Source organism: Sporosarcina sp. P32b (assembly GCF_002743335.1).
Classification (GTDB): domain Bacteria; phylum Bacillota; class Bacilli; order Bacillales_A; family Planococcaceae; genus Sporosarcina.
On record NZ_PDZB01000010.1, the window covers coordinates 57672 to 101228 of the forward strand.

At 42.1% G+C, this 43557-nt stretch carries 52 protein-coding genes and 1 other annotated feature (1 of these 53 cut by a window edge); of the genes, 8 read left to right on the forward strand and 44 right to left on the reverse strand.

Annotated elements, in window-relative coordinates; genetic code table 11:
• Positions 1 to 241, reverse strand: partial view of a DNA polymerase III subunit delta gene (gene holA / locus CSV64_RS08860; RefSeq protein ID WP_099634180.1) — the beginning only. Its footprint begins 767 nt before the window's first position; 241 of the gene's 1008 nt are visible here — the first part of the coding sequence; it begins with the start codon at positions 239 to 241; its stop codon lies beyond the left edge, outside the window.
• A 104-nt stretch (positions 242 to 345) separates the two neighbouring features.
• On the opposite strand from holA, the gene CSV64_RS16650 reads away from it, so the two are divergent.
• The gene (locus CSV64_RS16650; protein WP_158233022.1) at positions 346 to 510 is read left to right on the forward strand and encodes a hypothetical protein; all 165 of its coding nucleotides are present in this window, start codon (positions 346 to 348) and stop codon (positions 508 to 510) included.
• 173 nt (positions 511 to 683) lie between these two features.
• Positions 684 to 818, forward strand: a complete 135-nt coding sequence (locus CSV64_RS08865; RefSeq protein ID WP_029054667.1) for a YqzM family protein — start codon at positions 684 to 686, stop codon at positions 816 to 818.
• A gap of 59 nt (positions 819 to 877) precedes the next feature.
• Here CSV64_RS08865 and CSV64_RS08870 read toward each other — a convergent pair whose 3' ends face one another.
• From CSV64_RS08870 to CSV64_RS08920, 11 genes are all read right to left on the reverse strand, one after another.
• Positions 878 to 3139, reverse strand: a complete 2262-nt coding sequence (locus tag CSV64_RS08870; protein WP_099634181.1) for a DNA internalization-related competence protein ComEC/Rec2 — start codon at positions 3137 to 3139, stop codon at positions 878 to 880.
• Positions 3140 to 3156: 17 nt separating this feature from the next.
• On the reverse strand, positions 3157 to 3720 hold the full coding sequence (locus CSV64_RS08875; protein WP_099634182.1) for a ComE operon protein 2: 564 nt from the start codon (positions 3718 to 3720) through the stop codon (positions 3157 to 3159).
• 13 nt (positions 3721 to 3733) lie between these two features.
• Positions 3734 to 4387, reverse strand: coding sequence for a helix-hairpin-helix domain-containing protein (locus tag CSV64_RS08880; protein WP_233190427.1), 654 nt, complete (start codon positions 4385 to 4387; stop codon positions 3734 to 3736).
• 68 nt (positions 4388 to 4455) lie between these two features.
• Complete coding sequence (locus CSV64_RS08885; protein WP_099634183.1) at positions 4456 to 5196, reverse strand: class I SAM-dependent methyltransferase; 741 nt, start codon at positions 5194 to 5196, stop codon at positions 4456 to 4458.
• Entirely contained in the window at positions 5193 to 5537 is a 345-nt protein-coding gene (gene rsfS, locus CSV64_RS08890) for a ribosome silencing factor (RefSeq protein WP_099634184.1), read from the reverse strand. The genes CSV64_RS08885 and rsfS overlap by 4 nt, the downstream gene beginning before the upstream one ends.
• Before the next feature lie 3 nt (positions 5538 to 5540).
• Complete coding sequence (gene yqeK / locus CSV64_RS08895) at positions 5541 to 6113, reverse strand: bis(5'-nucleosyl)-tetraphosphatase (symmetrical) YqeK (RefSeq protein WP_099634185.1); 573 nt, start codon at positions 6111 to 6113, stop codon at positions 5541 to 5543.
• Positions 6088 to 6672 carry a nicotinate-nucleotide adenylyltransferase gene (locus CSV64_RS08900; RefSeq protein ID WP_099634186.1) on the reverse strand — a complete coding sequence of 195 codons (585 nt, stop codon included), beginning with the start codon at positions 6670 to 6672 and terminating at the stop codon, positions 6088 to 6090. Before CSV64_RS08900 ends, yqeK begins: the two co-directional genes overlap by 26 nt.
• Positions 6673 to 6682: 10 nt before the next feature.
• Positions 6683 to 6973: a ribosome assembly RNA-binding protein YhbY gene (yhbY, locus tag CSV64_RS08905; protein WP_099634187.1), complete on the reverse strand. Its 291-nt coding sequence runs from the start codon at positions 6971 to 6973 to the stop codon at positions 6683 to 6685.
• Positions 6974 to 6975: 2 nt separating this feature from the next.
• Positions 6976 to 7797, reverse strand: a complete 822-nt coding sequence (gene aroE / locus CSV64_RS08910; RefSeq protein ID WP_099634188.1) for a shikimate dehydrogenase — start codon at positions 7795 to 7797, stop codon at positions 6976 to 6978.
• A gap of 22 nt (positions 7798 to 7819) precedes the next feature.
• Complete coding sequence (yqeH, locus tag CSV64_RS08915; protein ID WP_199168478.1) at positions 7820 to 8920, reverse strand: ribosome biogenesis GTPase YqeH; 1101 nt, start codon at positions 8918 to 8920, stop codon at positions 7820 to 7822.
• A 2-nt stretch (positions 8921 to 8922) separates the two neighbouring features.
• Positions 8923 to 9438, reverse strand: a complete 516-nt coding sequence (locus CSV64_RS08920; RefSeq protein WP_099634190.1) for a YqeG family HAD IIIA-type phosphatase — start codon at positions 9436 to 9438, stop codon at positions 8923 to 8925.
• 155 nt (positions 9439 to 9593) lie between these two features.
• Between CSV64_RS08920 and sigK the strand changes: the two genes are divergently transcribed.
• Positions 9594 to 10292 (forward strand): RNA polymerase sporulation sigma factor SigK, encoded by a 699-nt coding sequence (gene sigK / locus CSV64_RS08925; RefSeq protein WP_099634191.1) that lies wholly within the window; start codon positions 9594 to 9596, stop codon positions 10290 to 10292.
• A 220-nt stretch (positions 10293 to 10512) separates the two neighbouring features.
• Here the strand turns inward: sigK and mtnN are convergent, their stop codons facing one another.
• The 15 genes from mtnN to cymR form a co-directional block, all read right to left on the reverse strand.
• Positions 10513 to 11205 carry a 5'-methylthioadenosine/S-adenosylhomocysteine nucleosidase gene (gene mtnN, locus CSV64_RS08930; protein WP_099634192.1) on the reverse strand — a complete coding sequence of 231 codons (693 nt, stop codon included), beginning with the start codon at positions 11203 to 11205 and terminating at the stop codon, positions 10513 to 10515.
• A gap of 71 nt (positions 11206 to 11276) precedes the next feature.
• Complete coding sequence (locus CSV64_RS08935) at positions 11277 to 12050, reverse strand: DUF1510 family protein (RefSeq protein WP_158233023.1); 774 nt, start codon at positions 12048 to 12050, stop codon at positions 11277 to 11279.
• Between the two features lie 100 nt (positions 12051 to 12150).
• Positions 12151 to 12627, reverse strand: a complete 477-nt coding sequence (greA, locus tag CSV64_RS08940) for a transcription elongation factor GreA (protein ID WP_099634194.1) — start codon at positions 12625 to 12627, stop codon at positions 12151 to 12153.
• 219 nt (positions 12628 to 12846) lie between these two features.
• Positions 12847 to 13488, reverse strand: a complete 642-nt coding sequence (gene udk, locus CSV64_RS08945; RefSeq protein WP_158233024.1) for a uridine kinase — start codon at positions 13486 to 13488, stop codon at positions 12847 to 12849.
• Between the two features lie 20 nt (positions 13489 to 13508).
• On the reverse strand, positions 13509 to 14147 hold the full coding sequence (locus tag CSV64_RS08950) for an O-methyltransferase (protein WP_099634196.1): 639 nt from the start codon (positions 14145 to 14147) through the stop codon (positions 13509 to 13511).
• 23 nt (positions 14148 to 14170) lie between these two features.
• Entirely contained in the window at positions 14171 to 15349 is a 1179-nt protein-coding gene (mltG, locus tag CSV64_RS08955; protein ID WP_099634230.1) for an endolytic transglycosylase MltG, read from the reverse strand.
• A gap of 52 nt (positions 15350 to 15401) precedes the next feature.
• Positions 15402 to 15692, reverse strand: coding sequence for a DUF1292 domain-containing protein (locus tag CSV64_RS08960; RefSeq protein WP_099634197.1), 291 nt, complete (start codon positions 15690 to 15692; stop codon positions 15402 to 15404).
• Positions 15693 to 15705: 13 nt separating this feature from the next.
• On the reverse strand, positions 15706 to 16125 hold the full coding sequence (gene ruvX / locus CSV64_RS08965) for a Holliday junction resolvase RuvX (protein WP_099634198.1): 420 nt from the start codon (positions 16123 to 16125) through the stop codon (positions 15706 to 15708).
• Positions 16122 to 16394: an IreB family regulatory phosphoprotein gene (locus tag CSV64_RS08970; RefSeq protein ID WP_029054646.1), complete on the reverse strand. Its 273-nt coding sequence runs from the start codon at positions 16392 to 16394 to the stop codon at positions 16122 to 16124. Before CSV64_RS08970 ends, ruvX begins: the two co-directional genes overlap by 4 nt.
• Before the next feature lie 204 nt (positions 16395 to 16598).
• Positions 16599 to 19232, reverse strand: coding sequence for an alanine--tRNA ligase (gene alaS, locus CSV64_RS08975; RefSeq protein ID WP_099634199.1), 2634 nt, complete (start codon positions 19230 to 19232; stop codon positions 16599 to 16601).
• A gap of 42 nt (positions 19233 to 19274) precedes the next feature.
• Positions 19275 to 19481 (reverse strand) — a binding site (T-box leader).
• 39 nt (positions 19482 to 19520) lie between these two features.
• A complete protein-coding gene (recD2, locus tag CSV64_RS08980; protein ID WP_099634200.1) occupies positions 19521 to 21947 on the reverse strand; it encodes an SF1B family DNA helicase RecD2 in 2427 nt (808 codons plus the stop codon).
• A 31-nt stretch (positions 21948 to 21978) separates the two neighbouring features.
• Positions 21979 to 22644 (reverse strand): tetratricopeptide repeat protein, encoded by a 666-nt coding sequence (locus tag CSV64_RS08985; RefSeq protein WP_099634201.1) that lies wholly within the window; start codon positions 22642 to 22644, stop codon positions 21979 to 21981.
• 12 nt (positions 22645 to 22656) lie between these two features.
• Complete coding sequence (gene mnmA, locus CSV64_RS08990; RefSeq protein WP_099634202.1) at positions 22657 to 23775, reverse strand: tRNA 2-thiouridine(34) synthase MnmA; 1119 nt, start codon at positions 23773 to 23775, stop codon at positions 22657 to 22659.
• A gap of 21 nt (positions 23776 to 23796) precedes the next feature.
• On the reverse strand, positions 23797 to 24945 hold the full coding sequence (locus tag CSV64_RS08995) for a cysteine desulfurase family protein (protein ID WP_099634203.1): 1149 nt from the start codon (positions 24943 to 24945) through the stop codon (positions 23797 to 23799).
• A 12-nt stretch (positions 24946 to 24957) separates the two neighbouring features.
• A complete protein-coding gene (cymR, locus tag CSV64_RS09000; RefSeq protein ID WP_029054640.1) occupies positions 24958 to 25377 on the reverse strand; it encodes a cysteine metabolism transcriptional regulator CymR in 420 nt (139 codons plus the stop codon).
• Between the two features lie 126 nt (positions 25378 to 25503).
• Between cymR and CSV64_RS09005 the strand changes: the two genes are divergently transcribed.
• Positions 25504 to 26799, forward strand: a complete 1296-nt coding sequence (locus CSV64_RS09005) for a replication-associated recombination protein A (protein WP_099634204.1) — start codon at positions 25504 to 25506, stop codon at positions 26797 to 26799.
• Positions 26800 to 26864: 65 nt separating this feature from the next.
• Here the strand turns inward: CSV64_RS09005 and CSV64_RS09010 are convergent, their stop codons facing one another.
• The 6 genes from CSV64_RS09010 to nadC all read right to left on the reverse strand — a co-directional run bounded on the left by CSV64_RS09010 (position 26865) and on the right by nadC (position 33507).
• On the reverse strand, positions 26865 to 27665 hold the full coding sequence (locus CSV64_RS09010) for a DUF6612 family protein (protein ID WP_099662679.1): 801 nt from the start codon (positions 27663 to 27665) through the stop codon (positions 26865 to 26867).
• A 90-nt stretch (positions 27666 to 27755) separates the two neighbouring features.
• Entirely contained in the window at positions 27756 to 28835 is a 1080-nt protein-coding gene (locus tag CSV64_RS09015) for a branched-chain amino acid aminotransferase (protein ID WP_099634206.1), read from the reverse strand.
• Positions 28836 to 28854: 19 nt separating this feature from the next.
• Complete coding sequence (locus CSV64_RS09020) at positions 28855 to 30099, reverse strand: glutamate-5-semialdehyde dehydrogenase (RefSeq protein ID WP_099634207.1); 1245 nt, start codon at positions 30097 to 30099, stop codon at positions 28855 to 28857.
• A gap of 19 nt (positions 30100 to 30118) precedes the next feature.
• Complete coding sequence (gene proB / locus CSV64_RS09025; RefSeq protein WP_099634208.1) at positions 30119 to 31210, reverse strand: glutamate 5-kinase; 1092 nt, start codon at positions 31208 to 31210, stop codon at positions 30119 to 30121.
• A 333-nt stretch (positions 31211 to 31543) separates the two neighbouring features.
• Positions 31544 to 32653, reverse strand: coding sequence for a quinolinate synthase NadA (nadA, locus tag CSV64_RS09030; protein ID WP_099634209.1), 1110 nt, complete (start codon positions 32651 to 32653; stop codon positions 31544 to 31546).
• Between the two features lie 5 nt (positions 32654 to 32658).
• Entirely contained in the window at positions 32659 to 33507 is an 849-nt protein-coding gene (gene nadC, locus CSV64_RS09035) for a carboxylating nicotinate-nucleotide diphosphorylase (protein ID WP_099634210.1), read from the reverse strand.
• Positions 33508 to 33615: 108 nt separating this feature from the next.
• Between nadC and CSV64_RS09040 the strand changes: the two genes are divergently transcribed.
• Positions 33616 to 34746 (forward strand): IscS subfamily cysteine desulfurase, encoded by a 1131-nt coding sequence (locus CSV64_RS09040; protein WP_099634211.1) that lies wholly within the window; start codon positions 33616 to 33618, stop codon positions 34744 to 34746.
• Positions 34747 to 34783: 37 nt separating this feature from the next.
• Positions 34784 to 35323 carry a transcription repressor NadR gene (locus tag CSV64_RS09045; RefSeq protein WP_099634212.1) on the forward strand — a complete coding sequence of 180 codons (540 nt, stop codon included), beginning with the start codon at positions 34784 to 34786 and terminating at the stop codon, positions 35321 to 35323.
• A 13-nt stretch (positions 35324 to 35336) separates the two neighbouring features.
• Here CSV64_RS09045 and CSV64_RS09050 read toward each other — a convergent pair whose 3' ends face one another.
• Together CSV64_RS09050 and CSV64_RS09055 are read right to left on the reverse strand one after the other, a co-directional pair.
• Complete coding sequence (locus CSV64_RS09050) at positions 35337 to 36029, reverse strand: LrgB family protein (protein WP_099634213.1); 693 nt, start codon at positions 36027 to 36029, stop codon at positions 35337 to 35339.
• A complete protein-coding gene (locus tag CSV64_RS09055) occupies positions 36026 to 36403 on the reverse strand; it encodes a CidA/LrgA family holin-like protein (RefSeq protein WP_099634214.1) in 378 nt (125 codons plus the stop codon). The genes CSV64_RS09050 and CSV64_RS09055 overlap by 4 nt, the downstream gene beginning before the upstream one ends.
• Positions 36404 to 36645: 242 nt before the next feature.
• Between CSV64_RS09055 and CSV64_RS09060 the strand changes: the two genes are divergently transcribed.
• On the forward strand, positions 36646 to 36858 hold the full coding sequence (locus CSV64_RS09060) for a cold-shock protein (protein ID WP_083035681.1): 213 nt from the start codon (positions 36646 to 36648) through the stop codon (positions 36856 to 36858).
• A gap of 76 nt (positions 36859 to 36934) precedes the next feature.
• On the opposite strand, the gene CSV64_RS09065 is transcribed toward CSV64_RS09060, so the two are convergent.
• The gene (locus CSV64_RS09065; RefSeq protein WP_099634215.1) at positions 36935 to 37132 is read right to left on the reverse strand and encodes a zinc-finger domain-containing protein; all 198 of its coding nucleotides are present in this window, start codon (positions 37130 to 37132) and stop codon (positions 36935 to 36937) included.
• A 109-nt stretch (positions 37133 to 37241) separates the two neighbouring features.
• Between CSV64_RS09065 and CSV64_RS09070 the strand changes: the two genes are divergently transcribed.
• Positions 37242 to 37643: a ribonuclease HI family protein gene (locus tag CSV64_RS09070; protein WP_099634231.1), complete on the forward strand. Its 402-nt coding sequence runs from the start codon at positions 37242 to 37244 to the stop codon at positions 37641 to 37643.
• A gap of 629 nt (positions 37644 to 38272) precedes the next feature.
• Here the strand turns inward: CSV64_RS09070 and CSV64_RS09080 are convergent.
• The 8 genes from CSV64_RS09080 to CSV64_RS16855 all read right to left on the reverse strand — a co-directional run.
• A complete protein-coding gene (locus CSV64_RS09080; protein ID WP_099634217.1) occupies positions 38273 to 39610 on the reverse strand; it encodes an MATE family efflux transporter in 1338 nt (445 codons plus the stop codon).
• A 169-nt stretch (positions 39611 to 39779) separates the two neighbouring features.
• Positions 39780 to 40622: an alpha/beta hydrolase gene (locus CSV64_RS09085; RefSeq protein ID WP_099634218.1), complete on the reverse strand. Its 843-nt coding sequence runs from the start codon at positions 40620 to 40622 to the stop codon at positions 39780 to 39782.
• Positions 40623 to 40734: 112 nt separating this feature from the next.
• Positions 40735 to 40962, reverse strand: a complete 228-nt coding sequence (locus tag CSV64_RS09090) for a hypothetical protein (RefSeq protein ID WP_099634219.1) — start codon at positions 40960 to 40962, stop codon at positions 40735 to 40737.
• A 99-nt stretch (positions 40963 to 41061) separates the two neighbouring features.
• Positions 41062 to 41244, reverse strand: coding sequence for a hypothetical protein (locus CSV64_RS09095; RefSeq protein ID WP_099634220.1), 183 nt, complete (start codon positions 41242 to 41244; stop codon positions 41062 to 41064).
• Positions 41245 to 41466: 222 nt separating this feature from the next.
• A complete protein-coding gene (gene yghU, locus CSV64_RS09100) occupies positions 41467 to 42255 on the reverse strand; it encodes a glutathione-dependent disulfide-bond oxidoreductase (RefSeq protein WP_099634221.1) in 789 nt (262 codons plus the stop codon).
• A gap of 144 nt (positions 42256 to 42399) precedes the next feature.
• On the reverse strand, positions 42400 to 42810 hold the full coding sequence (locus tag CSV64_RS09105) for an ABC transporter permease (protein WP_099634222.1): 411 nt from the start codon (positions 42808 to 42810) through the stop codon (positions 42400 to 42402).
• Positions 42811 to 42916: 106 nt separating this feature from the next.
• Entirely contained in the window at positions 42917 to 43159 is a 243-nt protein-coding gene (locus CSV64_RS16555; RefSeq protein ID WP_143565198.1) for a hypothetical protein, read from the reverse strand.
• A gap of 80 nt (positions 43160 to 43239) precedes the next feature.
• Positions 43240 to 43557 (reverse strand): terpene synthase (locus CSV64_RS16855; RefSeq protein ID WP_099634223.1); only part of this gene is annotated, 318 nt, incomplete at its 5' end.

The following is a 43557-nucleotide window of genomic DNA, read 5'->3' on the forward strand; positions in this document are numbered from 1 at the left end:
AATTTTTTGCGACGATTAATTTATGGTCGACTAAAAATGGAAATTCATTCGCCACTTCGAGTACAGCCTGAATTGGAATTTCTTCTAAATCAAAACGATTCACTTCTGATGATGTCATACCAGGGATTGCTTTGATTAATTTTTTGATCGTTTCATCAAGTAAGTGTTGCTCTGTGCCTGTTAGTAGATAAACTGGCTGCACATCACCTTTTTCAATTTGACTCCAAATTTTTGTAACCATTTTCTCCACCTCAATTACCGATTGCTTGCTATTAAAAACCTGTGATAACTATACATGAAAATCAATCATTTCTCCATACTAGCAAGTAAAGGAGGTTTATATTGATGAAAAAATCTAATCGTTTGGACGTAAATTCACGTAAAAAATTGAAATCTGAGGAGAAAGAAGAAATATCACTAGAGTTAACAGAGCTTGATCATTTAGCACCGAAGCAGGAACCGATGACACCGAACCATCGAGAGACGGCGGAAAAGGACAAATACTATTAATTCTACACGACGAGGCGGAATTTGCGATGCGCAACTCCGCTCGTATAACTTATAAGGCACGGACTCTATGAACAAATTGTGTCAACGTATGTGACAACTCCTAAAAACTGCGATTTTAATGGATTTTTCTTTCACTTTCATCTATACTTAGTATGGAATTAGGAGGTGTAGCAATGAATGAATTTGAACATGATGTCCAGTCCAAACGTAATGATGCGATTGACAGCGGCATCGGCTTTATAGTAGCGTTTATCGGTTTTTCTGCAATTTTTGTTGTTGCTACGATCATCGATATCGTCGCTCTCTAATCAACTGTTGTATAAAATAGACACATCCACCACATTGGTGGATGTGTCTATTTGTTTTTCTAACGACTCGAAGTGGCGGTGTACACTCCATCTTTCACACGCAATTCAATCGTTCCTCTTTCGGCTGTCGACCAAAACGGTATACTGTGTTCATCAAAGCGCTCGATGACTTCTGCATGCGGATGCCCGTAGCGACTATTCCTTCCCGCTGATACAATAATAAAATCTGGCTTAAGAAAATTAATAAACGGCTCTGTACTCGATGTTTTGCTTCCATGATGGCCAGCTTTTAGTACAACGCGTTGAAAATCAGCAGTTAGATATCTCTGCAAAAACCGCTGCTCTCCCTCTTTTTCGAGATCTCCAGGAAAGATGAAATGAAGATCTTCTTTCTTCATCACAAGTACCAATGAACTATCATTTCCATCATATTTACGTTCTTCTGGCGCTACATACTGGAATTGATAGTCTGCCACTCTCCAATTCATCCCTTCCTTAACTAGTTGCACTGAAATGTTCTGCTCCTTTGCCAACTGCAACACTTCATCCATCGCCTTCTCCTGTTCACTGCCAGGCGACAAATGAATTTCCTTTACCTTCAACTCGTCTAATACTTCATCGGCACCCTCCATGTGATCCATATCGGCATGAGATATTATCAGCCGGTCTATTTTCGTGATTCCTTTTGCTTTTAAGTACGGCACGACGATATTTCGCCCGATTTCAAAAGGTTGCTCAGGTGTTTTCCAGTCAGTTTCGCCAAAATGGACAACTCCACCTGTATCTATTACATACACTGCTTTCCGATACGGCATTTCGATTATCGTGCTATCCCCTTGCCCAACATCTACATACGAAATGATTACGTCACGATGCAGTATCGGTTTAATTTCTAGATAGAGCGCTGGGAGAAGCAAGCAGATCAGACCGATGAGGATGAACTTCTTTCTTTCCAGACAGACGAGAAAGATGAGGATACCGACAACAGCAAGTGCTGAGCCGACGCCCCCCGGTTGTCCGGGCGTCCACATTTGATAAGGAAAGGAAGCAAACCAAGTCGTTACACTACCAATCCATAGTCTCACTGGCTCATAGATGAGAAAGAGAATGCTTGCTAGCGGTGGCGCGATGTAGGTGCAGATCAATAACAATAAATTGGCAGGTAGGATAAATAATGAATACAACGGAACGTAGAACAAATTCGCGATAAAAGAAGAAATCGATAACTCGAAGAAGTGATAGAGCAAAATAGGATAAAGTGCAACTTGTGTAATGACGGTGACGAGAAATGAAACGACCAATCCATTTTTCGCTTGATTAAGAATAGCTGACGAGTACAACAAAGAAAACGCAGCTAAATAGGATAACTGAAATCCCGGCTGGAACACGATAAAAGGTTGCATTATGATGAAGAATAATGCGCTTAAAGCAAGAGCATCATCAAGGCGCAACTTTAAATTACCTGAAACAGCAAGTAATACAATCATGGTCACCGTGGCTGCACGCCAGACAGACGGTGCTCCACCAGCAATACATGCGTAGATTGGCAAAAAAATGAGTAATCCGTATGTCACCCACTCTTTACGAAAGCCGATACGCAGCAATATTGCTCGAATGAAAAACGTCAATAAACCGACGTGCAAGCCAGAAATCGCAAATAGATGCGTAATACCTAGCGTCTGATACTCATTTTGCAAGATGCGATCCATACCCGAACGGTCACCGATCAATAACGCTTCAGCTTCTGTAACGAGTGAAGGTGGAAATTGATTATGAATATGTTGTTTAATCGCAGAACGATAGTGAGAGAGTCGTGAACGCGGTGTAGTAAGTCGTTCGCTCGATGTGATACGAGTGGCTTCTAGTATGCCTGCGGCTCCATTCATTCGTAAATAACGCAGCATATCGAATGAATACTCATGGGCAGCTGGTTCCATTTCTTTTGGCTCTACTTCCGCCGTGAACTGATACGTCGCTAATCGCGCAGACTGAAATCGGATTTTTTCTTGTTCGGAATGTAACGGATACATCATATAGACAACGGTGCCGTCAGATAAGGTGGCGAAACCTTTTACTTTAGCCCCGTCGATTTTCACTTGATCTTTCCAATGAAAAGTCACGACTGAATCGTCAGGAAGAGTTGTAAAATGGCTAGAGAAATAGAAAAAAGAGAGACTTGCAAGAAGTGTGCAAAGAAGGAGGTGTAGATAATCTTTGCGTAAGAAGTAGAACGGTATGAGGAATAAAGCATTCAAAAATAAAAGCGATCCTGAAAGCTCAGCTGCAAACGCAGAAATCGCAACAGGAATCGCTATATACATCCATCGTATCGATCGGATTAATTGCCAAATAAATGATTCACCCTTTGCAAAAGGGCATCCAGTTCTTCAGGTTCAGCGCCAAGTTCCTGCATTTTCGTCAACATCTCGTTGAATAATGAAAATTTCTCTTCACTGGCGAAGTCAATTGAACGCGCGTCAAACGGTACTTTTTCAATCTTTACGCCTGCTTGCGCAAATAGCTCGAGTGCATACTCACTATTACGATAATCTTCGGCATATTTAATGCGTTCTATCCCTGCCTGAATCAATGCTTTACTACACTGTAAACACGGGAAATGCGTGACATAAATGGTCGCCTTGGCAACCGGTATGCCATATTTGGCACATTGTAGTAATGCATTCATTTCTGAGTGTATCGTTCGAACGCAATGATTGTCCACGACATAACAGCCGTGTTCAATACAATGATCTCCACCCGATATCGAACCATTATAGCCGCCAGCAATAATGCGTTGGTCTCGTACTAAAATGGACCCTACCGAGAGTCGCGTACATGTGCTGCGCATCGCCAGCAAATGACTTTGCGCCATGAAGAACTGATCCCAAGTAATTCGCTCCATACGGTTGCCTCCATCAGTTAAGAATTATATGTGGTTCTAATTTTTCAAATGTTTTGTCACCAATACCTGACACATTTTTAATTTCGTCCAATTGCGAAAAAGCTCCATGCTCTTCACGGTATTGAACAATCGCCAGAGCTTTTGCTGGGCCTATGCCAGGAAGTGTCTGAAAATCATTTTCATTCGCAGTATTGATATTTACTTTTGAAGTCGAACTGTCAGAAGATGATGACGCTGAAGCCGGTTGCTCATATACCGGTGGCTCTTCTCCTGCGACCGGTACATAGACGACAGATTCATCCTGCAGTCTTTGCGCATGATTCAACAACCTGGTGTCAGCGGCATCTGTGTAGCCTCCTGCTTTGTCGATTGCATCAAGTAATCGATCACCATCTTGCATCGAATAAAGTCCAGGATGTTTCACTGCACCTTTAACGTCCACTAGAATTGCAACAGTAATAGCTTCCGCGACCAATTCGACAGGCGCTTCCACTTCTTTATTTTGTTCAGCTGTTTCAATTGGTTCAAATAGGGATTGTCCATGTTCTTCGGAAAGTTGATCCGGTTGTTCTTGGGGAAAGAACAAAACAGTGGAAAGTACAGCGAACGCTGCAATAGGAATGATCAATGTACGCCATTTTTCGGTAAAGAATGAACGGATAAGCAACAATCCTTTCTTTCAGCACCGTATGGAGTCTCATTAACTATACCCGATTCCGAAATACTATGGTAGTCCTATTTTCGAACTTGGAAGAATATTCTCTCACTTTCTTCCTCAGGTGCTTCATCTTCCCAGTCTGCAAAAATTCGTTCAATCTGAAATCCAACTTCTTCAAGCATTTGAACATATTCCGGTACTGCAAACGATCGTTGCATATGTACTTCGTCAAAACGTTGATACGAATTATCTCGTTGTTTTACGAAAAACGCCAACTCGGAATAAATTGAATGATTCTCGTCTCCAGGGCTAGTTTGCCAAATATATGCAATACGTTGATTATCAAAAACAAAAGGTCCTTCAAGGAAGATCTCATCCATTTTGTATAATGAATGCACATCAAAGAGCAACACGCCACCCGTAGCAAGCGCTCCATAAATCCGGCGGAACGTTTCTATGACGTCTTGCTGCTTTATTACATAGTTCAATGAATCGATTGAGATGATCGCAGCATCAAATGTATCTTCTACATCCAGTTGCTGCATAGGTTGCTCGATAAACTGAATATCCAGAGAAAATGACTGTGCACGGTGCGAAGCAACCTCGAGCATATCTGAAGAAAGATCAATACCGGTGACATGTGCCCCTTTTTTCGCAAGCATTGCAGAAAGCAAGCCAGTTCCACAACCTATATCTAATACTTTTTTCCCTGAAACGCCAGCAGACGCCAAATCGAGTAACTCGACATAGGCGTCATACGGGATATCATTCATTAGTTCGTCATAAATAGATGCGAACGCTGAATAGGAAGAACTCATATTTCTTCCTCAACGTTTAGTAACTGTGCGTCTCCCCATAGCTTTTCCAAGTTATAGAATCCGCGTTCGTCTCTGTGGAATACATGGACGACTACGTCTAGAAGATCGACTAAAATCCAACGACCTGCGTCAAACCCTTCCAAACGTTTCACCGTGTATCCTTCTTTAGAAGCCGCATCCGCTACTTCGCGCGCGATGGCTTGCACTTGTCTTTCAGAGTTAGCATGACAAATGATGAATTGATCAGCAATTAGTGAGATGCCCTCCATGTTTAATACTACGATGTCTTCTGCTTTCTTACTATCTACTGCTTCATAAGCTAATTCTAATAATGTTGGCATATTTCACTGTTCCTTTCTTCTACGTACATGTTCATTATAGCAATCAAATGAATGTGGAAAAATGACTGCGTATCGCTGAACTAAAAATTTAAATGTATGTTGAATGCATTCTGTCATTTGATCTTCCAGTGGTTCTCCGTTAATACGTTGGCGCAACTCTTCGATACCCGGAAACTTTCTTCCCGGTTCGATTAAATCAGCGATATAGATTACTTTCTCTAACTCGCTCATTTCTGCACGGCCCGTCGTATGAAAACGGATAGCTTGCAAGATATCTTGATCTTCTACTCCATAACGTTCTTTCGCGAGCATCGCTCCAACTGGCGCATGCCATAATTCGGAGTGATACTGAGCATAGAGCTCATACTCTTCGTCACGTTTTAGTAATTCGAGTAATTCATCTTTATCCATAAACTTGGCGTAATCATGAAATAGGCCAGCAATTTCAGCCTTTTCCACCGACACACCCACTTCCTCAGCTAATTTCTTCGCTGTTTCCGTGACTCTCAGTACGTGTTCATAACGCGCTTTTGGTAAGCGTTGTTCTAGGTCATTTCGAACTTGTTGAAGATCCATATAATCTCTCCTCTCGAATGTAAGCTTCGACAGCCTGGGGAATCAAAAGTTGCACGGTTCCACCTTCTACAAAACGCTGGCGGATCAATGTGGATGACAAATCAAGTTGTGGTGTTTCTACTAATTGTACCGGGATTGCAGAAGCGTTATCAGCACCTGGACGTTTGACACCGATAAACGTAACGATATCGAGTAAATCCTCAATCCGGTACCATGTCGGTAACTGATCGATCATATCTCCGCCAATAATGAAATGAAAATGTACACCTGCTTCATCTTGTATTAATTGCGACATCGTATCATATGTAAAGGATACTCCGCCTCGCTCAATTTCAAACGATGATGCACGTAAGCCATCCACTTCATCTACCGCCAGTTTCACCATTTGCAGGCGTTGCTCTGCTGTCGCGTCACCTGTCGCAATCTTATGCGGAGGGACTGCAGCAGGCATTAACCATACTTCATCTAACTGTAGTGCATAACGCACTTCATTGGCGATCAATAAATGTCCAGTGTGTGGCGGATTGAAAGTTCCGCCCAATATGCCGATTCGTTTCATCTGATTCTCCTTACGGTAATTGTATACGTTTTTTCTCTGTCGATTCTCTGTATAAAACAATTATGTTACCGATGACTTGGACTACGTGAATGCCTTTATACGCGCCAATCTTTTCAGCAATTTCCTTTTTATCTTCGTCGCAATTTTGAAGAACGCTCACTTTAAGTAGTTCACGTGCTTCAAGTGCTTCGTCGATTTGCACGAGGATTGCGTCAGTTAAACCGCTTTTCCCTATTTGGAATAGTGCATCCAAATGATGTGCTTCGCTACGTAAAAACCTTTTTTGTTTACCTGTTAACATGTTTACCCGCCAACTTTCATTGTAATCATATCGATCATCTTTTTTGTGTCAGGATAGACTCCTGTCCACTTTTCAAAAGCAAGAGCTCCTTGATGGACGAACATTCCAACACCATTCATCGTATTGGCCCCTGCTTGTTTTGCTTGCTGTAAAAATTCCGTTTCAAGCGGATTGTAAATTATGTCCGCTACTACTGCACCGTTTGCCACGTTCTTTGGATCGAGCGGTATTCCTTCTTGTGCAAAATTCATACCGACTGACGTGGTTTGTACTACAAGACCAAACTCACCGAGTCGATCTTCAGCGTCTTCAATAGAGAGCGCGTGACCACCATTCATATCTGCCGCCAGTTCTGCGGCTCTAGAAGCAGTTCGATTCGTAAAATAGAGAGGTCCATAGCCAGCTGACTGCAACGCAAAGGCGATGCCTCTAGCCGCGCCACCAGCTCCAATAAGTAATACCGAGCCTTTCACTGAGTCCGAAAACTCTTCTAACGATTTAACGAACCCCGCTCCGTCCGTATTGGCACCGATTAGTTTACCATCATCTGTTTGATAAACTGTGTTAACCGCATCCATGACTGTTGCTGATTCATCCACTTCATCGAGAAAAGGAAGAATCGCCTGCTTGTGGGGTACCGTCACATTGAAGCCACTGCATCCAAGTGAACGCAAGCTTCTTATTGTCTCTTGCAAGCTTCCCGCAGTTGCATGAATCGGTATATACGTTGCGTCCAAAGCATTATCTTTAAACCACTGATCATGCATGACCGGTGACATTGATTGCGCGATTGGATCACCTATTACCGCATACCATTTTTTCATCTGGTCTTTCCTCCTGTCCCTGTTAAATCAATGAAGGTCTGATTTCGACATTGACACCTTTTGGTGCATGTACAGCCACTGTAACATTGGCATGCTGAATCGTAATCCAGCCAAGCCCTGAAATCACTAAATCCGTCTTCGCTTCCTTAATTGAAAACTCATGACGTATAAGTGCCGGCAACTTCTCAAGTGATGCAGGTCCTGGTGGCGATAGCATGTCACCAAGATGGTTTTTGTACAATTCATCGGCATTTTCCAACTTCGTCCGGTGAACTGGCAAACCATTTGCTGCATAAATGTTGAAAGAAGAGCGACCCCCTTGAATAAAATCAAAACGAGCAAGTCCGCCGATGAATAATGTTTGTTCAGCATTCAGCTGATAAACTTTCGGTTTCAGCTCTTTCTTCGGCGTAATCAATTTCAAATCATGAGGATCCAAGTGATGAGCCATTTGATGATCGTTAATAATCCCTGGTGTATCCATTAGCATTTTACCGTCGTCTAATGGAATTTCTACTACATCAAGAGTTGTCCCTGGGAAGTACGATGTCGTAATCACATCTTCCATACCGGTCGCATCTTTAATGATTCGATTAATAAAAGTAGATTTCCCTACATTCGTACAACCGACTACGTAGACGTCCTTACCCTTACGGTATTTCTCAATCGCGTCAAGTGCTTCACTCATACCGTTGCCTTTTACAGCGGAAACTAGTAACACATCGATTGGTTTCAAACCTAGCTTTGCAGCTTCCGTCTTCATCCAATTTTTCACTCGCTGCGGATTAATCGCTTTCGGCAGGATATCTGCCTTGTTTCCGATTAATAAAATATCTTTCTTGCCTACAAAGCGATGCAGACCATTGATCCAACTACCGTTGAAATCAAAAATATCCACGACTTTCACGATCAAGCCTTGTTTTTCACCGATTCCATTTAAAATCGCTAAAAAATCGTCTCCTGATAAGGATACCGGCTGTAATTCGTTATAGTTTCGTAATTTAAAACAGCGTTGGCATATGACATCTTCTTTTTCTAATGAAGCTGGCGGCGCATAGCCTTCCATTGTCTTATCCGTCGTTTGGATCGTAATACCGCATCCAATACACTTGATCAATTCCAAATTTAGTCCTCCCACGTAAGTAATCCTTTTCTTTTAAACCTTGCCATAATCCTTCGTTCAATCGCACGGTTGAACTTCGTAATCGTCGCATCGGAACTTGCTACAGGGACGACTAATATCGTCTGCAGCCCCACACGATTCGCACCCAAGACATCCGTTAACAATTGATCGCCAATCATGACGACATCTTTTTTTGGCAAGCCTAATGTAGCAAGTGCCTGATAAAACGACCTTTTCAGCGGCTTGCGTGCTTCACAAATATACGGGATGCCTAATGGATCACAAAAGTGACTGACGCGTTCTATATGGTTATTGGAAACAACTGTAATTTGCAAACCAGCATCGCGCATGGACTTGAACCACGCCATAATATCTTGCGTAGCATCCGCACGATCCCATTCAACGAGTGTGTTATCTAAATCTGTAATGATACCCTTAATACCATTCTCAAGAAGGTCTTCTGGTTTAATCAAAAACACGGATTTTACATAAGCACTCGGTAAAAAATGATTTAACACATTATCCTCTCCGCCCTACAACAAATTCTTGTCTGATTATAACATAGTTGTGTAGCCTGCACGCACAACTATGTCTGATTTTATCGCTTTTCTTGTCAGTGATAGACCATCCGTCGTTTGCATAGAGTAAACTACTAATAATCGGAGGTGGTCACATGAGCGGTTTTTTCCTAGCCGTCATGCAATTATGGTTAGAGATCCCCGCGCTAATCGGTTATATCCGAGGGCAAGCTTTCCTTCGTCCATTGTCCAAGAAAGAAGAGGCAGAGTGCCTGAGACGATTAGCTGAAGGAGATGTAAGTGCACGTGATGAACTCATTGAACACAATATGCGTTTAGTCGCCCATATCGTCAAGAAGTTCCAGCCAAAGCACGAACTACTTGATGATTATATTTCCATAGGTGCGATTGGTCTGATGAAAGCCGTCAACAGTTTTACGCCAGACCGTAAAACCAAACTCGCGACGTATGCTGCACGCTGTATTGAAAATGAAATACTTATGTATTTACGAACTCAAAAAAAGGTGCAAAAAGATGTCTCCCTCTACGAACCAATCGGCATGGATAAAGATGGCCAATCCCTAGAAATCGCAGACCTCCTTCAAACAAACGACATACCTCCACAAACAACCGTAGAACAAAATGAACAAAAAGAGCGTCTCTACCGTCATTTGGATAAACTTGATTCACGCGAGTTGGAAATCATTCAAAGACGTTACGGCTTGCTGGATGATCAGCCGATGACACAAAAAGAAATTGCTGAGCAACTGAATATTTCCAGGAGTTATGTTTCACGTATCGAGAAACGGGCAATCGTCAAATTATATCAATCGTTTAAGCATGAATACCAATAATACAAAAAGCGTTTCCGATCGTGCAACAGAGGGCCACAGCCCCCGCACACCGGAAACGCTTTGTTTCTTTTCTCAGTCAGCTTTAACCTCGCGTAAAATAATTGCTGCCAATAGTGCTGTGACGATAAATACTCCACCCATTAAGAATTCCATTGAATGTCCCTCCTCTCAACCAAACGAACTGCTAATCTGTCTACTAAGACATTTTATCATAGAACGATCAAAGTTTCGAGATGACGCGCAAAACAATCTGTGACGAGTGTTTGGCTGCCAGTGGTAAAAATTCATCAAAACTGACTGTCGATTCCTTACCGGCTATATCAGATAGTGCGCGGATGACAACGCATCGCGTGTTGAACTGATAACAGACTTGCGCGACGGCCGCCGCTTCCATTTCTACGGCGATGACGCGTGGGAATCTTTTTTTAACTTGTAGGACTTTTTCAGGATCATCCATGAAAGTATCAGCTGATGCGATAGTTCCTACAGCATGTTCATATGTATCTAACTCAATTACTGCTTCTCTAGCAAAATCGATCAGTTTAGAATCTGAAGGAAAGCTTGCAGGAAGTTGAGGAACTTGGCCTAGCTCGTAGCCGAATGCAGTGACATCGACATCATGATGCAGGACATAATCAGATATTACAATCGTTCCCACTTCGAGCTCTGGATTAGTTCCACCTGCAGAACCTGTATTCAAGACTACGTCAGGTTTGTAGTTTTGCAAAAGGATTGTTGTTGCCATGGCAGCGTTTACTTTTCCGATGCCACTTTTCGTTACAATCACTTGATGCTTGCCTACTTTGCCTTCAATAAACTCACAATTTCCCACGGTTGTGATTTTCCCAAGACCAATTTCTCTGCGTAATATTTCGACTTCTTCCTCCATGGCACCTACGATTGCTATTTTCATTTATGCCTTCTCCCCTTTTCACTTACTAGAATGTGCTGCCCAATAGGCAGCACATCGGTAGGTTAATTCACTTACTTCAAAACTTCCATTTTGACAGGTTTCCAACCTTGGCCGTCCACCCACTGAAGATATACTTTGAATTTTTTGGAATTGTCTTTACTTCTCACAATGCCTTCTGATTTTTGAGGACTGCCGCCATTCTGAATCCGATCAAAATACAATTGATCTTCAGACATGCCAGTTGCATAGGATATGGCTTTCTTTTTCTCATGCCAGTCATCGGACTGACCATCATACTTTGAAACGTGCTCGCCTGATTGCTTTGTTCCAACAGGTTTCCAGTCAGGATTCACAACCACTTTCTTACCAGAATCCGATGAAGTTTCTTTCTTTGGCTTGTCCTGTTTTGGTTGTTCCTTTTTAGGTTCCACTTTTTGGGTTTGTTGTTTTTTCGGTTCGTCTACTTTAGGCGCTTCTACTACTGGTGCTTCCGGTTCTTCAACCACTTCATTTACCACTTCGTTATTTTCTTCAGGAGCCTGAACTTCTGGTTCATCTGGTTCATCTGCTTCTTCCGGCTCGGCGTCTTCCGTTTCAGGCTTGTCCTCATCGTTCTCATCGTCTAAAACGATAGGTTCCATTGGGGCTGTATCTGATTGTGTAGATTGTTCAGGCTTGTCAATTGCCACTTCTTTTTCATCGTCACCAGTAAGAAAGATGATAGCAACAACCGCAATAAGGAAAATCACAACACCTATTGAAATATTTAATACTCTATTCACTTTGCTTGCTTTACTGCCTTGTTTTCTTGACGTTCTCGAATACTTCGGACCTTGATCTGCCATTTCAGACATCTCCTTTACTTAAAATGAAACGCGTATACTTCGGCGAATTGAATTAAAAATCACAATACCGTCTTCTACTAGTGAGAAGACGGTACGTGTGTCATTTTATCTCGAGTATCTCTACTGACATTTCACCGCCGGGAGTCTGGATCCTTACTTTGTCATCCTTTTTTCGGCCAATTAACGCTTTCGCAATTGGCGAGTCGTTTGAGATCATACCTTCCAATGGATTGGCTTCAGCAGAACCAACAATTGTGTACGTCTCTTTTTCACCATCAGGAATTTCTTTAAAAGTAACTGTCTTGCCTAATTGCACTTCATCCGTATTCAATTCATCTTCAGTTATAATGACCGCATTACGAATCATTCCTTCAATAGAAGAAATCTTACCTTCTACAAATGCCTGATCTTCTTTCGCTGAATCGTACTCGGAGTTTTCCGATAAATCACCATAGCTACGTGCAATTTTAATGCGTTCTACTACTTCCACACGTTTAACCGTTTTCAATTGTTCTAGTTCGTCTTCTAACTTTGCTTTACCTGCAGCCGTCATTGGAAATTTCTTTTCTGAAACCATGTAATAACACTCCTCATATGTCTGTTCATAAAAAATACTATGTCGCACAAACTTCAATTATGTGACATAGCGGAACTATTTTAGTTTTAACTATACTTTTTTCCGTTCCTCATTCTAAACTGAACGAAAAAAAGCCCTTGCTTGTCTTGCATGCATCCTATTTATACTATACAAACACTGGCAGATGCTGAATTAATTTAAAATTATGTCATCATCATATTATACTTCGTCAACAGAAGCAAGAATTGTTTTTATCTTCGTTACCATCAAATCGATTGCGACCGCATTCTCGCCGCCTTCTGGAATGATTATATTAGCATACTTTTTTGTCGGTTCAATAAATTGATTATGCATCGGACGCACCACCGTAACGTATTGCTCGACGACAGAATCTACTGTACGTCCACGGTCATGAATATCCCGTAAAATCCGACGAATAATACGTATATCAGAATCCGTATCAACAAATAGCTTGATATCCATTAGATCCCGCAATCGTTCATCTTCCAACACTAAGATACCTTCAAGAATGATGACATCTTGTGAATCTACAGTTACTTTTTCAGCTGAACGAGTATGCAATGTGTAATCATATGTCGGCTTTTCGATTGCTTGCCTATTGATCAACTGGTGGATATGCTGAATTAGTAGGTCAGTATCGAATGCTAATGGGTGATCATAGTTCGTTTTTAATCTTTCTTCAAGTGCTAAATGCGATTGGTCTTTATAGTAATCATCTTGTTCAATGACGACGACAGAATGACCTTGAAATACTTCATGTATCTTTTTGGTGACACTAGTCTTACCGGAACCAGAACCACCGGTAATACCAATTACGACAGGTTTTTTCTTCACAGTGATTCCCCTTTGTTTCCTACTGTTTATTCTTTTTTCACAGCTATTAAGATGCCGTCACCTATAGGTACTAGTGACGTTTCATAGTGATTGTTTTGCATTGCCCAGCTCGTGAATTGTTGCAAATTTCGGATCATTGTCCGGTTGCGTTTTGGTATGTCTCCATCTTCCAACAGCACCATACCATGCATAAACATATTATCACAATAGATAACACCTGCGGGACCGACGAGCGGGCTATATTTGTCGAAAAACTTTCGATATTGCCCTTTGGCTGCATCAATGAACAGTGTGTCAAATGGTTCTTGTGGTAACTCGGCCTCATCTAACTCGAGTGCGTCACCCTGAATGATTGTAATACGCTCTTGCAGTCCACTGCGCTCAATATGTTCGACCGCTTTCTCATACCGTTCTGCATCGCGCTCAATCGTATAAATTACAGCATCGGGAAAAGCTTTCGCCAATCGAATAGCCGAATAGCCGATCGCGCTCCCGATTTCAAGAATACGTTTCGGCTGCTGGATTTGCAGCAGCCCAATTAATGTATATAAGCCTGTATCATCCATGATTGGCACACGATTCTCTGCGGCGTAGTGCTCCATTTCTAGGACGAGTGGCTCTTTTACTTCCGCAAAGCGGCTAATATACGCATTGTAGTCCGTCATATCTAGTTCCCCTTTGCGACGTATTATTTATATTGGCTGTCGATATACTTTGCTTTGTTCTTAAGATGTTCTTCATACGTTTTAGCAAAGTAATTCTTGCCATTTTCATCTGCCAAGAAGAACAAGTATCCCGTCTTGGATGGTTCTACTGTTGCCTGGAGCGAAGCAGTTCCGGCATTCGCAATAGGTCCTGGCGGCAATCCTTTATTCTTATACGTATTATAGATATTATCCACTTTCAGGTCCTCATTCATGACGCGGGCTTTGTGTTCTCCTAATGCATATAAAACGGTTGGATCTGTCTGTAACGGCATCCCTTGCTCAATACGATTATTGAAGACGCTCGCAATCGTTTCGCGATCCGTTTGACCAGTTGCTTCTTTTTCTAACAGCGAGGCAAACGTTAGCATTTTATGCACTGAACGGTTTTTGCCTTCCTCCGCCCAATACGCTTTATACGGTATCACGTTCTGTACGGTGGCATCCACCATCGTATCGACCACTTCTTTCACTGTAGGCTTTTCCTCAAAGAACGGATAAGTGGCAGGGAATAGATAACCTTCAAGTGCATAACGTATATTCTCATTCAGAATTTCTTTTGTTATGACTTCTGGATATTTCTCCATATATTCTTGAATGACTTGTTCATTCGTTACATACTCCATAAACTGTTCTTTAGTAATCGTCGTCTTTTTGCTTGTTCTTTCTGCAATTTGATCTATCGTTAACCCTTCCGGAATCGTAAGTGTAAATGCCGGTGTGCGGTAGACCACGCCTGTTTTCAGGCTCTTAATCAATTCATCTGGTGTCATAGACTGTGTTAATCCATACGTGCCAGCCTGAAAATCTGCTTCATTGTTTACTTTTGCATAGTATTTGAAGATCCGAGCATTTTTAATAATCCCGGACTCTTCCAGTTTTTCTGAAATCATATCCAAACCTGAACCTATCGGAATTTCTACTTCAACAATTTTTTCCGAATCCGGATCAACAGGTTCTAACGCACTTTTTATGTATGTATAGACCGAAAAACCTCCAACTATCCCTACAACCAATACGACTGCCACAATCCAAAGTACTATTTTTCTAACGGTTCTCACTTCTTCCTTCTGTTCTAACATACGTTCAAACATGACATCTTTTTTTCTCTGGGGCTCTTTTTCCACAAGCCTCACCTCTTCTTCCGCTATAGATAAATCCATTAAAAAAGACGGAACGGTCAGCACCATTCCGCCCGTCACATGATATTATCGCTTACTCGTCTTCTTCTTCTAGGAATGTGTTCAATACTTCTTCGATCATATCCCATTCTTCATCAGATTCGATTTCAAGAAGTGATCCGCCATCTTGTCCTTCTTCAGTTGGAATGAAAGCAGAAGCATGGATTTCAACTTCCTCGTCATCGTCTCTCTCTTCGCCATCTAAAACATGATAAAGTACATATGATCTTTCATATTCTTTTGAATCAAATGTTAAAATTACCTCACATACGTGTTCTTCGCCGTTCTCATCTACGATTGTCATTGTTTCTTGTCCGTGTTCCATTGTTTAATCACCTCTAGTTTTTTTGTAAATCCAAATAACCTTGTAAAATCATGACAGCTGCCATTTTATCTATGACCGACTTACGTTTTTTACGACTGACATCCGCTTCAATTAAGACGCGTTCAGCAGCCATAGTAGTTAATCGTTCATCCCATAAAACGACAGGTAAACCGAATTTTTCGCGTAATTTCTCCGCATATTGTTCGGATGCTTCTCCACGGGGCCCAATCGTATTATTCATATTCTTAGGATACCCGACGACAAACTCCGTCACTTCGTATTCTTCTGTCAATTGTTTGACACGTTTCATCCCGAAAGAACCTACCGCTTCATCAATTTTGATAGTTTCGATTCCTTGGGCTGTCCAACCGAGGCTATCGCTTATCGCAACACCAACGGTCTTCGTGCCAACATCCAATCCCATAGTTCTCATTCTGTTTTACCTCTATTTTCTCGGATATAGAACTTCACTAATTCTTCTAGAATCTCGTCCCGTTCCAGTTTCCGAATCAGACTACGCGCATCTTCGTGGCGTGGAATGTAGGCTGGATCACCAGATAGTAAGTAACCAACCATCTGGTTAATTGGATTGTAACCTTTTTCTTCTAATGATTTGTAAACGTGGAGCATGACTGTTTTGACTTCTTCCTCCATTGATTCTTCAGGAAAGTTAAACTTCATCGTTTCATCGGACGAATTCATACTCGACACCCCGCTTTCCGATTTCCATTTATGTCTATAACGATCTACCGTCAAAATATACATAGTAAATAGATTTGTGGATCAACCACCGTTCAAATTCGTTCTAGTCTGGCTCTTTCCTATAGGCATGTACTTTATTCACCCGAATGGAAATTAACTAGTTACATGTATCTACATTTTAAGATTCATCGCTCTACATAATGGTTAAACAGATTTTACATAATCATACACGGATTGAAGCGCATCATCAAGTTTTGACGCATCTTTCGCCCCGGCCATCGCCATGTCCGGACGTCCGCCGCCTTTTCCGCCACAAAGTGACGCAACATGATTGACGATTTTACCTGCGTGGTAGTTACCACCTTTTAAATCATCGGTAACGCCAGCTGCCAGCATAACTTTCCCATCCGTTACTGTACCAAGTACAATGACGCCTTTGGAAGTTTTTTGTTTCATTTCATCAATCAATTGACGTAAACCGTTATTGTCTTTCACTTCTACATTTGCAGAAATGACTGTAATATCTTCGATCTGCTGAGCTGTTTCCAGGACACTCGCCAATTGGCTGTTGCCCATCTTCGCTTGCAGTGATTCATTTTCACGTTGAAGTTCTTTAAAGTCAGCAAGAATCGACTCGACTTTCGTGATGACTGTTTTCGGTGTAGCTTTTGCAGTTGCTGCTACTTGATCGATGACCGCTTGACCTTCTTTAAATGAACGGAATGCTTGTCCACCTGTGAAAGCCTCAATACGTCGTGTGCCTGCTCCAATGCCGCCTTCAGAAACGATTTTGAATACGTTGATGTCTGACGTGTTACGAACATGACATCCTCCACATAGCTCAACTGAGTAGTCGCCGACTTTGACAACACGAACAATGTCGCCATACTTTTCACCGAACAATGCCATCGCACCCATTTCTTTTGCTTCTGCTATCGGTGAAATGATGGTATTGACAGGAGTACCTGCCCAAATTTGTTCATTGACCTGGAATTCGATACGCTCGAGTTCTTCTTTTGTGACTTGTCCAAAATGGGAGAAGTCAAAACGAAGACGATCCGGACCAACATATGAACCTGCTTGATTGACATGTTCACCGAGAACATCTTTCAATGCGCGGTGCAATAAGTGTGTAGCCGTATGGTTCTTGACTGTTAGATTGCGTGAGAACTCGTCCACTTTTGCACTAACGGATACGCCTTCATTCAATTCACCTGAACTGATGAAGACCGTATGTAAGTTTTGTCCATTAGGCGCTTTTTTGACGTCGCGAACTTCCGCTGTGAACGATTCGTTTGAGATCATTCCTTTATCAGCCACTTGACCGCCACTTTCTGCATAGAACGGAGTTTGATCCAAAATGATTTGTACTGTTTCTCCTTCAGATGCATGTGCGATACGTTGTCCATCTTGAATAAGGACACTGACGATTGCAGTGGTTTCTAGTTGGCCATAGCCAATGAATTCACTCGCTTCATGTACTTCACCAAGGATACCGGATTGAACATGCATAGAGTCCGATGTTGCGCGCGCAGCACGTGCACGATTTCGTTGTGCAGCCATTTCTTCGTCAAACCCGATACGATCGACTGCCACATCTTCTTCGAGAGCGAATTCCTCTGTCAGTTCAAACGGGAATCCGTATGTGTCATAGAGTTTGAACGCGTCGCTGCCTGAAACGATTGGCAAGCCTGAAGCTTTTGCCTTTTCAATGATCGTTGTAAGAATCGCCATACCGTCATGCAAGGTTTCGTGGAAACGATCTTCTTCGTTTTTCACGACTTTCATAATGAAGGCTTGTTTATCATGAACTTCAGGGTAGAAGTCTTTCATGATATCCCCAACAATTGGCACTAGCATGTACATAAACGGCTTATCAATGCCTAGTTGTTTCGCGAAACGAACTGCTCTTCTTAATAGACGGCGCAGAACATAGCCACGGCCTTCATTGGAAGGTAGTGCTCCGTCTCCAATAGCGAATGCTACTGTGCGAATATGATCCGAAATTACTTTAAACGCTGTGTCTGCTTGAGTCGTTTCTCCGTACTTTCTGCCTGAGACATTTTCTACCGCTTCAATGATCGGTAAGAACAAGTCCGTATCGAAGTTCGTAGGCACGTCTTGGATAACTGATGCCATGCGTTCAAGACCCATTCCTGTATCAATGTTTTTCTTCGGAAGCGGTGTATACGTGTGATCAGGATTGTGATTGAACTCAGAGAATACTAAGTTCCAGATTTCCAAATAGCGTTCGTTTTCTCCACCTGGATATAATTCAGGATCTGAGAAATCGTCACCGTAACTTGGTCCGCGATCGTAGAAGATTTCGGAGTTCGGACCACTTGGACCTTCACCGATATCCCAGAAGTTCCCTTCGAGACGAATAATACGTTCTACCGGAATACCAATCTGATCTTTCCAGATTGCGTACGCTTCTTCATCTTCCGGATGGATGGTAACTGACAAGCGTTCCGGATCAAAACCGATCCATTGTTCATTTGTCAGGAAATCCCACGCACGAATAATGGCTTCTTCTTTGAAATAATCACCAATAGAAAAGTTGCCGAGCATTTCAAAGAACGTATGATGACGTGCTGTATAGCCGACATTTTCAATATCGTTTGTGCGGATCGATTTTTGTGCATTAGCAATCCGCGGGTTTTCAGGAATCACTCGTCCATCAAAGTATTTCTTCAATGTAGCAACTCCACTGTTGATCCATAGCAGTGATGCGTCATCAACTGGCACTAATGCAGCTGATGGTTCTACATTATGCCCGTACTCTTGAAAATAGTCTAAAAACATTTGGCGAATTTCAGATGCCGTAAGTTTTCTCATCGTTTTGCTCCTCCTAAAATTAAAAAAACTCCACCCCTTGTATAAAGGGGCGAAGGTTTCATTGATCGCGGTACCACCCTAATTACCGCATGACGCGGTATCTCGAGTTGCCTTAACGCGGCAAGACGGCAGGGATTAGCCTGCAACTTCGGAATAGCGTTCGCTGTAAATCTGAGAGAGCTTTTTCAGCCAAGAAGCTCTTTTCTATGACACAGAATAAACAGGTACTTGTTCCTTCAACGTTTTTCATTATTTCTAAACGAATTATAGGAAAGTTCTCTCGCTTTGTCAATCAGTCACTTCAAGAAAGTCGAATGGTGACACATTGTTCATGCCAATAAGCGGATCAATTGCAGTAAAATTGTCCATCGTTAGCTTCGCTTGCGACATGTCTTGTGGTTCAACCGTCACTTTTACTGGTGCTGCACCGAGTGAGATAGTTTCCACCGTTTGTAGTGTCTGAGCTTCTTGTGTTTCCCCAGTTATGCGTTCTTGTAACGTCGTCTGCCGCTCGGTTTCGTCGGTGCGCGCAATACCCGCTTTAAATTCTTCTGCTTCACCGCACAGGATTAAGAAGTTCTTCGCACGCGTAATTCCTGTATAAAGCAGATTACGACGCAACATTTTACGCTGACTTCTGACAATTGGCATGACGACAATCGGAAATTCACTACCTTGGGATTTATGGATCGAACAACAATACGCAAGTGTTAACTGATTTAAATCACTTCGCTCGTACTGCACTTCATTGCCGTCATAGGAGACCACCATGATCGCTTTTTTGTCCGTAGTTTCTTTCGCTAACATTATGGCAACGACTTCCCCCATATCCCCGTTAAAGACGTTGCTTTCCGGTTGGTTGACGAGTTGCAGCACTTTATCTCCGATGCGATACGTCGTTTCACCAAAGACCATTTCTTTTCTACCCTCTGCAGGTGGATTCGTCACTTCTTGTATCATTTTATTCAAACCATCTATGCCTGCTGGACCTTTGTACATCGGTGCCAACACTTGAATGTCTTTAATGGAATGCCCTTTGGATGTGGCGTTTTGGATAATTTGTTTGACCGCAGGCAAAATTTGATCACTTGACGCTCTAATAAATGAGCGATCCGACGTCTTCTTCGTGACATCCATCGTCCATTCTTTTTGCTTGATCATATGGGCCATTTCGATGATGGTTGAGCCTTCACTTTGTCGGAAAATATCGGTCAGTTCAACAACCGGAATTTTTCCTGACTGCATGAAATCATGTAACACTTGTCCAGGTCCTACAGAAGGTAGTTGGTCTTGGTCCCCAACGAATAATAACTGTGCATCGTTGCGAACAGCTTTTAACAGCTGATGCATGAGCCACGTATCGACCATGGAAGTTTCATCAATGATGATGAGATTTCCATCTACTTCCCGCTCCGTCTCTTCTTCCGCGTCCTGACCCGTAAATCCGAGTAGACGATGGATCGTCATAGCAGGTAATCCGGTTGATTCGGACATGCGCTTCGCCGCGCGTCCGGTAGGGGCTGCCAAAATGATCGGAAACGGTTCTTTTTTACGTGCATACTCTTCGAGGTCAAGTGAGATGCCATGTAGCTCTGCATACGCCTCAACTAAGCCTCTTATGACGGTTGTTTTCCCTGTTCCTGGTCCACCTGTTAACACGAGCAATGAAGAATGAAGGGCTCGTTCTATGGCCTCGACTTGCGTTTCGGCATACTGCACTTCCAAACGTTCCTCTATTTCACCAATAGCTTTTCTAATTTCAGAAGCAGGAAATTGTTCTGCGACTTCATTTTCAAGAATTTTATTGACCTTAGCGGCAATACCAATTTCTGAAAAATATAGAGAGGGTAAGTAGAGACGCTGCATTTCAGCAGACAGAGTGCCTTCTTCGACAAGTTCAATTACGGCTTGGGTGATCGAGTCGTACGAGATGATATGTGCCTGACTCGATTCAAGTAGCTGCTTCGCTTGAGGTAAGATTAGCTCTGACTCTACGTAGACATGTCCTGCTGACTGTACTTCACTATGTACGCTGTAATAAACAGCTGCCTTAATACGGGCAGGATGATCTCCTACGAGCCCGAGTTGCTTGGCGAGATCGTCTGCACGTTGAAAGCCGATCCCTTCAATTTCTTTAATTAAACGATATGGATTTTCCGTTAGAATCGTGATGGCCTCATCTTGATATGCTTGATATATACGCATAGCTATTTGCGGACCGAAGCCCCATTCATTTAGTTGCACCATTGTACGCTCAAGTCCTAAATTTTCCTGTAGGACGGAAACGAGCGTGTCTTTCCGCTCGTCACTTAAACGCGGGATTTGATCCAGAACACTGCGATCTTCAAGAATTTTCTGGATGACGTTATTGCCGAGTGTCTTGACAATATCACTAGCTGTTTTCTTTCCGATTCCAGGAAATAAATCACCAGATAGATACAGGATTAAACCTGCTTCTGTCGCAGGCAACTCTTTCGAAAACGTCTGGACGTCGAACTGCTGTCCATGCACCGGATGATTGACAAGTCGACCCGTAAATTTATATTCTTCTTCCGCAACTAAAGGAGGGAATGACCCTTTGATCACTATTTCACTGTCGCGGTAATCGGTATTGGTGGAAGTGACTTTTAGCTTGACGATGGAAAATAGATTCGTCGTATTATGGAAAATCGTCACGACCGGCCTGCCGATTAGATATGGTTCTGTTTCATTCATCGAAGGGGCTCCCTCCTTTTCTGCTAATGTATTACTCGCCTTGTTCTCCAAGCTTGATCATATCGAATAAGTAACGCGCCTGTGTATGGTCAGGTTCTGCAGTGAATGCTTGTTCTAAGTGTGACAGTGCACTTGCTTTGTCTTCTGTTGATACTGCATATAAAACACCCAAATTATAATGGCTATCCGCATGTTCTGGAGCTACTGCCAAAATGGATTCAAATACAGGCTTCGCCTCTTTAAATAGCTCGAGCTTAGCTAGTAAAATCCCATAGGACAATGCAATTTCCTGATCATCAGAATTCAATTCAACGGCACGCTGCAAATAGGGCAAAGCCAAACGGTCATTACCTGCTTGTTCCATACTTTTACCGAGCATGAAATACGCATCGGCAGAGTCTAAACCTGTATTGATCGCTTTTTCATATAATTTTGCTGCCTCTTCAAAGCGTTCTTGGTTGTAATATAGATTTGCCAGTCCATAAAAAGCGGTTCCGGCATTTTCGTCAAGCGTTAATGCTTTTTGGAAAAATGGTTCCGCCTGCTCAGCATCTCCAAGTGACGCAAAAATATTTCCGATATTGATATAGCCTGTAGGCTCTTGTGGATTTTCTTCTACTGCTTTCATGAAAAGCTCGATCGCTTTCTCATAATTACCTTCTTGCATTTCTTTTATCGCATCTTGATGAATCGACATGCTATTGCCTCCTTATCCTACGTATGTCAGTTTCTTGCCGTCTTTAAATACTTCGTTGATTGTTCCGCCACCTAGGCACTCATCACCGTCATACAGCACGACAGCTTGTCCAGGCGTGACCGCACGAACAGGTTCATCAAAAGTCACAATCGCTTCGTTACCTGACAACTGCACAGTTACTTTAGTATCCGGCTGACGATAACGGAATTTAGCTGTACAAGTGAATGTCTCCGGTAATTCTTTCGGTGAACAAATATTCATATCCGTTGCTTGTAAACTCGTTGAGAATAGTGTGTCGTGGTAGAAGCCTTGTTCAACTAGCAACACATTGCGCTCCAAGTCTTTACCGACCGCAAACCAAGGTTCTCCAGCTCCGCCAATTCCTAGACCATGACGTTGCCCAATTGTGTGGTACATGAGTCCGTCGTGCTTGCCCATCTTCACTCCGTCCATCGTCTGCATCTCGCCTGGACGTGCAGGTAAGTACTCCCCAAGGAATTCTTTGAAATTGCGCTCACCGATGAAACAGATTCCTGTTGAATCTTTTTTCTTCGCTGTTGCGAGTCCTGCTTGTTCTGCGATTTCACGGACTTCACTTTTCTCCATATGACCTAGAGGGAACATTACTTGCTGAAGTTGTTCCTGTGTCAATTGATTCAAGAAGTATGTTTGGTCTTTATTATTGTCTACACCACGGAGCATCGCTACACCGTTTTCGCGTTCTACGACTTGTGCATAATGTCCAGTTGCCAAATAATCGGCACCTAGACTTTTTGCGTGTTCGAGGAATGCTTTGAATTTGATTTCTTTATTACACATGACGTCGGGATTCGGTGTGCGACCTTTTTTATATTCATCCAAGAAATACGTAAATACTTTATCCCAATATTGCTTTTCAAAATTCACAGAGTAATACGGAATGCCGATCTGATCACAAACACTGCGTACGTCTTCAAAATCTTCTGTCGCGGTACAATGTCCAGATTCGTCGGTATCATCCCAGTTTTTCATAAAGATTCCGATCACTTCATAGCCTTGCTGTTTTAAGAGTAATGCCGCAACCGAAGAGTCCACTCCGCCTGACATTCCAATGACTACACGTGTATCGGCAGGTGCTTTTTTCGTTGTCATATTGTTCATCCTTTACTGAATTCATTTCACTAGTCGTTTGACTACTTTTGCGATTCGATTAGCTGCTTCTTCTATAATAAATTCATCCAAGTCGTAGCCGAAACTGATGCGGATCGAGTTTCTAGCTTTATCTGATTCCGTACCAAACATCGCCGTTACGACATGTGATGGTTCAAATGACCCTGCAGTACAAGCAGAACCACTAGAGACAGCTACCCCTTCTAAATCCAAGCTCATCAAAAATGTCTCCACATCGGTACCTGGAAACGATACATGATAAATATGTGGTAAGGATTCTACTGCGTGGGGAATAGTTGGTCGGAAATCGATTTGATTTTCTTCAAAGACATCCGCCATTTTTTGTTTATACGTAGAATAAGCTGTTTGCTTTTCTAATTTGGTTTGCTCGGCAATCGAGACCGCTTCTGCAAATGCAATTACAGCTGGCACATTTTCAGTACCTGCGCGTCGTTTTTTCTCTTGTGAACCACCGAGTACTTGGCTCGACAGCAACTTGCCATTTCGCTGATAAAGGAAACCGACCCCTTTAGGTCCATTCACTTTATGAGCTGAAACCGATAAGAAATCGACTTGCAGTTCTTCGACGTCCAATTGGCATGTACCGTAAGCTTGCACCGCATCTGTGTGAAAAGCAGACTGATGTGTAGAGAGCAACTGGCCGATTTCTGCAATCGGTTGAATCGTCCCTACTTCATTGTTACCGTACATGATGGACACTAAAATGGTTTCATCTGTTAACGCATTCTGAACTTGTTCTGCGGTAATGACTCCATTATCGTCAGGTGATAGATACGTCACTTTATAGCCTTGTGACTCCAGTTGTTTACACGGGTTTAACACCGCGTGATGTTCAATTTTCGTTGTAATAATATGTTTCCCTTCTACATTCAACGACTGGACGTATCCAAAAATCGCCAAGTTATCCGCTTCCGTTCCTCCAGAAGTAACAATAATTTCATTGGGTGACGCATTGATCGAGGATGCGAGCGTTTTACGCGCATCTTCTAGCTCTTTCTTTGCGTGACGACCAAACTGATGCGTACTCGAAGGATTACCATATGTATCACGTAGCGCAGTGGTGAATCGCTCCAATACGGCTGGATGTATCGGTGTCGTAGCGGCATAGTCTAAATATATAGCTGGTTTCATAACTAAACTCCTTTAAATATAGAACATGTATTCATCAGCAGTAGACGTATCTTCAAATTCAATTAAGTCTTTGATTGTCGTATGATCTAATACCCCTCGGATTGCGTCTCCGATTCGTTTCCATAGTTCTCGTTGCGGAATATCGTCGTCATCAAGTCCTTCGACTAATTGGATCGGTCCTTCAAGCAAACGAATGACGTCTCCTGCCATAATTTCAGAAGGATCTTTTGCGAGTTTATAGCCACCGTAGGCACCGCGAACACTTTTCACCATTCCGCTGTTGCGTAAAGGTGGGATTAGTTGTTCCAGATATGCTTCAGAGAGATTTTGCTCTTCTGCGATTTTACGCAAAGGCACAGGACCCTCTCCATATTTTCGTCCTAGTTCTACTATTACTGTAAGTCCGTATCGTCCTTTAGTGGATATTTTCATTGGGCATCGTCCTTTACTAAAATTGCTGAAATCAGTATAGCATAATTGTATCACTGGTTCTTGCAAATGACTTCACTAATGTTTTACGGTATAATGAAAGAACAAACGTACGCTAGGAGGATGTACATGCATAATGAACCTTTGGCTTTTCGTATGCGGCCTGAGACGATTGATGAAGTGATCGGACAAGACCACGTCATCGGCAAAAATACTCCCTTATATCGGATGATCAAGAACGGGCATGTCCCTTCTCTTTTATTATATGGTGAACCAGGTATCGGAAAAACGTCGTTAGCCTACGCAATTGCGGGTACGTCAAAACTGCCTTTCATTGCGTTGAATGCGACCGTGGCAGGTAAGAAAGATGTAGAAGATGTAGTGAAAGAAGCCCGAATGACAGGTAAAGTATTGTTATTCTTAGATGAAATCCATCGTTTCAATAAATTGCAGCAAGATACACTGCTTCCTCACGTAGAAAGCGGTTCGATCGTCTTGATTGGCGCGACAACGGAAAATCCATTCCACGACGTCAATCCCGCTATTCGTTCACGTTGTGGGGAAATCGTCCAGTTGAAACGATTGCAGCCAAAAGATTTACTGGAATTACTTGAGCGCACGTTGAAGGACGAGAAAAAAGGACTCGGTAAGGAAACGATCGAAATCACTACAGAACAACTCGAGAAAATTTCAGAAGGCGTAAATGGTGATGCACGAAAAGCTTTAACGTTCTTAGAATCATTACTTGCTGCAAGTGACGAAGAAGACGGTAAGATTGTTATAGAAGATGCATTGCTCACTCAACTACTAACTAGGATTAGTTTACTAGGTGATAAAAAGGGATCGCATCATTTTAATTTATTATCCGCTTTACAAAAAAGTGTACGCGGAAGTGATGTCGATGCAGCGCTTTATTATTTAGCACAATTACTCGAAATCGGCGACTTAACTGCTGTTACTAGACGCATGCTTGTCATGAGTTATGAAGATATTGGATTGGCGGCGCCTGATGTTGGAAGCCGAGTTCTCGCGGCTACAGATGCCGCACAGCGTCTCGGCATGCCCGAAGCACGTATTCCACTTGCTACAGCCATTATAGAGATGTGCTTGGCATCCAAATCAAACTCTGCTTACAAAGCGATCGATGCCGCTACAAAAACATTGCATGAAAAACCAACAGGCGAAATCCCGATGCATTTACGTGACACACACTACAGCGGATCCGCTGCACTCGGTCATGGTGGCTACGTCTATCCACACGCAACACCGGTAGGTACATTCGGTGGTTGGACAGACCAGCAATACTTACCAGACAGCCTAGTACACTCTAAGTTTTACACTCCTGTAGAAGCAGGAGAGGAAACAAGAATGGCCGCCATTCACCAACGGCTTCAATCATTCAAAGGAAAAAAGAGTCCACGGTAGAAATATAGTTAGAAACCATAAAAAATCCACGCCCCCTTTAGTAGGTCAGCGTGGATATTTTTATATTACTCGAACATCTCTGCATCTTTTGGTGTGGAAATCGTATCGATATCATTAAAATAACTATACTTTGCATCGAGTTTTTGTTTATAACGGATATAATCCCGCCCAAAATAACTCGTGACATTCGCAGACATCTTCATGCCTGTCACAAACATTGTCTTTTCATTTACCGTCAGCTCTACATCCAGCTTCTCCACTACAGGAAATCCGCCATGCTTATGGACAAATTTCTCTGGTTGTGGACTATTCACCGATACAACCTCCATCAACTGACGATAATCAGCAGGTGATAAAGAAAACTGCACGGCATAGCCGTAATCAATCTTTTCTATTTCTGCATCATGCACAAAAGGTTCTAACAGCGACAAGTCCATTACAGGAGAGGCAAACGGCACCCACACACCGAGCAATTCCGTGCGTTGCTCTTCTGTTAGCTCTTGCCATTCACTCTTGTTTTCTTCCAATGTCTCTTGCATAGCCAATTGATTACCTTGGCGGAATAATTGAATGTTTTTCGCACCTTGTTTTGGAATTTTCCAGACGACTTCCTCTGAACTTTTCAGTGGATTCTGTTCAATATCCGCCTGAACTTGTACATTTTTGCTTGTACGTTTTGCAGGATCGGATGTGACGCTACTTTCGTCATACGCAATATTGGCATGGACCGATTCCAATTCATCCATCGCTTGTTCCGCTTTCTTCAATAAATCTTCCGCGCTCGACGGGGCAGAAGACGTTTTTCCGCATCCTGTCACTGTAAATAGCAGTACTGCCAGGAATAGAACGATCAAACTTTTGTTCATCAGGAAACTCCCCTTCAATCAAAACTATTAACAGTGTACTTCACAGCAACGCAGTTGTCACGGTCCATTCCACCTTAATTGTGAGGAAAATTAGTCTACTGGCACGACCCAGTTAAACGGATCTTCCACTTTACCTGTCTGGATACCTGTAATCGTCTCGTATAACTTCAATGAAAGCTCACCGATTTCATTATGATTGATCTCGCATTTTTCGCCTTCAAAGAACAGTTCACCTATTGGAGAAATAACAGCGGCCGTTCCTGTACCGAATGCTTCTTCCAATGTGCCTGCTCGATTAGCTTCCATAATTTCCTCGATCGACACTTTGCGTTCTGTTACTGGAATATCCCAATCTATCAATAATTCGATAACTGACTTACGCGTGATGCCTTCCAAAATACTACCGTTAAGGCTTGGCGTGATGATTTCTCCATTGATTTTGAAGAATACATTCATCGCTCCTACTTCTTCGATATAGCGATGTTCTTTTGCATCAAGCCATAGAACTTGGGAATATCCTTCAGCTTCCGCCACTTCTTGGGCTTTCATCGCGCCTGCATAGTTACCAGCTGTTTTCGCAGAGCCTGTACCACCCACTGCTGCACGGACATACTGTGACTCCACTGCAATTTTAACAGGGTTGACTCCTTCTTTATAGTACGGACCTACCGGGGATAAAATAATCATGAGACGGTATGTTTTAGACGGTGCTACCCCTAAATAAGGCTGCGTCGCGAAAATGAATGGCCGCACATAAAGTGATGTTCCTGGTCTGTCCGGAATCCAGTCTTTATCAAGAGAAATTAACTCTTTCAGTGCACTTAACACAAATTTCTCATCGAACATCGGCATGCATAATCTATCATTTGAACGATTCAAACGTTTCATATTTTCCTCTGGACGGAATAAAACTACTTCTTTGTCTTCATTCAAATAAGCTTTCAATCCTTCGAAAACAGTTTGTCCATAATGCAAGACGATTGCAGCTGGATCTAGAAGAAACGGCTTGTACGGCTCAATACGGGGATCATGCCACCCCGTTCCATCTGTATAATCCATCACAAACATGTGATCAGTAAAAATCGTTCCGAAAGCAAGTGGATCATCTCCTGCCGGCTTGTCTTTTGGAGCGGTAGTTTCATAGTGTAAAATGTTTTTTTCAGTTGACATAAATAAACCCTCCTACATATTATCTAATTTGTCCGGTTCCTCGAATCACAAATTTGGAAGAAGTCAATGCTTCTAATCCCATGGGACCTCTTGCGTGAAGCTTTTGTGTACTAATACCGATTTCTGCACCATAACCGAATTCAAAACCATCCGTAAAGCGAGTGGAGGCATTGACGTAAACAGCTGCCGCATCTACGCTATTCAAAAACTGCTCAGCATGTGCATCCGTCTGTGTAATAATGCTTTCTGAATGCTTTGTACTGTATGTGGCTATATGATCTAGTGCTTGCTGTACATTTTCCACGCTCTTTACGCGTACTGTCAAGTCCAAGTATTCACTTGACCAATCATTTTGTTCAACAGCTACGACATCTGGATGAAATGCCTGTAGCTGATCATCACCTTGTATTTGAACATCTTGGTCTTGCAATGCGTTGATCAAACTCTTCCCATGTTGCGCTAACCAGTTGGAATCAATCAATACCGTTTCGATCGCGTTACAAACCGAAGGACGTTGCGTTTTAGCATTAACGACTATATCGATGGCCATTTTCGCGTCGGCGGATTTGTCGATGAATACATGGCAATTCCCTGCACCCGTTTCAATTACAGGTACTGTAGATTCACGGATCACAGTTTGAATTAACTTCGCACCACCACGTGGGATTAAAACATCTAAATAGTCATTGAGTGTGAATAATTCTTTCGCCGTTTCTCGGCTTGTATCTTCAATTAATTGAACAGAATCCACTGGCAATGAACTTTTTTCAAGTCCGCGTTGAATGACACGCCATAGTGCTAAATTGGAATGTTTAGCAGAAGAGCTTCCGCGCAAGACGACCGCGTTTCCTGTTTTCAATGCTAGGGACGCTGCATCAATCGTCACATTCGGACGCGCTTCATAAATCATGGCGATGACACCGATCGGCACGCGCTTCTTGATAATATGTAAACCGTTTTCCTTATGGATTTCTTCCAGTGTTTCTCCAATTGGATCTTTAAGATCAACTAGTAAACGAACACCTTCCGCCATCGCTTCAATGCGCTCAGGCGTCAATAAAATACGATCGAGAACCGCATCATCGATTCCTTTTTCACGTCCTTCTTCAATATCTTTTTTATTCTCCGCTAGTAATTGATCTTGTTCTACCAATAGTTGATCGGCAATCAATTGCAATGCTTGGTTTTTCTCTTCGGTTGTAGCCACGTTTAGTATAATACTCGCTTCTTTTGCAGCCTTACCTTTATCTCTAATTTCACTCATCATAAATCCTCCCCTATGATTATACTTGTACCCAGCGGTCACGGTGAATGACTTCTAACATCGGCTTGAATTCTTCCAGCTTATCCTTATCGGAAATCGTTAGTTTTAATTGTTCAGACGAATAAGTGACTTCACCTTTCCCGATCAATCCATTTAAACCGAACACTTCCACTACTTCCCCAACCTCAAAGTTCCCCTGTACTTTAAACACGCCAGCTGGTAATAAACTGCGTCCATTATGCACGATAGCCTCTTCGGCACCTTTATCGACATATAGACGTCCCGTCGATTCGGAATGAAGGGCAATCCATTGGCGGTTTGTATTGATCGTGTGGGCAACAGGACTGGAAATATACGTACCGTCTCCGTGACCTTTTAAAATATCCAGCAATTTTGATGGACCGCGGCCTGTTCCAATGAAGACGGGAACGGCCAATGTGTGAGCAGTTCTTGCCGCCAGTAACTTCGAACGCATACCGCCCGTACCGACTTTTGAGCCCGTATCATCAGCGCCACCAAGCAATTCGTCTGTGACTTCATCCAATTTAGTTAATCGTACAGCGTCCGGATCTGTTCGAGGGTTACTCGTATAGATCCCGTTGACATCCGTTAAAATAATCAACTGATCCGCGTGTAGAAAACCACTGACTAATGCAGATAACATATCATTATCACCGAACGTTAACTCGTCAATGGATACCGTATCGTTTTCGTTAATGATTGGCATAATGCCACGGTCAAGTAGTTCAGACATCGCCGCAAATGCGTTACGGTATCGATCACGATCCGCAAAGTCATGACGCGTCAATAAGATCTGTGCCGGTATGACGTTATGCACGCTAAACCTTTCGATATAGGATTGTATTAATAAGCTCTGTCCTACTGCCGCAGCGGCTTGTTTACCTTTAATCGTCTGCGGACGGGAGGAATAGCCTAGACGCGCAAAGCCTGCCGCCACCGCTCCTGACGAGACGACAATGACTTCATGCCCGATGTTTTTCAGCATCGCCAACGCGTCGACATGATCATTGAATTTCACCTGATCGATTTCTCCATTATCATTTGTTAACGAACTGCTACCGATTTTCACAACGATTCGTTGTCTTTTCATATGGATTCGCCTACCGTTTCTACATATCATTTGCTTTTATACAATAAAAAAGCCCAATCGTCCCGATAAAATCAGGACGAAAGGACGTAACTTCCGCGGTGCCACCATCATTGGATTCATTTTCACAAATCCCGCTTTCCTTCTAACGCCAAGGTGCGCGCCTGTATTTTCACAGGACTCAAAAGGCAGGTTCGACAAGGCATTGCGACGGAAACTTCCAGCCGATGGATTCCGCTCTCTAACACATGCTATTTATCTACTGGTCCTTCTTCAACGTTCCATATCATTTCCCCAATCATACAATATTCAGAGTAATTGTCAAGCACTGCTTCGTTACTTTCGCTGTAGCATACGGTCTAGCGCGTCAATCGCATCTGCAGAAGTAGTTGCATCCACTTTGATGATATTTTGCTCTTTACCTTCCACAATACTTTCAAGACTCCATAATAAATGCGGTAGATCGATACGGTTCATTGTCAAACAAGGACACATTAACGGATTTAGTGAAATAATATCTTGATCAGGATGATTTTCCATCAACCGGTTGACTAAATTCATTTCCGTGCCGATCGCCCATTTCGTTCCAGGAGCCGCGGCTTGAATTTGATCAATAATATACTTTGTGGAACCGTCGTCATCAGATTTCATCACGACTTCATGTGAACACTCGGGATGAACGATAATTCGGCGCTCGGGATCATTTTCACGTAACTGACGAATATTTTCTACCGTGAAGTTTTCATGAACGGAGCAATGTCCTTTCCATAAAATCACTCGACACTCTTCGTTTTCTCCAGCGTATTCTAAAGTATCTGTAATGGGGTTCCATACCCCCATATGGTCGAGTGGCACGCCAAGTCCGTATGCAGTGTTGCGCCCTAGATGTTGGTCAGGTAAGAATAGTATCCGTTTTTTCTGCGTGAAAGCCCATTGGACGATTTCTTTAGCGTTTGACGAAGTCACTGTTGCACCACCATGACGACCAACAAATGCTTTGATCGCTGCCGTCGAATTCACGTATGTCAGTGGAAGAATCGTATCACCAAAACGCGCATGCAAGTCTTGCCATGCTCTTTCCGTCTGGTAGATATCGGCCATATCGGCCATTGAACAACCCGCACGCATATCGGGTAAATAGACTTTTTGATTTTCCATTGTTAAAATATCTGCCGTTTCTGCCATGAAGTGCACGCCACAAAAGACAATATGTTCCGCTTGCTCGTTTGCTGCGCAAATTTGTGCTAATTGCAAAGAATCTCCTGTCGCATCCGCAAATTGAATCACTTCATTTTTCTGGTAGTGATGGCCAGGGATAAACAATTTGTCACCTAGCGTCTGCTTAATCGAGCGAATCTTTTCTTCCATTTCAGTCACCGTGTAGTGTTTATACCGTTCGGGCAACATAGCGTTTGCCTGTTCTTTTACAAGATCCATCATCGACATATTCTTCAGTCCTCCTGCGTAGTAAGTTGTATAGTCGCGCTAATATCCGCCGCCATAACGGAATGCGTTAGCGCGCCAACCGATATGTAATCAATCCCTGTCTTACCATAAGAAGCTATCGTGTCTTCTGTAATCATGCCCGAAGCTTCGGTTACGATATGTGGAGGTACGAGTGGTAACCAGTCCGTAATTTCTTTCGGTGTGCGGTTATCAAACATAATAATATCCACATTGGCTTCAACAGCTTCTTGTAGTTGTGCTAACGATTCGATTTCCACTTCTATTTTTACGGTATGACCTAATCGTGATCTTAATAGTTGCACGGCATGTGTAATAGAACCTGCATACGCCAAATGATTATCCTTAAGCATCACTGCGTCATATAAGCCGTTGCGATGATTAAATCCACCGCCTATTCGAACTGCATATTTATCTAGCATACGAAGTCCTGGCGCTGTCTTTCGTGTATCACAAACTCTTGTCTTCGTTCCGGATAATAATGCCGTTAGGTCCGCGGTTTTCGTCGCAATCGCAGTCATTCGCTGAATACAATTTAGAACTACTCGCTCCGCAGTCAACAGACTTCTAACAGAACCTTTTACAATCGCGAGTATTTGCCTGTCTGTTATTCTTTCGCCATCTTCCACTAGACATGTGACTTCTATTGAAGGATTCATCACGTGAAAACCTGTCGTAATGACATCTACCCCGCAAAACACTCCTGAAGATTTAGAAATGATTTGCATTTCACCTATCGCATCTGCAGGAAATAATGAATTAGCCGACAGATCACCATCTCCCACGTCTTCTATGAAAAACTGTTCGAGCATTGAGACCAATTTGATTTTATTCATCTACGTTCCTACAACCTTTCTCATTGTCGAGTGTCTTTACATCTATCTTTACATATATACAGTTGTATGACAAGATGAATATATTATTTATTGCAGGAGGTCATTCATTTGCATTACTTTGATTACGCTGCCACAACGCCTCTTCGTGAAGAAGCCGCTTCCGTCTATATTTCGGTATCACAACAACAATTTGGCAATACGACGAGCCTGCACGATGCGGGAGGGGCTGCACAAAACGTATTGACCCATAGCCGACAACAGCTATCTACACTTCTTGGCGTGCGTTCTGAAGGGATATACTTCACTTCAGGCGGTACAGAAAGTAACACGCTCGCCTTAGTATCTTTGGCTGAGTCGGCAAAGAACAAAGGACAGCATATTATTCTTTCTGCAGCTGAACACCCGTCCCTCCATTCAGCTGCAGCGTATCTTGAAGGACAAGGCTACCAAATTACAATGATCCCTTTTACATCAAAAGGCATAATCGATTTACAGGCACTAGAAGAGGCTATTACAGAACAAACGACTGTCGTATCAGTGCAGCATTGTAATCCGGAAATTGGGACCATTCAACCCATCCGATTCATATCGGAATTAGTAAAACCGAAGGGCGTTTATTTGCATAGTGACTGTGTACAATCACTAGGTAAACTATCTGTGCGTGACATCTCTCCATATGTAGACAGCTTGTCGATATCTAGCCATAAAGTGCACGGACCAAAAGGTGTTGGCGCAGTCTATATCGATCCACGCATACGCGCTGTCCCACTCTTTCCAAGCGCTACACAAGAGAAAGGATTCAGAGGTGGCACGGTGAACGTACCAGGAATTGCAGCATTCGTTACAGCGGCTGAACTGGCAAATATCAATGAAGCAAAGTATCGCGCATTACGCTCACTCTTCATGAATATACTTTCTATACATCAAGATTTGTTCACTATCTATACTAGTCCCCGATCATCTGAACAACTTCCGCAAATTATTGGTCTATGCGCCAAACACTCGGAAGGACAGCTCATTATGTTAGAATTAAATAGAAGAGGATTTGCGGTGTCGACAGGTAGTGCTTGTCAGGTCGGTCAGCAACAGTCATCTATGACAATGAGCGCGATGAATATACCCGCCCACGCAGCGAAAGGGTTTGTTCGGATTTCATTTGGTGAGACATCGACTAGTGAAAACGTCACTCAATTAGCAAAAGCGTTGCTCGAAGTGGCGGCATTGACACATACTGCATAAACCCCGATAGATATTTTATAGATAGCAGGTGAGAGTTTTGCGAAAGAAAACAAAAGTAGCAGGAGAACAGCGCCGCGATTTGATTCTCCAGACGTTGAAAGATGCAAATCATCCCGTAACGGGTGCAGAACTAGGTGATTTGACAAAAGTCAGCAGGCAAGTAATCGTTAGTGATATTAATTTATTGAAAGCAAAAGACGAACCTATCATGGCGACGAATCAAGGATACTTATACACGCAGTCAACTACAAAAGTAAAAGATGTGGAAAAAATCATCGTCTGCAAACATACGCCTAATCAAACAGAAGAAGAGTTGCATATTTTAGTCGATCACGGAGTAACCGTCAGAGATGTCCGTGTAGAACATCCTGTTTATGGTGATGTGCGCGCATCCATCATGGTATCGAACCGACAAGAAGTGAAGACATTCATCGAACAGATCCAACAGGCACAAGCCCCTTATCTATTGAATTTAGATGAGAGTGGCATTCATTTACACGCTATTTCGGCACCACGAGCAGAACAACTACATGATGCAGAAGAAGCATTAAAAAAAGCGGGATTCCTAATTGAATAGGAATTCCGCTTTTCTATGGAAATAACCAAATGCCGAATAAAGGCCCCGCAAGTGCACCGATAATCGCGGATAATGTCATGGCAACCGAACTCATAGAAGCCGTTTGTTCTCCGTATTCTAGTGCTTTAGAAGTTCCAATTGCGTGCGCACCCACTCCGAGACCAATACCCTGACCAATCGCTGTATCAATCTTGAACCAGCGATTGATCCATGGACCCATCAGGATCCCAGCGAGTCCTGCGATAATGACTAATACCGTCGCTAACGAAGGTATGCCACCAAGTTCTTCTGCTATTTGCATCGCGATAGGGGAAGTAATAGATTTCGGTAAAATACTCGCTAAAAGTTCAGTTGAAAATCCAACAAGTCGCGCCGCTAAGACACCTGTCAACATCCCGACAATTCCGCCCACGACGACTCCACCGAAGATTGGCAACAGATTTTTCTTGATGATATCTCGCTGCTTATAAAGGGGAATACAGAGTGAGACAATGGCAGGGCCAAGTAAGGCATCGATCCACTTGCCTCCTACCATATATGTTTCATAGGACACATGGAATAACGATAACACGACAATCACTACAATAGTCGTTGTCAGAATAGGTACGAGAAATGGCGAACGCAACCTAACGTAGACAGCATTCATCAAAAAGTAAAGCATAACCGTTAACCATATCATCGTGAAGGCAAGTATTATAGTATTCATGAAAGAGTCCCCTCCTCTTTCACATTACGCTTAGCCATAGATTGACTGACCAAACTTGCGACGACCATCGTGATAAATGTGCTGACGATTGTGATCAAGATCAGCAGACTACCTTTGCCAACAAAAACATGCCCATAATCCATGACGCCAACCGTAGCTGGAATCAAATAAAGCGGCAAAGTCGATAGAAATACATACGCACCTTTTTCCACCCAGCGAAGCGGGATAACTTTGATCGATAACAATCCCCATAACAATAGCAAACCGATAATGCTTCCAGGCAAAGGAATGGATAGTTTCGCCTGTAAAAACTCTCCTGCTAGAAATAGTATGTATAAAAACCCGACCTGCAAAAGTGCGATAACAATTTTCACTCCAACACTTCCTTACCTAATCTTATATGTAAAAAATGAATACTACTTCATTATAGGGATTAGTCAGATAAAAACCAATACTTTCCTAGCTATTATTGAATAGTAATCAGAATATTCATCCTAGCATTGACACTTTCGTCCCACCCATGTATAGTGTAAGAAGCCGTATTGGGCAAGTTTTTAATAATAGACTTGCACGTTACGTGTGGAGATGGATTTCTAATTGCCGAGGAGGAATTATTATGCACCAAGGTAAAGTGAAGTGGTTCAGCAGTGACAAAGGATATGGGTTTATCGAAGCAGATGATGGTGAAGACGTATTTGTACATTTCACTGGAATTGCTACCGATGGATTTAAGACACTGGCTGAAGGTCAAACAGTTTCTTTTGAAGTAATTGAAGGAAATCGTGGTCCACAGGCGGCTAACGTATCGACTCTTGAGGATGAAGTGTAACCTCATCTCGGCGCAAACAGCTGAATTTATAACATAAACAAAGCATCCACGCAGTTGCGGGATGCTTTTTCATTATTTATTTGGAGGCCGTACTGATCTTGTTGATTTCTCTTCCAAGGAATTGTAGCTGGTCTCCTACAGTACAGTCGGAAATACAAAATTGATGTGCGCCTGTTTTACCTCGTTCGCTTGTTAGTTGTTTTTTAACGTAACAACCTTCACAATATATATCGAGCAATTGATTAATTTCTTTCATGACAACTACTTTATCCATTAGAAAAGAACTCCCACCTTTCTTCCTTCTATTTTAGGTTGGCTGACAGGATGTTGCAAGTGTTTCTATGTTTTTTACAATTCATTACCAGATTGGAGCGAGAAATCTTATGTTGGAAGTGTACATAGATGGTGCTAGCGCAGGGAATCCTGGGTTAAGCGGAATTGGTGTGTATATTAAAGGTGAAGGTCAGGACGTTCGGATTAGCGAGACGATTGAGCCAACGAATAATCACCACGCGGAGTTTCAAGCGCTTGTGAGAGGTCTTGAGGAGGCGTCTAATCTGACAACAGGTATGGTGTCGGTAAGGTCGGATTCGAAGGTGGTCGTGCAGTCGATGGAGAAGGAGTTTGTAAAGAACGAACAGTATGCACCTCATTTGAAGGAAGCATTGAGACTGGCAGCGACGTTTGACTTTTTCTTTATTAAGTGGATTGCGGACAGCACAAACAAGACGGCAGATACACTTGCACGGCAGGCGATTTTGATGCAGAAGAAGCAAAAGGAATAGCCTGAGCGAACTGTTTTATTGTCTATTATAACCGTCACTAAAAGAGTGTACTGCTACTGTTCCATTTTTATTCGGAAAAGGTCGTGCTTCATGACGACCTTTTTGCACGAGGTTAAGTGGTTGCGATTTGTCGCTTTAGCTGGACGTGTATCTTATAAGCGGTGAACAACACCCTTTGTTTCGATCAACTAAGTGAGTGTGTTATGGTGTATGCCAAAATAAATACATCACTACGAAGAACAATAAGTAGATAACTATAATTATTGGAAAAACGTAAAGTGACACTCTCCCGAATTTGTCTTTTCTGCTAAACAAGGCTAAAACGAATGAGAATACAAGAAGGATAAATCCAAGTGGCATTGCAATGAATAGTCTACCTGAAAAAATAAACAGGCAAAGGAAAACCAATCCTATAAGTAGACTAATAAAAGACATCATGCCTACTCTCTGTGTATTTTGCAAGTGTATGACCTCCTAATTCTCGACAAGAGGATAGCCCGTTACATGTTTTTTTATTCCACATATCCACCATATTACACGCGATATTTCATTGCCGAGAATTTGATTAGCTTCAATAAAACGATCTTCATACTTTTCGTATCCATTACTTCGCACTCTAGTCGTTTGATTCATTCCCCGATAGCTTCGACTTCTCGCCATTTTCCATATCGGTAATACATAAATGCAGCGATACTACTAATAACAAAACTGACGCCCATCCCGAGTGCAATTCCTTTCTCACCCATCATGCCTGACAATATGTACGTAATTGGAAAACGAAGAATCCAAAAAGAAATGATGTTTAGCACAAGCACTTGGAACATGGCTCCCGCTGCACGGACAGCCCCATTTAAAACAAAATTAATGCCTAAGAATGGATAAAATAATGCAATCGCCTTTAAATAGTTTATACCAAAATCAGCAGCTTCCGGTTCTGTTATGAACAGCTTAATCCCATAATCTGCAAATAGGATGATCAGAATGGCGATCGCAAACATGACAATCAAATTATATATAAACCCGTACAACGTAATTTTATGAACCCGGTCCCATCTGCCTGCCCCGATATTTTGACCCGCCATACTATTGACCGCAGTTCCGAGTGCTTGGGCTGGCAGCATAATCAAACTATCCAATCGTTGTGCCGCCCCGTATCCCGCGACAACTGCTGGGCCGAATGATGCGACTACACTCATGATTGCCATCACACCTGCCGAAATGACACTCATCTGTAAACCCGCAGGAATTCCCAACTTTAATATATCGAGTACTTCTCGGCGCGCTGGAATATGTGGTTTTGAGAATGGAACCAAGCTTTTACGCACTGAATAAATAGCACCAGCGGCAAATGCGATTCCCTGTGATAATATCGTTGCATAAGCAGCGCCTTGAACTCCCCATCCAAAAACGTAAATAAATAAAGGATCCAGTACTGTGTTCAAAATAACTGCAGCTAGCACAAAATAAAGCGGTGTCTTCGAGTCGCCTACCGACCTAAATACGGTACCAATAAAATTATAGCCGAATAAGAAAAGGATGCCGATAAAATTAATTCGCAAATACGAAACGCCCATCGCCAACATCTCGTCAGGGGTCCCAAGTAAAAGCAAGAGTGGTTCCGCAAATATAAATCCTGCAATACCGAGTACGACGGACATGCAGGAAAGCAGAACGACAAATGCATTTAAATAACGCCGAAGTCCTGACTCGCTACCTCTGCCTTTTTGCTGGGATAAAATCGTTAGTGCAGCGTTGTTCAAGCCGATGACGAATGACAAAACCGTAAAGACGACCGTCCCGGAAATAGCCACAGCACCAAGTGCATCCGCGCCAATTAAATTCCCAACCCACAAACTATCGATAAATTGATAGGATGCTTGTAGTAAATTTGTTATCATAATGGGTCCTGAAAAAAGCATGAGTTGTTTGATTATACTTCCTTCTGTGAAATCCTGTTGCCTTGCCATTCTTTTCCTCCCTGCTTTTAATAAAAACTTACCATTTTATCTTTTTTAATATCTTAGCGATCTATTTTGGGAAAGCTGTTTAATGTATTATTTAAAAATTATGCCTGATTAAAACAGTGGCATCCTATACGGTATTGGTTAATTAATAAGAATAAATTGGGACAATTCATCAAAATTTACTTACATTCCCCTGTAACAGCGCCAGGGTTTCTTCTAATACAATGGACCAGGCATCAGATTTTGGATCAATTAATTTAAAGTGTTCAGCAGAAGATACTTCCACAAACTTCACATTGTCGTTCATACTATCAGCCATTTTTTTATAACCTTGGCTAATCCCAATCGGAATGATATTATCCAATGCACCATGAATCAGTACTTGTGGTACACCAAGTGGAAGCAATCGAATTGGGGAGGCTTGCTCATAACGTTCCGGAACCTCAAGTGGTGTACCACCGAGTAAATCCCGCACAGGATTAAATTTGTTCTTCAGAATTTTTTCACCGGCGCTAAGCACATCTTCCATAAGGGAAAGATCGGCAACACCTGCTAAACTGATCGCCCCTTGCACAGCAAATGGCGAGTTACTTGTGTTAATCGCACTTTTTTCAGGAAGGCGATGGCGGCCAGCTAACCATAATGCCAAGTGTCCCCCTGCCGAATGCCCAATTGTCACGACACGACTTAAATCTAAGTTGACGTTCTTTGCCAATTCGGCTAAATAGTCAATAGCTAGAGCTGCATCTGTTAACGTCCCTGGCCATCCGCCACCAGCTTGTCCCACCCTGCGATATTCAATACTCCATGTAGCTATTCCGTGTTTTGTTAAACTTTTAGCAAGGTCAGCAATGGTATCCAACGCAACATCTGACTTCCAATAACCTCCGTGGATAACTACCGCTACGGGATGGGGACCTTCGCTGTTAGGAATCCGCAAGTCGCCGAATTGATAATCGAGATCGCCGTAATAATATCTTTTTATTGCCAATTGATTTTCGTTGTTACCTTCCATAAGATCACCTCTATTTTTAAGTTAATTAAACAAAAACTTTCAAATAATTATGGCCCTATCGTAGACCGAGTGCAAATACTTATTCCAGAATTACGCTCGTTAGTTACGTATTTTAAACTCTCCTTGAATCTGTTTCGTTTTTGCTTAATTTAAAGATGAGAACATAAACAACAGATAATAAATTCAAGATGAACATAATCCAATAATAGAGACTTGTAGAACCTTCTAAAAGGTAAGTTCCATACCTCGAAGTATTAAGTCCTAAAACAGCTAATAACGCTACAAAGATTTTAGTGCTTAAATTTGTCGCACTATTTTTTGAAACCTCGTAATTATTCATCTTAACCCTCCACTATATTCCGTTAAATGGCTCAATTCTAACTTAAATCTTATACGATAACTGCGCCCTTTTGATGAGAATTGTGATAAGAGTTACAATTCACTTCCGAAATTTACCTGGATTCTCAATCCTTGTAGATACAACCTCTCCACAATTCAGACAGAAGGTAAATATTTTATTCGATCCAACTGATAACTTTTTGTTCAGTGGTTTAACGGCCATAAAATCCGTACCTTCACCAAACTCAGTACCGTTACACTTCGGGCATTCATTTTTATTCATTCATAACATCTCCCTTATTTTTCTATACGACCGACCGAACTGATCCAATCTAGAGTACAATTCCCGTTCAAGAATTTGGCCTATAACTAAATAGGGTGCAAAACTCTTATACAAGAATCGCACCCTTTTGTTAAATAAACCACTATTTCGTTGTCTTTGATATGTCTATATAAGGTTTCAATTCTATTGTAAAAAAACTTCAATACATTGTTTTTTTAAAAATTACTCCCCCAGCGACTGATACTCTGCTGCAAGGCCTTTTTGAACGCCTGGTCGTTTCGCAATGCGATGAGACCATTCCAATAGATGAGTATATTCATCCATGTTTAAAAATTCATAAGAGCCTTCATACAATTTTCCTAAAGCTAACCGTCCGTACCAAGACCAGATCGCAATATCTGCAATAGTATAAGTATCGCCAGCGATATAAGAACGCTGAGCTAATATTTTATCTAGTAAGTCTAATTGACGTTTCGTTTCCATAGTAAAACGATCAATTGGGTATTTCATTGGCTCTGGCGCATAAGCGAAAAAGTGACCAAACCCTCCACCAACATAAGGACCCGCTCCAATTTGCCAGAACAGCCAATTGAGGGTTTCTGTCCGTCCATGAATATCTGTAGGGATCAGTTTATTGAATTTCTCAGCCAAGTAAAGCAAAATCGATCCTGATTCAAAAATTTCCAAACGCGGACTTTGACTTTGATCGACTAGGGCCGGGATCTTTGAATTAGGATTGACCTTGACGAAATCTGAACCAAATTGTTCCTCGGCTCCAATATTGATTTCATACAAATCATAATCTGCACCATCGAGATCCAACTCTTTTAATTCTTCCAGCATAATCGTCACTTTAATTCCGTTCGGTGTTCCGAGTGAATAGAGTTGGAACGGTGCCTCTCCGACCGGTAGTTTTTGTTCAAAACGTTCACCAGCTGTCGGGCGGTTCCCCCATCTATTTGAATTCTCTTCTTCCCACTTCCACACGTTTGATAATTCATATTTTGTCATCTGAACATTCCTCCTACTATATATTTGGTAACTCCATCATACTAACAGTAGAAAAATATTCCTAATATTTAGTTTATCAGCTTATCGTTATGAATCTTAAACTTTGCTTAGAAATAGGTAACTAAGTAAACTTCTTCAACAATCTTAATGAAAAGCTGACTGTTTTCTAGCTATAGAATGGCTACTAATATAAAATATTGTCAGGATGATCGCACTAATACTTGGATACCCTATATAAACTGCCAGACTCGTATGTTCAACTAAAGTAACTTCTCCCCATTCAAGCCATAAACGCCACCCCATTCCAAAACTGATTAAAATTATACAAATCGTAAAAACAAACCACATTCTATCTTTAAATAAACCCACGAATATGTTTGCTACAATGAAATACATTAATATTGTCAAAACCACAAAAAACAAACTAAAACCTCTCAGACCTGGAATTACAAACGTAAACGATATTCCTGATATGAAGAGAAGGTTTAAAGCCGCGAATAGTAGAAATGTATTTCGTGATTTTCCTACTTGGTTATAGAACTGTTCTACTAACAAGGGCTTACCTCCAGTCTCTTCATTTTTTTATTGTAGTGAACACTATGTTTGCAGACTGTTTAACAAACGCGCCCTTTTCTGGAATAATCACGATATGGCCTTATCCCTAAGCATCTTTATCTTTAGTGTCCTTTTCAAAAAACAGATTGAAAATAGATAATGCAAAAATAATCCATACAGTAACAAGTAAAATAATATTCTGAATGAAAAATGATGAAATAATAGCAAGTACTACAATAAAGAGCGACAACAACCCTTTTTCCACCAACAAAAACACCTCCGTTTCCAATTTAGGCTTATATATCCGTAAACAAAATGGCCCTATTGTGGTACCAGCACGATTACTCAAGATACAATCGCACCCTCTCGTATCGGTGATCGAAGGACTTGGCAGTTTTAGTGGAATTCGTTCATCTTGTCTTCCATGGATTAGTCTTGAGATACATGCAACCAACTTCCAGTATGGATATTTCGGATTTTGTATGAAGATCCCACGACCTCCAACATCCTTTGGTAAGTTTCAGTATCGCATATGTCATCTGCATACTCGTATAATTTTTCATCTACATATTCTTGTGTAATGTAATTTGTAAAAGAACTATTATTAACAAATTCCCCGAAAAACTCTCTTAACATGACAGAATCATCTCTTGTTAACAGTTCATAACTTAAAAAGTAAATTTTAAACACATTCACTATTTCATTTAAGTCTTCTTCGTCTAAGAAACAAAGAGGATCTAGCTTTTT

What these genes read in the sequence shown, in the direction of transcription:
- nadC (WP_099634210.1), bottom strand. Translation starts at nt 33,507, where the DNA reads ATGAATAAAATCAAATTGGTCTCAATGCTCGAACAGTTTTTCATAGAA.
- mnmA (WP_099634202.1), bottom strand. Translation starts at nt 23,775, where the DNA reads ATGACAACGAAAAAAGCACCTGCCGATACACGTGTAGTCATTGGAATG.
- mltG (WP_099634230.1), bottom strand. Translation starts at nt 15,349, where the DNA reads ATGGATTTATCTATAGCGGAAGAAGAGGTGAGGCTTGTGGAAAAAGAG.
- CSV64_RS09085 (WP_099634218.1), bottom strand. Translation starts at nt 40,622, where the DNA reads ATGGAAGGTAACAACGAAAATCAATTGGCAATAAAAAGATATTATTAC.
- CSV64_RS08935 (WP_158233023.1), bottom strand. Translation starts at nt 12,050, where the DNA reads ATGGCAGATCAAGGTCCGAAGTATTCGAGAACGTCAAGAAAACAAGGC.
- CSV64_RS08900 (WP_099634186.1), bottom strand. Translation starts at nt 6,672, where the DNA reads ATGAAACGAATCGGCATATTGGGCGGAACTTTCAATCCGCCACACACT.
- aroE (WP_099634188.1), bottom strand. Translation starts at nt 7,797, where the DNA reads ATGAAAAAATGGTATGCGGTAATAGGTGATCCAATCGCGCAATCAATG.
- CSV64_RS16650 (WP_158233022.1), top strand. Translation starts at nt 346, where the DNA reads ATGAAAAAATCTAATCGTTTGGACGTAAATTCACGTAAAAAATTGAAA.
- CSV64_RS08865 (WP_029054667.1), top strand. Translation starts at nt 684, where the DNA reads ATGAATGAATTTGAACATGATGTCCAGTCCAAACGTAATGATGCGATT.
- alaS (WP_099634199.1), bottom strand. Translation starts at nt 19,232, where the DNA reads ATGAGAAAACTTACGGCATCTGAAATTCGCCAAATGTTTTTAGACTAT.
- CSV64_RS09065 (WP_099634215.1), bottom strand. Translation starts at nt 37,132, where the DNA reads ATGGATAAAGTAGTTGTCATGAAAGAAATTAATCAATTGCTCGATATA.
- CSV64_RS08870 (WP_099634181.1), bottom strand. Translation starts at nt 3,139, where the DNA reads ATGTATATAGCGATTCCTGTTGCGATTTCTGCGTTTGCAGCTGAGCTT.
- CSV64_RS09070 (WP_099634231.1), top strand. Translation starts at nt 37,242, where the DNA reads ATGTTGGAAGTGTACATAGATGGTGCTAGCGCAGGGAATCCTGGGTTA.
- recD2 (WP_099634200.1), bottom strand. Translation starts at nt 21,947, where the DNA reads ATGAATGAAACAGAACCATATCTAATCGGCAGGCCGGTCGTGACGATT.
- CSV64_RS09050 (WP_099634213.1), bottom strand. Translation starts at nt 36,029, where the DNA reads ATGAATACTATAATACTTGCCTTCACGATGATATGGTTAACGGTTATG.
- CSV64_RS09005 (WP_099634204.1), top strand. Translation starts at nt 25,504, where the DNA reads ATGCATAATGAACCTTTGGCTTTTCGTATGCGGCCTGAGACGATTGAT.
- ruvX (WP_099634198.1), bottom strand. Translation starts at nt 16,125, where the DNA reads ATGAGAACTATGGGATTGGATGTTGGCACGAAGACCGTTGGTGTTGCG.
- yqeK (WP_099634185.1), bottom strand. Translation starts at nt 6,113, where the DNA reads ATGGATCTTCAACAAGTTCGAAATGACCTAGAACAACGCTTACCAAAA.
- CSV64_RS08985 (WP_099634201.1), bottom strand. Translation starts at nt 22,644, where the DNA reads ATGTCGATTCATCAAGATGCGATAAAAGAAATGCAAGAAGGTAATTAT.
- CSV64_RS08885 (WP_099634183.1), bottom strand. Translation starts at nt 5,196, where the DNA reads ATGAGTTCTTCCTATTCAGCGTTCGCATCTATTTATGACGAACTAATG.
- CSV64_RS09060 (WP_083035681.1), top strand. Translation starts at nt 36,646, where the DNA reads ATGCACCAAGGTAAAGTGAAGTGGTTCAGCAGTGACAAAGGATATGGG.
- CSV64_RS08960 (WP_099634197.1), bottom strand. Translation starts at nt 15,692, where the DNA reads ATGGAACACGGACAAGAAACAATGACAATCGTAGATGAGAACGGCGAA.
- CSV64_RS08950 (WP_099634196.1), bottom strand. Translation starts at nt 14,147, where the DNA reads ATGACGGACTACAATGCGTATATTAGCCGCTTTGCGGAAGTAAAAGAG.
- CSV64_RS08970 (WP_029054646.1), bottom strand. Translation starts at nt 16,394, where the DNA reads ATGAATTCGTCCGATGAAACGATGAAGTTTAACTTTCCTGAAGAATCA.
- yghU (WP_099634221.1), bottom strand. Translation starts at nt 42,255, where the DNA reads ATGACAAAATATGAATTATCAAACGTGTGGAAGTGGGAAGAAGAGAAT.
- sigK (WP_099634191.1), top strand. Translation starts at nt 9,594, where the DNA reads ATGAGCGGTTTTTTCCTAGCCGTCATGCAATTATGGTTAGAGATCCCC.
- CSV64_RS08875 (WP_099634182.1), bottom strand. Translation starts at nt 3,720, where the DNA reads ATGGAGCGAATTACTTGGGATCAGTTCTTCATGGCGCAAAGTCATTTG.
- greA (WP_099634194.1), bottom strand. Translation starts at nt 12,627, where the DNA reads ATGGTTTCAGAAAAGAAATTTCCAATGACGGCTGCAGGTAAAGCAAAG.
- CSV64_RS09015 (WP_099634206.1), bottom strand. Translation starts at nt 28,835, where the DNA reads ATGTCAACTGAAAAAAACATTTTACACTATGAAACTACCGCTCCAAAA.
- CSV64_RS09080 (WP_099634217.1), bottom strand. Translation starts at nt 39,610, where the DNA reads ATGGCAAGGCAACAGGATTTCACAGAAGGAAGTATAATCAAACAACTC.
- mtnN (WP_099634192.1), bottom strand. Translation starts at nt 11,205, where the DNA reads ATGAAAATAGCAATCGTAGGTGCCATGGAGGAAGAAGTCGAAATATTA.
- nadA (WP_099634209.1), bottom strand. Translation starts at nt 32,653, where the DNA reads ATGTCGATGATGGATCTTGTAAAAGAACAGGCAAACGCTATGTTGCCC.
- CSV64_RS09095 (WP_099634220.1), bottom strand. Translation starts at nt 41,244, where the DNA reads ATGAATAAAAATGAATGCCCGAAGTGTAACGGTACTGAGTTTGGTGAA.
- proB (WP_099634208.1), bottom strand. Translation starts at nt 31,210, where the DNA reads ATGAAAAGACAACGAATCGTTGTGAAAATCGGTAGCAGTTCGTTAACA.
- CSV64_RS08995 (WP_099634203.1), bottom strand. Translation starts at nt 24,945, where the DNA reads ATGAAACCAGCTATATATTTAGACTATGCCGCTACGACACCGATACAT.
- yhbY (WP_099634187.1), bottom strand. Translation starts at nt 6,973, where the DNA reads ATGTTAACAGGTAAACAAAAAAGGTTTTTACGTAGCGAAGCACATCAT.
- CSV64_RS09020 (WP_099634207.1), bottom strand. Translation starts at nt 30,099, where the DNA reads ATGAGTGAAATTAGAGATAAAGGTAAGGCTGCAAAAGAAGCGAGTATT.
- cymR (WP_029054640.1), bottom strand. Translation starts at nt 25,377, where the DNA reads ATGAAAATATCCACTAAAGGACGATACGGACTTACAGTAATAGTAGAA.
- CSV64_RS09090 (WP_099634219.1), bottom strand. Translation starts at nt 40,962, where the DNA reads ATGAATAATTACGAGGTTTCAAAAAATAGTGCGACAAATTTAAGCACT.
- rsfS (WP_099634184.1), bottom strand. Translation starts at nt 5,537, where the DNA reads ATGCCAACATTATTAGAATTAGCTTATGAAGCAGTAGATAGTAAGAAA.
- CSV64_RS09010 (WP_099662679.1), bottom strand. Translation starts at nt 27,665, where the DNA reads ATGAACAAAAGTTTGATCGTTCTATTCCTGGCAGTACTGCTATTTACA.